Raw genomic sequence first — 57671 nt, forward strand, 5'->3', positions numbered from 1 at the left:
ATTACCAATATTGGCATTGATCATGTGGATTGGCTGGGTGATGATATCGAAAAAATCGGTGCCGAAAAAGCCGGTATTATCCGTGAGGGTATTCCTGTGATTTTGGGCAGTGATAGCTTGCCAAATAGTGTGTATGAAGCAGCTGCCACGCATCATGCCAAGGTATATCAGCTTGGCAAAGATTATGCCTATCTTGCCAAAGATGATGGCTGGATTTGGTCATCGGCAAGTCTAACGGCAAACCTACCCTTGCCAAAATTATCCCTGCAAAATGCCGTCAATGCCGTGGCAGCGGTGCAGGCAAGTGGCTTATCTATCGAGATGAATGCGATAAAAGCAGGGCTAGAATCTGTACAATTGGCAGGGCGATTCGACCGTAGGGTGATTAATGATCGCCAGTGGATTTTTGATGTTGCCCACAATGAAGATGGCATTAAGTTTTTATTAAAACAGCTGACGATCGCGTGGCAGAGGCATCTTGTTAAGCACCCTGATGCCAAGCTGTATTTCTTATTCTCGATGCTTGGGGATAAGGATGTATCGGCAGTGCTCAAGCACATCCATCTAGCGATGGTTGGTGACGCATTGCCATCTGCAAGTTGGCATACGGCAGCCATCAGCCATGAGCGAGCGATGGATATTGATACGCTGACAGGCATCATGCAGGCGTGTGTGCCTGATATTGACATGGTGGTGTATGAGAATCTAGATAAGGCGACTTTTGGGGCAATTGACGCCAGCCACCCGCAAGATCTGATTGTAGCGTTTGGCTCATTTCATACGATTGGCGAAGCGTTGATCGCGCTTTTGGGTAAGCCGTATTGATGGGTGAATTAAGATATACCGAATAATATAGGGTGATTTGTAAAAGATTGTAGTGATTTAGCATCACTGTGTATTTTCACGCACGCTTGGCATTGACAATTGGGCGTAAAAGGTTTATTTTAATGGGTTATTTCGATGGCGAAAAATTCGTCAATGGCAGCTTTTGTGGAGTAGCGAATGATTTCAAAACAGGTGTTATTGGGCTTATCTTTGGTGCTTGGCGGCAGCGTGGTTTTTTATGCTTTGGCAAATAATGACCAGCAGGCGAGCAGTCAAGAAAACAGCGCACAAACCGCCAAAACTGAAGTTGCCAAGCCTGTGGTGCAGCCACTCACCGCTGATGTCGCTACCGAAGAAAAGCTACTTGCCCAAAAGCAAAAAGAGCGTGAAGCACACGCCTTGCAATTGCAAAAGCACACCGAACAGCTGTTGGCTGAACAAGAGCTTGCGCGCAAAAATGCCATCGATAAAGCCAATGCCGAGATCAATGGCACAACCACACAAGTGGCGGTAAGCGGCACATCAGCATCTCAAAGTGAGCTGATTGCTGTGCCCGCAGTACAGACGCGCCCAGAAGCCATCGAAGCAGCACGCCAAGCTGAAGAAGCCAAAAAAGCTGCCGAAGAAGCTAAGAAAGCTGAAGAAGCTGCCAAAAAAGCTGCCCAAAATAAACCTGATACCACCACCGATACCAAAAAAGCTGCTGACGCCAAAAAAGCCGAAGAGCTAAAAAAAGCAGAAGAAGAGAAAAAAGCTCAAGCCAAGCGCGCTGAAGATGCTAAAAAAGCTGAAGCCAAGAAAGCAGAGCAAGCCAAAACCGCTGCCAAAGGCGGTCAGTACCAAGTGCAAGCAGGCGAGACGCTATTGGGTATCGCCAACCGCCATGGCGTGTCTGTGCAAGCATTGGCAGCTGCCAATAATATGGGTCAAGGTGATATGCTGCGCGAAGGTCGCAAGCTGACCATTCCTGCAGGTGGTAAAACACCAAAGCAAACCCAAAGTTCAAACACGAATAAAGCCGATACTAAGTCTGAGAAAAAAGACGATAAAAAAGCCGATATCAAGAAAGCAGACACTAAGAAAACCGACGCCAAATCCGCATCAAAAAACACCCAAAACCCTGAAATGTCTGGACGCTACACGGTGCAAGTCGCCATCAGCCCTGACAAGGCAAAAGTGGATGCAGTGGTCAAGCAGTACAAGGCGGCTGGCTATAAAGTCACCACGACCAATACCACTAAAGGTGTGCGTGTCGTCGTCGGCAACGAAAAGACTGCCGAAGGTGCTAAGGCATTGCGTAATAAGATTAACGGCGATAGCCGTGTTAATTCAAATGGTGCATTTATCCATCAAGTACAATAATACTAAGTTTATTTGCAAAAGCACGGTGGTTTGCCGTGCTTTTTTGTTATTTTTGAGAGTGAGTTATGAGTAATTGGCAAATTGGATTAGCGGTACTAGCGGTACTGGCTGTCTTATGGCTGTGTCGCCCAAAAGTTAAGAAAATCAAAGGCGACGATATGCCTGTATGGCCATTTGAGCCGATGCCTTTGATGACTGACAGTGAAGTATTATTTTATAAAAAATTATCAGCAGCATTGCCGGAATTTCATCTGTTTGGGCAAGTGCAGCTATCACGCATGATTGAGCCGATCGAAGAAGTGGCAGATGAGCGGCAGTTTTGGTTCAATCGTATCTGTCGTCAGAGTGTGGATTTTGTGCTTATCGATGAAGATTTGCAAACGGTGCTTGCCGCCATTGAGCTTGACGATTGGACGCATGAGAGCAAAGCGCGCCAAAAACAAGACGCCAAAAAAGACAAAGCCCTTGCCAGTGCAGGTATTCCCATCATTCGCTTTCATGCCGAAAAAATGCCATCGTCACAGATGATTCGCCAAGAAGTGCTTGAGGTCTTACGTGCGTATCGCTAGGCGTATGATGACTGTATGGTCTGATTTTTGACTTGGCTGTGAAGGCGTGGCTTGGCATACTAAGTGATCAATGAGATAATTATTGTCAATAAAAAATTGGTAAATTGATAATTTAGATTAAAGGAATATGCAATGACGGCTTATCAAACCATCACAACATCCATCACTCAAGATGTCATGACCATCACGCTCAATCGCCCCGAGAAGAAAAACGCCCTAAGTTTTGTGATGATGGATGAGCTGATTCATCTTGCCAAAACGCTAAAAAGGAATAAATCGCTCAAAGCAGTGGTGATTACTGGCAGTGGGACGGATTTTTGTTCTGGGCTAGATTTGGCGGATTTGAACAACTCCAAGAATCTGCTCAAGGCATCGTATCAGCTGATTAAGCCTACACCAAGCAAATTTCAACAGGTGTGTTTGATTTGGCAAAGTCTGCCGATGCCTGTGATTGCCGTCATTAAGGGTGTTTGTGTTGGTGGTGGGCTACAGTTGGCACTGGGTGCGGATATGCGTATTGCACATCCTGATGCTAGGTTCTCGGTGCTTGAAGCTAAATGGGGTTTGGTGGCGGATATGGGCATCACGCATACAGCGGGCATGATTGCCAAGGATAAACTTGCCAAGCTTGCGATGACTGCTGAGATTGTCGATGCCAAGGCAGCGTTTGATGATGGGCTGGTGACCATCATCGATGATGAGCCTATGGCAAGAGCAAATCAGCTGATTGCCGATATCGGCAGTCGCTCGCCTGATGCAGTACTGGCTGCCAAGCGAATTATCAATGCACGCTCGCCCATCAATTATCTGACACTGTATCAAGAAAAACTGTGGCAAATCCGCCTAATGCTTGGACACAACCGCAAGCTTGCCATCAAAAAAGCCAAAGACAGCTCGGTAGCTTTTGTCAGACGGCAGTTTGGGTAAGTTACTGATTTACCTAAAATAAAAATTGCCCAAGTTGAATACTTGGGCAATTGTCCTTGATAGTGCTATATTTTATGCAGGCAACGGTGGTGGCAATTCGTCATCAGCAGGGGCGGTTGGTGTGGTTGTCACACCCGGTACTTCATGCTGATATTCTTTTGGCTCACGCGGCTCTTCGCCTGCCATGATTTGTAAGAATTGCTCACGATCGATGGTTTCCCATTTCATCAAGGCATCGACCATGGCGTGCATCTTGTCGTGATTTTCGTCAATCAATTTATAAGCGACATCGTATTGTGCCTCTAGGATATTGCGAATTTCATCATCGACTTTTTGCTGTGTGGCTTCTGAGATGGTGCGCGTGCTACCACCGAAATAGCCGCCATGCTCTTCAGCTTCATAGACCATCACGCCCATTGCATCTGACATACCATAGCGAGTGACCATCGCACGAGCCATCTTAGTTGCGCGCTCGAAGTCATTAGATGCACCAGTAGATTTGCGATCGACGAAAATCTCTTCAGCGATACGACCGCCAAATAGAATAGAGATTTCGTTCAGCATCTTGTCTTTGTAGTTGCTGACCATGTCCTGCTCAGGCAGCTGCCAAGTCACACCCAATGCCCAACCGCGCGGCATGATGGTGACCTTATGCACAGGGTCAGTACCTGGTAGCAGCTCAGCGACAAGTGCATGACCAGCTTCATGATAAGCGGTGGCACGACGCTCTTCTTCCCGCAATACCATTGATTTGCGTTCAGGGCCCATGTATAGCTTGTCTTTGGCGTCTTCAAAGTCGTTCATATCGACGCTTGGCTTATTGCGACGAGCGGCAAATAGCGCAGCTTCATTCACTAAGTTGGCAAGTTGTGCACCGCTAAATCCAGGCGTACCACGAGCTAGGGCATTGACATCGACACCGATGGTAGATGGTAATTTTTTCAGATGAACATTCAAAATCTGCTCACGGCCTTTGATGTCAGGTAAGCCAACAGAGACTTGACGGTCAAAGCGACCGGGACGGAGCAAAGCTTTATCCAGTACATCGACACGGTTGGTCGCTGCGATGACGATAACGCCGTCATTGCCTTCAAAGCCGTCCATCTCAACCAAAAGTTGGTTCAGCGTCTGCTCACGCTCATCATGACCGCCACCCATGCCGCTGCCACGATGACGACCGACAGCATCAATCTCATCAATAAAGATAATGCATGGTGCGTTTTTCTTGGCTTGATCAAACATATCACGGACACGCGATGCACCGACACCAACGAACATCTCAACAAAATCTGAGCCAGAGATGGAGAAAAATGGCACTTTAGCTTCACCAGCGATGGCTTTGGCAAGCAATGTCTTACCGGTACCTGGTGGGCCAACCATCAGTACGCCACGTGGAATGGTCGCACCAAGCTTAGTGAATTTACTTGGATCTTTTAGAAAATCGACAATCTCAGCAACTTCTTGCTTGGATTCTTCGACGCCAGCAACATCATCAAAGGTGACTTTGATTTGGTCTTCAGACAGCATTTTGGCTTTTGATTTACCAAAGCTCATCGGGTTACGACCACCCATGCCGCCACCGCCTGCACCGCCACCCATGCCACGCATGAATAGCCAAAACAGACCAACGATCAGCAGGATAGGAAATGCCGCCATGAGTAATTGCATACCCACGCCTTGACGCTCAGGGGCAGTGCCTTCGACTTCGACTTTGTGTTCACGCAGTAGTGGCATCAGCTGATCATCTGTCACATCAGGTCGAATGGTCTCAAATTCTTTGCCATCGACCTTGGTGCCAGTGATTTCTTCACCGTTAATCTTCACATCTTTGATTTTGCCTTGTGATACTTCTGTCACAAATGCCGAATAATTCATGGTGTCAGCATCAGCATTGCCATTATCCAGATTGCTAAAAATTGCAACCACGATGCCAATGATGACAAGCCATAATAAGGTATTCTTTACCATATCGTTCAAACTTTTCTCATCCCACTAAAGTATGCTTTGCATCAGCGTTTGGGTATTTGGTTTCAAACCTGGTATCCAACTGCGTCGTTGATGCGAAGCGTTGTGTCTATTTTGTCCTATATGTAGATAATTGACCAGTTTTTCAAGCCAAAGACTGTCATTAGTTTATTTAATCGCCACCCAAAACATCTCTTTTGAGCGGGGGCGTGATGCAGCAGGCTTGATGCTTTTGATTTTGCTAAATTGCTTTTGCATAGTGGCACGCAATTCTTGAGAACCTTCACCTTGGAAGACTTTCATGATGAGCGCACCACCTTCAGGTAGCACCTTTAGGGCAAAATCCACCGCCAGCTCGCACAGATACATCATGCGTGGCTGATCAACTGCTGCCATGCCCGATGTGTTTGGTGCCATATCAGACAGCACCACATCGACCTTGCGACCACCGACTTCATCCATGATTTGGTTGAACACCGCTTCTTCACGAAAATCACCTTGGATAAAGGTGACATTCTCAAGCGTATCCATCGGCAAGATATCCGATGCAATCAGTACGCCGTTATCGCCAACAAGCTGGCCTGCCACCTGCGACCAACTACCCGGTGCAGAGCCGAGATCGACGACGGTCATGCCTTTTTTGATGAGATTGGTTTTTTCGTTAATCTCAAGCAGTTTATAGGCGGCACGAGCACGATAGCCTTCTTTCCATGCTTTTTGGACATAAAAATCATCCAAATGCTCTTTCATCCAACTGCGACTGGATTTGGAGAGTTTTTTGTTTTTAATGCGTGTTGCCATTGGGGGTGAATTACCTACAATTTATCAAATCAATACCAATCAATTAGTTTACCATTATTGACAGCAAATTTGGTGAAATTCTGCTATAATAGCGTAATTATTTCTCACTGCCACCTTAATATACGGCAAATTTGGAACTTTCATGAGCAAAAAAGCAAAACTTCAAGACATCAAGGCCCTGCGTGGCATCGGCCATCAGCTTAGCCCAATCGTCATCGTCGGCGCAAACGGCCTAACACCAACCCTAATCGAAGAAGTGGCTCGTGCCTTACACGACCACGAACTCATCAAAATCAAAATCCCAGCAGGCTCAGCCGATGAACGCAAAGAGTGCGCCAATGCCATCGCCGAAGCCACTGAGTCAGAAGTCATCCACCATATCGGACGCATGGTGCTACTGCTGCGCGCCAATCCTGAGCCAAATCCAAAGCTATCGAATCTTAGCCGCTTTGGTTTTTGATGGATGTATTGATGTCACATCAGGCATTATTTACACACCGTGCGATTGGTGCGGTGCAAGCATTTCCCCTAATCGCTGTCACTGATGGCGATTTTGTTTGGGATAAGAAAATCTCACTGCCTAACATCACAGCCTATGTTTCGGTAGTCAATGGTGCGGTGCAGGCAAGCTTTGTGGTGGCAAAAACCAATCACACCAAAGATATGTTCGCAGCAGTGCTAGACAGTGAGTCTGCCAAGCAACTGACCATGCACCGAGCGGATTTTTTGTGGGAAAAAGACTGCTTTGAATGCTTTATCGGTCATGCTGATACGCCAGCTTATTTAGAAATCAATGCCAATAGTGCAGGTCAGTTTAATAGTTATCAGTTTGATGGCTATCGTACACCCAATGTCATGCCGCCTGTGGCAAATCATGGGTATGATGTACAAAGCTTTGTTTATCAAGATGAAATGAATTACTGCTTTGGCTTTGAAGTGACAAAAATCAGCACAAGCATGGATGTATCGCGGCTAAAGATTAATCCAACGGTGATTTTATACCCTGTGATTGATGGTCAAGCTGTGCCGATTTATTATGCATATCAGCACGCTGCGCCCCCTGATTTTCATGCCAGTGATGTATGGCAAAGCTTATAAAGTGATGGCTAAGCCACCAAAAACCGCTTGTGCAACCCTAAGGCATGAGCGGTTTTTTTGGTGTTAAACAGGTGTAATTTGCCCATCTTATTTTTGCCTATTTTCCCATCTTGGCTTGGACATGAAACAAGCGAAATTAAGCTTTTTCTAATCGCTTAATGCCGATGGTTTTGCGCACCTTAGCGATGATTTTTTGATGGCTGTCGGTGATGTCGATGTGATAAACACGGCAGATGGTATCACCTGATTTGGCAAGCTCAAGAATCTCAAGCACTTCATCTGTGCTGATTTTGATACGGGCGGTGACCTTATCATCGGTAGTGCTCAGATACTCGATGGCTGATGAGATATCCCAGACCTGATAGTCCTTGCCTAGCTTGTGCGTCAGCATGGTGCAGATAAATGGGTCGGTCATCATATGCATACTGGCACCAAACTGCGTACCAGTCAGGCTCTTATTCAGCCGTGTCATCGGCAGTCCCACCACGCATAAGCCATTGTCCAGATCCACCATCTCAAGGCGAATGCCTGCACCCAGAAACGGTGCAAAAGTATTCAGCTTGCTTTTGATGATATGCGGCACAAGTTGTGGATAAGTGGCTTTTTTGCCTTGTTTGATCAGCTTGCCGAGTTTGTTTTTGGCGGTCGTTAGAGCCATGTATCAATCCTCAAAATCATCGCAGTATTGTGCCATATTTTGTAGATGAAATAAAGCTGTTTAATTTTTGTGCAGGATAAATGCATCTTTTGTTGATGCCTGAGTTGATCAAATTTGTGCTAAAATAATGCATCTTTTGTGATGATATTTTGCTATGCCGACCGACCGAGACCGACCAGATTTAGACCAACTCATTGATGAGTTGAACGAGCCTATCGATGATGAGATGGTGCTGCCAGCATCCAAGCAGGCGGTGTCACGCAATGTATTGGCGGATGGTGTCGATCGTAAGGCACATCTGTCGGCGCTGGTCAAAGGCTTGCCTAACTTGCCTGGGGTATATAAGATGCTGGGCAAAACTGGCGACATCTTATATGTCGGCAAAGCCAAATCGCTCAAAAATCGGGTCAATAGCTACTTTGCCAAGACCATCGAGCATCCAAAGACTCAAGCACTCGTACAGCGAATCTATGATGTCGAAATCATCATCACCACCAGCGAGACCGAAGCGTTATTGCTTGAGCAAAATTTAATCAAAAATCATCTACCGCCTTATAATGTCATCCTAAGAGATGATAAGTCCTATCTGTATGTCTATGTCAGTACGGATAAATTTCCACGCTTGGGTATTGGTCGGGGTAAGGGTAATCATGTACAAGGGCGATTCTTTGGACCTTATCCATCAGCAACGAGCGCCAAGACGTCGCTTGCACTGATGCAAAAGTTATTTATGTTAAGAAGCTGTACCAATAATTTTTTTAATCAGCGTAAACGCCCTTGTCTAGAATACCAAATCAAACGCTGCAAGGCACCGTGTGTCGGCATGGTATCGCAGGCAGAATATGATGCTGATGTTGATGCGACCTTGAAATTTTTGCAGGGTGATACAGGGCAAATTCAAACAACGCTCGTTGCCAAGATGGAAGAGGCAGCATCGCAGATGAATTTTGAACAGGCGGTGTTTTATCGAGATCGCTTGACGATGATTAATGATTTGTCTGCCAAGCAGTCGGTATATCGACTCGATGGCGAGGCAGATGTCTTTGCCATCACTGAGCAAGCAGGTGTGACGGCGATTCATGTACTGACGGTGCGTGGTGGGCAGGTATTGGGCGGTAAGAATTATTTTCCTGATGAGATTGCGCCTGATGCCAAGCATCTGGGTGAGAAACTGTCTGAGTTTTTGCTGTCGTTTTATTTTCAGGTGAGTGATGATTTGCCAAGTGAAATCATCATCAATGCCGCACTTGAAGATGCTGATGCGGTGAGTGAGGCGTTGGCAAGTCAATTTGGGCATAAGACCATCATCAAGCACCGAGTGCAGACACATCGAGCAGATTGGCTCAATATCGCCACACTCAATGCCAATAATGCACTTGCCACACAGCTCAAAGATCACCGAGAGCTGCACGCGCGCTTTGAGGCACTTAGAGTGGCACTTGATGGTGTGACAGATCGTACCATTGATCGTATTGAGTGTTTTGACATCAGTCATACGATGGGTGAAGCGGCGATTGGTTCGTGTGTGGTGTTTGACCAAGGTGGTGCACGCAAGCGAGACTATCGCCAATACGCCATCCATGACATCACCGCAGGCGATGACTATGCCGCCATGAGACAGGTGCTGACACGGCGATACAGCAAACAGCCACTGCCTGATTTGCTACTTGTTGATGGTGGTAAGGGTCAGCTCAATATCGCCATCGAAGTGCTGACGGCACTTGCTAAGCTAGATGATACTTTGCTTGTGGGTGTGGCAAAAGGCGAAGGGCGTAAGGCAGGGCTTGAGGTACTACACTTTGTCAATCATGAACCGCTAGACTTACCTGCTGATAGCAAGGCATTGCACCTAATCATGCAGGTGCGTGATGAAGCACATCGTTTCGCCATCACTGCCCACCGCAAAAAGCGTGATAAGAAACGAGCAGGTTCGGTGCTTGAAGTCATTCCAGGACTTGGGGCAACGCGTCGCCGTGATTTGCTCAATCATTTTGGCGGCATGGGGCAGCTACTGGGTGCATCCGAAAAAGACATCAGCGAAGTCAAGGGTATTGGCAAAGTCTTGGCAAGTACGATTTATAAGGCACTACACGGCTAAATCAGCACCGCATAAACCAAAAAAAAGATGAGTTATTGATCTTACTCATCTTTTTTATAGGAATTTATGATACAGACTAAGCGATAGAGATTAAGATTAGGCGATCTCATCACGCCATAGATCTGACAGCACTTCACGCTGACGCACCACGCGATGCGTACCGTCATCGACCATCACTTCACAAGGGCGTGGACGAGTGTTGTAGTTGCTCGCCATCGTAAAGCCATAAGCACCTGCACCAGCCACCGCCAAAGTATCACCGACAGACAAGGACAGCAGGCGATCTTTACCGATAAAATCACTGGATTCGCATACTGTGCCGACCACATCCCAGACTTTCTCGTCGCCTGTCTTTGATAGATCGGTTGGGATGATTGCCATCACTGATTCATACAGTGCAGGGCGAATCAGCTCGCTCATGGAGCTATCGACGATGGCAAAGTTCTTAAATTCGGTGGGTTTTAGGACATCGACACTGGTTAGTAGTACGCCTGTATTGGCAACTAGGCTACGCCCTGGCTCTAGGTATAGCTTGAGACCCAGTGCTTTTAGACGTGGCAAGAGTAGTTTTGCGTAGTCATCGACACTGACGGGATTTTCGTCAATATAACGCACACCAAGACCGCCGCCCAGATCGATATGATCAAGCGTGATGCCATTGGCAGACAGCTCGTCAATGAGCTCAATCAGCTTATCAAGTGCGTCGCTAAAGCCTTGTGCATCAAGCAGTTGTGAGCCGATATGGCAATCGATGCCAGTGATTTGTAGGTGTGGCAGGCTGTTGGCGTGCAGATAGGCACTGATAGCCTCTTCATGACTGATGCCAAATTTATTATCTTTCATGCCTGTTGAGATATACGGATGCGTCTTGGCATCGACATCTGGATTGATGCGTAGTGAGATGCGAGCGACTTTGCCAAGCTTCGCCGCTACACTATTGATGCTGTCAAGCTCGCTCACCGCTTCGACATTGAAGCAGTGGATATCAGCATTCAAGGCATATTCGATATCATCAAGAGTCTTTCCTACGCCTGAATAGACGACTTTTTTGGCATCAGTCACTTGTAGCACACGAGCCAGCTCGCCTTTTGAGACGATATCAAAGCCTGCACCGGCATCGGCCAAGGTCTTTAGTACCGCTAGGTTTGAATTGGCTTTGACAGCATAGCAAATCTGATGATTAATCTCGCCAAATGCTTGCGTATAAGACTGATAATTCTCCAATAATGCACGGCGTGAATAGACATACAGTGGCGTACCATAGTGTGATTTTAGAGTTTCACTACTGACACCGTCAATATGAAGTACATTATCCACATAAGAAAAGTAGGGCAAAGCATCCACCAAAACGGCGGCATCGATACTAAGCACGCCATCAGTTAGGCGGCTTGCAGGTACAAAATTCATCATAATCTGTCAATACTATTCAAATAATAAGTGTATCAATAATCGTTCGGATTTGGGCTGACCGTGCCATCTTCATGGATAATCGGTGAAGTCTCGGTCGGAATGTACAAAGCGCCTTTTTGACCGCAGCCTGTCAAAGTCAGCACCAGTGCAGCCAATAGCCCTACAGCGGATTTTTTCATCATGCTTATTTCCATCGGATACATCCGCATTGTTCGGATGAGTTGGGTAATTAAAAATCAGGACATTTTAGCATAAATTAGCATCGCTTGGGCGTAAAAATCAGGCAAAATTTTTCATCGCCACAGGATGATTTAGCAATAAAATAACTGATGAAAAATCAAATACTTGTTATAATTTTGCACAGATATCATCAAAAAATCTCACACAAACAGCGACCAATCGACAAAATGGCGGAATATTTTAATGAAATCTAAGATTTAAGGCTTGACAATCAAAGCAATCAGGGTTAATTTATTTGGTTATCCATACAATAAAGTGGGTGGACTGACCCACATGGACATTGACAACAAAATTACCATCACATCGGAGCATTTATGAGCTTAGTGAATCCTACTCTAGTCCTGAACTGCGGTTCATCATCAATCAAATACGCCCTAATCAGCGAAGATGGCGAAAGCCGTATCGAAGGTTTGGCAGAAGGCTTGGGCAACCCTGAAGCACGCATCAAGCACAAAAACCTAGATGGCGAAGCAACCGTAATCGAGATTCCAAACGGCGTCCATGCTGATGCTCTAAAAGTCATCCTAGAAGATCTAATCAAAGAACACAAGCCTGTGGCAGTGGGTCATCGTGTCGTACATGGCGGTGATAAATTCAAATCGGCGACCGTCATCACTGATGAAGTGCTAGCGACCATCGATGAGCTGACCGCACTTGCACCACTACACAACCCTGCAAACGCTGCTGGTATCCGTGCGATCAATAGCATCTATCCTGATTTGCCACAAGTGGCGATTTTTGATACCGCATTCCACCAAACCATGCCTGCGCACGCTTATCGTTATGCTGTGCCAAAAGCACTATACACTGAGCACCAAATCCGTCGCTATGGCTTCCACGGCTCATCACACGCTTATGTATCAAACCGTGCTAGCGAGCTAACTGATAAAGCAGGCACACACGGCTGGATCATCGCTCACTTAGGTAATGGCTGTTCGGCAACTGCGGTCTATGACGGCAAAAGCCAAGACACCAGCATGGGCATCACCCCGCTAGAAGGCTTAATGATGGGTACTCGTAGCGGTGATGTCGATCCAGGTCTGCACATCCATCTAAGCCGTACTCTAGGTATGTCGATCGATGAGATTGATACACTATTGAACAAAAAGAGCGGTCTATTGGGCGTATCAACCGTCTCAAATGATATGCGTAACCTAGAAGCTGCTGACAAAGAAGGCAACGAAGATGCCAAACTTGCACTACAAATGTTCGCTTATCGCACTGCTAAATATATCCTAGGCTTGACCGCTGCTTTACCTGAGCTGACTGGTATTGCATTCACGGGTGGCGTGGGCGAAAATGGCGCTGATATGCGTGCTGCCATCGTTGGTGCACTCAAGCACATCGGTGCAAAAGCGGATTTGGCAAAAAATGCTGAGCTATTCCGTGGTGCAGAAGGTAGCTTCCACGCAGCAGATTCAGCGGTTGAGCTATGGGTTATCCCAACTGACGAAGAATTCCAAATCGCTAGCGAAAGCCGTGCGGTGCTTGGTCTATAATAATAAAAACGCACTGTGTTGACGGTGCGTTTTTGATTGATTTTAAATGAATCAGCTAGATAAAGATATTTTTTTAGGAAAAACTATGACGACAATTTTACTTGTGCCTGTCGAAGAATTTGACATCGATGGCTTTGCAACCAAAACCGCTGACAATGCGTTTTTGCCATTTGCATCATTTGGTCAAGCGGCATTTGAAACAGCTTTGGCAAAGAACAATCTAGATGATTTGCTTGAGCTGATCTATGCCAAAGCAAACGACAACAGCGACGCCATCAAGGTCGTGGCAGGTATCAATCCAAAGCATCCGTATGCCAACCAAGTCAACCGTGATTTGGCACTAGCGCTAGATGCTGATGTGGTATTGGTGGGTGATAACACAGCACTACTTAGCATCGGCAAAGCAGTGTATGGCGAGCGTGTGGTCGGTGAAGTCGCGACCACAGGCGATGCCAAAGCATTTATCAAAGCGAGCACTCGTAAGCCAAATCTATCACCATCGGCGTTCCGTGTTGAGCTTGTCAAAAAAGCCCAAGCCGCCAAAAAACGCATCGTCCTACCAGAAGGTGCTGAGCCACGCACGGTCGAAGCAGCGGTGATTTGCCAAACTCGTGGCATTGCTGATTGTATCCTACTTGCGACCAAAGATGAAGTACAAAAAGTCGCTGATGAAAAAGGCCTAACCCTACCAAGCGATCTACAAATCATCGATCCTGCCACTTTGCAAGAGCAATATGTCGCACCGATGGTTGAGCGTCGTAAGGGTAAGCTTGACGAAGCAGGGGCAAAAGAGCAACTACAAGACACCGTTGTACTAGGCACGATGATGCTACAAATGGGCGATGTCGATGGCTTGGTATCAGGTGCGATTCACACCACAGCGAACACCATCCGTCCTGCGTTCCAGCTGATCAAAACTGCACCACAGTACAGCTTAGTATCTAGCTGTTTCTTTATGCTATTGCCTGAATCTGTCGCAGTCTATGCTGACTGTGCAGTGAACCCAAATCCAAATGCCGAAGAGCTAGCAGAGATCGCTATCCAAACCGCTGATTCGGCAAAAGCCTTTGGCATCGAGCCAAAAGTAGCAATGATCAGCTACTCAACTGGCACATCAGGCGCAGGCGCAGATGTGGATTTGGTGGCGAATGCAACCGAAATCGTACGCCAAAGAAAGCCAGAGCTGGCAGTCGATGGCCCACTGCAATATGATGCGGCAGTCGTTGAGAGTGTGGCAAAATCAAAAGCACCAAACTCACCTGTAGCAGGTCAGGCGAATGTCTTTATTTTCCCAAGCCTATCAGTGGGTAATGCGCTGTATAAAGCGGTACAACGCAACGCCAATGTCATCGCTGTCGGCCCAATGCTACAAGGTCTGAACAAGCCTGTCAATGACCTATCTCGTGGCTGCTTGGTGGATGACATCGTCTATACCATCGCCTTAACTGCGATTCAAGCGGTTTGATGATTGGCTGACTGGTACCAAGTCATCTTAAGCAAATACCGTCTGCCTATGGGTGGGCGGTTTTTTTGTTGCGTATTTCTCAAGTTTATGATGAAATATACTAAATTTAAATTCAAAATGACGAAATTGGAAAAGCTATGAAAAAATGGCTGTACTTATTGCTGTCACTGGCATCATTATTTGCCACAGCACACGCCGCACAGATGGATAATCAATGTCAATTTTTGGAAGAAGGTGGCGATTTGGGCAATGATGGCTTTTTGGAATTTGATAATTTTGAGGTCTTTACTGGCAGCTGTGAAGAAGGACTGTTTTTGGCGGCACAGCACAAACCATCAGCCAAATATGCTTTTTTGGATCAGCATGGTCATTTGATGATTGATTTGTCTGATGCTTTGATGGTCAAGCCTTTTCGCCACGGCGTCGCCATTGTCAAGACTTATGATGGTACAGGACTGATCAATGCCAAAGGTGCGTGGGTGCTTGAGCCTAACTATGATGATATTGATCATTTACGTGGTTTTGATGTTTTTTCTTCCCATCGAGCGGTTGCAACTCGTTATCAGGATGGGCGGCTATATTCTGCTTTGATTGACATAACGGGTAAAGAAATCATACCATTAACTCAAGGAATGCTTGCACCAATTTTTAACAGCAAACCTGTATATGCGCTGACTGTGTTTGATGCGCCTGATAATAATCAACTCCAAATGGGCATATATGATGGCGATGGCAGAGTGCTTGTCCCTGTCAAGAATCAGCTGATTACCACCGATGACAATGGCGCGATCGCCAAAATATGTCGGGATGATCAAGGCTGTATATTGCTTGATCAAAATTTCCATTTTATCACCGATTGGATGGCGGAATCAGGCGATTCAACAGTGCGTTATGGCGATGGACTGATCGCAATCAAACAACATGATAAATATGGCTATATCGATACGCATGGCAGATCCATCATCGAATCCGTCTATGACGATGCGCAGGCGTTCGTGCAGGGCGTGGCGGTTGTGCGCTCGGGTGATGCGTGGTATTTGATTGATAAACATAACCAGCCCATCTCGCAGGCTTATGATGGCTTAATCAGATATGATGAAGAGCTGTATATTGCCGAAAAGTTGGGCAAATATGGCATCATTGATCGTGATGGCAAAGTCGTACAGCCACTAAGTTATGATGAAATAAAAGCGTATATCACAGGTGATGGATTTTTGGCCGTCAAGCAGGATGGACTGTGGGGATTTGTGAATCGTGATGCCAAGATGGTCATCAAGCCGCAATATCAAGCGGTGAATTATTTTGTTGATGGCTTGGCAGCTGCCAAGAAAAATCACAAATGGGGATTTATCAATTCAAACAATCAAACGGTGATTGATTTTATCTATGATGAGCCTTTAAAGGACATGAGTTTGCTTGAATTTTCACAGGCATATGCTGTCACCGATGGCGTGATCGCTGTGGTAAAAGATGGCAAATGGGGCATCATCGACACCCAAGGTGTCGCAAAAACTGATTTTATCTATGATGAGATCGGGCTGATCGACAAGCACTTTATCATGGCCATCAAAGATGGTCAAACCAGTCATATCACCCGTAAGGGATGGTGATCAGCGCACCACCCACCGCCATGGCTGCAATGCGCCAAGTGCCATACCGATCAGACCGCAGACCATGATGGGATTGAGTGTTTCGCCAAGCAGTGGCACGGCTAGGATACTTGCGATAAATGGGGCAAGATTGGCGATACTACCTGCCTTAAACAGTCCGATTTTCTCCACCGCCTTAGCATAAGTCAGTGTCGCCACAATCACCACAGCGACACCATGAAATAGCCCCTGTACCGCCAAATGCAGTGGCTTGACATCACCAAACTGTGGCGTCACAAATACCGCATACACAGGCAGATACAGCACCGCCGACCAGATGCCGACACCGCTCATCACCTGCCACGGCGTAAACGACCATTTGCGTAGCAGTACCGAAAACAGCCCCCAGCACACCGCACTGCCGATGAACATCGCATCCCCCACGCCAAAGCCACCATCTTTTATTGACATCATCACTGTCATCAAAGCCAGCGTGATGACGATGATGGATAGCCCGATACCTGTTTGGCGATCGACTTTTTGCCCGAGCATCAGATAGGCGATCAGAGCGGCAAATAATGGAAAAGTCCCGTTCAAAAACACCACGCCATGCACCACAGGCGCATAAAAAAATCCACTATACACAAACACACAATAGCCAATACTGCCCGACAGTGCCAACAGCACCATGCGATAATCGAACAAAAATCGATAGTCTTTTTTGAGCCATAAAATCGGCATCAAAATCAACGCAGCGATACCAAATCGCATGGCAAGCACATCCCACACTTGGATTTGCCAATAGGCGTTCAGCCGTGCAATCAGGCTAAAACTCCCCCAAATCAGCATGGTGATGAGAGTAAAAAAGTAGCCTTGTTGTTCATCGGTCATCGTGGCAAGTGTTTTCATGCGAATATCTTATAAAATCAGGACTTGCCATTGTAACAGATTATCATTAGGCTGTATATCAAGGCAGGGCGTATCATAGGACGATCTACCTGATGCGCTTCAAATGTGATCGGCTATGCCAAATCGTTCTAGGCTTATGAATGAATGTGGTTTGAGTTTTTGGTGAGAGTTGTTTATGATAAAATTTGCGATTTCAAGCAATGTGACTGAGTGGTCAAAATCGCCATTTTTGCCCCAAAAAATTGCCCCAAAAGGTTTACAAATTCATACTAAATGTGTACCCTATTCACTAGGTTTTTCTTACATCAAATGATAAAGAGGATTTTATGAAAATATTAGTTGCGGTAAAACGCGTCGTCGATCACAATGTCAAAGTGCGTGTCAAGGCTGACGAAACTGGTGTCGAGCTTGCCAATGCCAAGATGTCTGTCAATCCATTTTGTGAAATCGCCATCGAAGAAGCGGTACGCCTAAAAGAAAAAGGTGTGGCATCTGAGATCATCGCAGTGAGTGTTGGCACAACCCAAGCCCAAGAGCAAATCCGTTCTGCATTGGCATTGGGTGCTGACCGTGGTATTTTGGTTGAGACTGATGCCAAAGCCTATCCGCTACAAGTCGCCAAAATCCTAAAAGGTATCGCCGAACAAGAAGGCGCCCAAATCGTCCTACTGGGCAAACAAGCCATCGATGATGACAACAATCAAACTGGTCAGATGCTAGCAGCACTGATGGGTGTGGGTCAGGGTACTTTTGCATCAGAAGTGGTGGTTGAGGGTGATAAAGTGAATGTCACTCGTGAGATCGATGGCGGTCTGCAAACCGTTGCCTTGCCACTGCCTGCGGTGATTACGACCGACTTGCGTCTGAATGAACCACGCTTCCCAAAACTGCCAAACATCATGGCAGCCAAGAAAAAATCACTAGAAACCAAAACGCCAGCGGACTTCGGTGTGGATATGACTTCTAAGCTTGAGACAATCAAAGTGGTTGCACCAAAAGAGCGTTCAGCAGGTGTCAAAGTGGCTTCAGTTGATGAGCTGATTGACAAACTAAAAAATGAAGCACGCGTCATCTAATACGGTTATTACAGATTAAGGATAAGAATTATGGCAATTTTAGTCTATGCAGAACACGACAATAAAGAATTAAAATCAGCAACACTGGCGACCGTGACCGCTGCGACTCAGATGGGTGGTGATGTGCATCTATTGGTCGCAGGTGCAGGCTGTCAAGCAGTCGCTGAACAAGCTGCCAAAGTCGCAGGCGTGGGCAAAGTTTTGGTAGCAGATAACGCTGCCTATGCCAATCAGCTGGCTGAGAATGTCTCGCTACTGGTCAAAGACCTAGCGGCAGGTTATAGCCATATCGTCGCACCAGCGACCACCACAGGCAAGAACTTCCTGCCACGCGTCGCAGCACTACTGGATGTCAGCATGGTCTCAGACATCACTGCTGTGGTCGATGCCAACACCTTTGAGCGTCCGATCTATGCTGGCAACGCCACCGCCACGGTCAAAACTTCTGAATCAATCGTTATCGTCACAGTACGCGGCACAGCATTTGAGCCAGCAGAGCTGACTGGCTCAGCTGCCATCGAAGCAGTAGCGACAGCGGCCGATGCGGGCAAATCAAGCTTCGTCAAAGAAGAGCTAGCAGTATCTGATCGCCCAGAACTGACTTCAGCGAGCATTGTCGTCTCAGGTGGTCGTGCACTGGCAAGCGGTGAGAACTTCACCAAATACATCGAGCCACTGGCAGACAAACTGGGTGCTGCTGTGGGTGCTAGCCGTGCAGCGGTGGATGCAGGCTTTGTACCGAATGATATGCAGGTCGGTCAAACTGGTAAAATCGTCGCCCCAAATCTATACATCGCTGTAGGTATCTCAGGTGCGATTCAGCATTTGGCGGGTATGAAAGACTCTAAGACCATCGTCGCTATCAATACCGATCCTGAAGCACCAATCGCAGGTGTGGCGGATTATTTCCTAGAAGGCGATCTGTTTACTGTTGTGCCAGAGCTGACTGCTAAGCTGTAATCAGCTGTGATTGGATAAATATCAAAAACCTTGAAACTGTGATGGTTTCAAGGTTTTTTATTTGGTGATTGGTTTGGTATTAGGTTGGTTCGCCTTGTATGCTGATGACCACCAAAAACACCACGAAAAATGATACGCTGGCTTAATCAATCCACAAAATTAACACTGGCTTATCAATTGTTGAGATTGAAATGGTGAAGCAAAGTAGGATGCACACGGCACGCCATTAGTTTTAACTATTTCAGTGATGTGTTGTAACATTCTGCTGTACTTAACGAGTTGCTCAACTGATTGTTGACTTTGAAATTGACATTTATAAATAAAACACTCATAATTAAGTTTTAATATCTATTGATTATCACAAGGTCTGTGATGCTTGATTTGCTTTTAGAGTTATTGAAAGTCATTGCTTGGCTTGCCATCGTCATTATGCTACTGCCTGTCTTTATTGTAGGGCTGTGGTTGTGCTGGACGATGTTCACCATCTTATTACCATAATTAAATAAATACGGCAGTATGGTAGGATGTGTACAACGCACCACTGAAACGGTTAATTAATGGTTCGCTGTGCACGCCCTACTGTACTAAGATTAATTTTAAACACACCAAATGAATGCTCAATAACAATATTTTTGCTTGGGATCAAAATCCAAGTGTCAAAACTCACTGCAGTTACATCATCAAAGGCTCTAACAAGCTTCTCTAGACTTGTTACTAAAATTGGCAAATTACCATCATTCCATATAATGCAACAGTGATTCTGCCCAATAATAGATTTCAACTTCAACAACTCTGATGCATGACGGATATCTGAATTATTTAATATGCAATCCCAATCAATCTTACCATTTCCTGCTGTCATGATAGGAAAATTATTTATAAAATAATCTAAAATATTATCCTTTTGCTTTCCTGTAAGAACCTTGGGATAATCCAAAGCTGTCACTGCTTCATCAAATAAACTCATTTGTCAATCCTTTCAATTTTAATTATTAAGCTGTTTAAGATATTACTTAAAATCATTTTCATTACCCTGAATTGGAATGACATACTTTTTTAGTATGATAGGGCGCGTACAACGCACCACTGAAACTGAGTTTATATTTAGCAAGCATTACAGATGGGTTGGGGATGGCTCTGGAGTGGTTTATGGTATCAGAAAAATATAAAGAGAATCAATTTTTTCAAGAGATGGGTTTGTATACGAATGCAATAAATATGAATTTTCAAAAGCTTTATTTTATGCAATTGCCACTTTGGTGATTTATGGGTCGCACGGTTGAGAGCAAAAGTACAGCAGAATACACACCCCAACCACTTTACAACTGCCCCGACTGTGGATTGATGGTCAAAAACACCACTTCAGGGCGATTAAAAATCCTAGGGATATAGCGTGTCGATTCACGAGCCAGTCCACGACTGACGATGAGCTGTGTCTGCTGACTGTGGCTTGATGGGTTGGGCAGTTGATAGCTGCCACCAGCGTATTTTGGCAGAATGCCTTGATTGGGTGCAAATAACCCATTGATTAGATATGGCACACGCCACTGCCCACCATGTGCATGCCCACTGATAACGATGTCAAAAGGATAGCGCGTATAATCAGTGATGTGCTCAGGGCGATGGCTGATTAAGATATTGGGCTTTTGAGCCTTGGCAAGCTGCCCAACCGTCCTGAGATCCTGTGCGAATCGACCGCTGAAGGGATCTGACACACCCCAAATCATCACAGGACTGTCAGCACTGATGGCTTGACCTTGACCATGTAGGATGTGGATACCGTATTGGCGGATTTTTTGTTCTATCTGCTGATAGGCGTCATGGGGTAGGTACAGTTCGTGATTGCCATTGACATAATAGACATTGGGCGTGATGGCAGACAGCTGGGATAATAGTACATCTGCGTGCGTCTGTGGCAATACATCATCATAGATATCACCGCCAAGTACGATGGCATCGATGTGTCGAGATGTCAGGACATCGATGATTTGGCTTTGGTTATTGCCATAAAAACAGCTGTGCAAATCGGTGATGATGGCAATGCTTAGCGTCTCTGTCGCAGGTGAGCCATGCGGTGCTTGCCAAGTGTAGTGCCGTACGATGATGCGGTCATCGGTCGCGATGATACTGATAACCAATAAAATCGCAACCGCTATCCAAAACCGAATCGAGCCAAACCAATGACGCATAGTATCTAGGTCTAATACTGTCTTTGGCGGAGCATCTCATAAAAGCAGATACTGCCTGCCACGCCGACATTGAGACTCTCTTGACCACCAGGCTGCGGCAGAGCGATGGCGGTGGCTTGGTTTAGGATAGCAACTTCGACGCCTTGACCTTCGTGTCCGAGCACCCAAGCGACCTTGCCAGTCAAATCATGATCATAAATCACCTTATCCACATGACTGCTGGTGGCGTACAGCGGCGTTTTGACAGATGATAGTAGTGCATCAGTACTCACCTGCTCGATGATGGTCAGCGAAAACTGCGCCCCCATGCCAGCGCGTAGGCACTTGGGTGACCAAAGGCTTGCCGACCCTGCCGTGCTGATGATGGTGCTGATACCGACCGATGATGCACTGCGAAGTAGCGTGCCAGCATTGCCTGCGTCCTGTACGCCATTTAGGATTAGGCAGTCATCCGTGATGGTGCTGAGCGCCTGTGTAGGCACATCGATGATTGCCATCACATCGACGCCATCACCTAATGTGCGGATGTCTTTGTAGAGCTTATCGGTGATGGTGATGATGGCTCGCTCATCCATCTGTGCGATGATGGGTGCAATCTCTGGGTGATGGATGGCGGTTTCGCTGATGATTAGCTTGTCCACTGCCAAGCCTTTATCCAAATAAGCGGTCAGTAAATGCACGCCTTCAAGCACGGTCTGCATACTTTTTTTGCGAGTACGGTGATTGGTAAGTAGTGCATGGGCGTGTTTGATGGTGGGATTGTCTTTTGAAGTGATAAAATTCATGATGTTTTGCTGATTTGGGAAAATGGCATGAGAATTTGGGATAGGGTGTTTTGGTATTTATGTAGCCAATCTTGACATATTTCAAAGAATTTGGCAATAATTTCCTTTTTATGATTATCGTCCACTTCTATTGTATCAAAAAGTTCCATTTGATAGCCAAGTTCAATGATGTCTGCTTTTATGTCTTCTTGAAAATTGTCATAAAAACAAGGTATGTTTAATTTATTCCAAGTAATTGGTAATTGCAGCCATGATTTGATGTAGCACATGGTGAAAATCAGTGATAAATCACAGATTTGTAATGATGGGAAATCTAACTTTTGGCAGATGAGTAATAGGGTTTCTTTGCTTTCATGATAATTCAAATCATCAAATACGATGTTTAACATCAAGTCGTCATAAAATCCCAAGCTCATCAGCCAATCGTTAAATTTTATAATGTCATTATTGGATAATAAATCAAGCTGTAAGTAGCATAGTGTAAATACAATGTGATATTGATTATTATTCATAATGAAACATGACATCTGGTGCATGGCTTAGGCTGGCTCACCATTTGCCAAAATACCTGCTTTGGCGTGCAATTCTTTGACAAATGCCACTTCTTCGATGGCACCCAGTACCACAGGGATACGCTGATGGATGTGTGTCGGCTCAATCTCCATGATGCGAGCCACAGCATCGGTTGATGCACCGCCTGCTTGCTCAATCACAAAGCTCATCGGATTGGCTTCGTACATCAGGCGTAGTTTGCCTGCTTTGCCGGCAATCTTGGTATCAAATGGATACATAAATACACCGCCACGAATCAAGATACGGTGTACATCAGCAATCATCGCTGCCACCCAGCGCATATTGTAGTCTTTGTTTCGTACGCCTGTATCACCGGCGACCAGACCATCGATGTATTCTTGGATTGGCGGTAGCCAGTAGCGATGATTTGATGCGTTGATGGCGTATTCAGCAGTGGATTTGGCGATTTGTACGCGTTCATTGATAAGGATATAAGCTTGGGTATTTGGGTCAAAGCTAAACATCGCCACACCATCACCCAAAGTCAGTGCCAGCATGGTCGATGTACCATAAATAAAGTAACCAGCGGCAACTTGGTTTTCACCTTTTTGCAAAAAATCTTCGGCAGTGGCTGTTTTACCGACATTATGATACGGCAAAATCGAGAAAATCGTCCCAACAGTCATGTTGATGTCGATATTGCTTGAGCCATCGAGTGGATCAAACAACACGAGCAATGAGCCGTCTTCGTTGGCAGGGCTGATGTCGTCAAGCTCTTCGGATGCCACGCCTGCACAGTGTGGATTACGAGTCAGGGCACCTAGCAGTAGATCATTTGAGATGACATCGAGTTTCTTTTGGGCTTCGCCTTGGACATTTTCGTTACCCGCTTCGCCATGAATGCCAGCCAATGCACCTTTGTCCAGTAGATGGCTGATTGAGATACTGGCGGTGGCAAGCGTGGTCAAAGTGCTTGCAATCTCAGGTGTGCTATGTGTTTGCAGATAGTCGTGTAAAGTTGTCATGGTTCATCCTTTGTTGTCATGGCGGTTGTTATGGCGATGGCGCTGTCAGATTGGCGATTTTCTTGATAAAAAATCTCATTTTTTGCTTTGTAGTTGGCGGTAAATCGGCTAAACTATAAAGCATCAAACCAAATCACGATTCCAAAGCCATTGTACACATTATTTTATAAAATAAATTAATTGTCGGCACAGTGCGTACTTGCCAAACAATCTGGCTAATAGTGTAGCAAATTTGCCCTAGAAATCATAGGTTTTTGTGTGGTGATTGGGTAATGCTTTTTAAACTACTTGCAAGGATATCTCTATGTCGCAAAATATCTTGACCGATGTCGATGCACGACTCAATGCATCGCTAGTCCGCCCACAGCTGAATGATGATGGGGCGATTCGTCACTTTTTGGGCGTGGAAGGGCTAAACAAAGCTCAGCTTGAAAATATCATCACCAAGGCAATGAGCTATTTTGACCAAGATGGTAAATTGACCAACACCGAAGAGCTGGCAGGACGCACGGTGATGAATCTGTTTTTTGAGCCGAGCACTCGCACACGCATGACTTTTGAAGCTGCCCAAAAACGCTTGGGGGCAAATGTGCTAAATATCGACATCGCGCGTTCAAGCACCACCAAGGGTGAGAGCCTGCGAGATACATTGTGGAATCTTGAGGCGATGAGTGCCGATATGTTTGTCGTCCGCCACAACGCATCAGGGGCGGCACATTTTATGGCGACACAAGTCACGCCAAATATCGCCATCATCAATGCAGGCGACGGCTGGCACGCTCACCCAACCCAAGCAATGCTTGATATGCTGACCATCCATCGTGAAGCAACCAAGCCATTTGATGAGCTGTCTGTCGCCATCATCGGCGATATCAAACACAGCCGTGTGGCACGCTCTGATATCTCTGCATTAAAGACACTCGGCGTCAAGGACATTCGTGTCATTGCACCACGCACTTTATTACCCAAAGGGATTGAGCGTTATGGCGTGAGCGTCTTTGAAAATATCGATGAAGGCGTGGTGGATTGTGATGTGCTGATCGGTCTGCGCATCCAAAATGAACGCATTGGCTCGCCGTTGTTGGCATCATCGAGTGAGTATTTTAAGGCATATGGCATCACCGATGAGCGCGTGACAAAGGCGCGCCCAAATGCACTGGTCATGCACCCAGGTCCGATGAACCGCGGTGTCGAGATCGCATCGACCGTGGCGGATGGCCCGCAGTCAGTGATTCTAAAGCAGGTCAATAACGGCATTGCGGTGCGCATGGCGGTGATGGCGCTGTCGGTCGCAGGTCAAGATGCTTATAAGGGCTTATAAATAAAGTTTGTAAGTAATTAGAATATTTTAACGGATTGTACAGATTTTTAATAAGGCAAATCATGAAAAATTATCTACCAAGCGACTGGCAAACCGTCACTTTTGCAAATAAATTCGATGATGATCATTGGGTGTTTCCACCGATCGTCGATCTGTGCGCGCGTCTGCGTGAACCAGGACATCAAGCGCACGGCACTTTAAAATCTGAAGGCACGGCTGCGCGCAAAAACGGCATTTTACACATCGTATTGCCGCCTGATACTGACCCAATTTTACAAAATGGCTCGCTGCTAAAAGGGCTTCGCGAAAAAGCCATGCAAGATGGCGGTGTGTATCTGCATATCCTGGGTGCGCTGACCGATGGGCTCAAAGGCGAACAACCTGCCAATCTTGCTGGCCTAAAACAAGGCGGTGCCATCGCAGTGACTAACGCCAGTAAAGGCTTTGCCAATGATACTGTCATGCTACGCACGCTAGAGTATGCGGCGACTTTTGGGCTAAAAGTATTCTTTTATCCTGATGAGCCAAGCCTATCCAAGGGCGGTGTGGCACATGAGGGCTATATCGCATCATTCCATGGTTTGCAGGGTATTCCTTGGCTTGCTGAGACGGTGGCACTGTCCAAGCAGCTATTGATGGTCGAAGAGACTGGCATCAGTGCACATTTTAGCCAAATCACTTGCCGCACATCGGTCGAGTTGATTCGTTGGGCGAAATCTCGTGGCTTACCGATTACTTGTGATGTCGCCATGCATCAGCTGCATCTGACTGATGATGATATCGAGGGCTATGATGCCAGTGCTTATGTACTGCCACCACTTCGCAGTAATACTGACCAAAAAGCACTGATTGCAGGGCTAAAAGATGGCACGATTGATGCGATTTGTAGTCATCATGAACCATTGTCATCATCAGCCAAGCAAGCACCGTTTGGCGAAGCAACCCCTGGTATTAGCAATTTTGATACTTTTGTGGCACTGGGTGTCAAGCTGGTCAAAGATGGCATCTTGACCGCTGATGAACTGGTTGCCAAAATCTGCACCAATCCAGCCAAAATCGCTGGCATTGATGATTATCAGACCATCGGCGGTGCTATCGTCATCGATCCTGAGCTGTCTTGGCAGGTCGGTAGTGATACCATGTATTCAAAAGGCAAAAACACGCCATTTAGTGGTCAGACATTGACAGGGCGTGTGGTGGCAACGACTTTTGAATAACCAAACTTTTCAATTATTGATTGAAAAGTTCAATGCCAAAAACCGCTTGCCTTGATGATAAAGGTGGCGGTTTTTTTTAATTTATAGTGATTTCACTTCAAAAACCACCAAAACCGTTCGCCCTGAGCTTGTCGAAGGGTAGGCGGTTTTCCGTTATGGTTTGACTTTGCTCACCATGAACGAAACCGATATGATGTATTTTTAATTTGATTAACTATAAATTAAAATAATTTGCTATAAATTTATCATTAATACCAAATTATGCATCGCTTTTAAGTACCGATAAAGTACTCATAAAAACATTGCATTACTCCAAGCACTTTTGGTATATTTGGCTTTAATCAACAGATAAGGAAATTCCGATGACCACACCATCATTGGCACACATCTTGGCTACCACACCGATTCTACAAGCACCGATGGCAGGGGCGACGAATGTCGATACTGTGATAGCGGCACAGCAAGCAGGAGCATTGGGAGCGCTTGGTGCAGGCATGATGTCGCCTGCCCAAATCCATCAAGCCATCAGTGATATCAAGGCGCGGACAGATGCGCCATTTTGTGTCAATTTGATGGTGCTATCTGACGATGCGACCAGTCAGTATAGCCAAGCGATGCCAACATGGTTAAGCGAGCTGTATCAATCACTAGATGTCGTGCCTAGCCTTGATGATAAGCCTGCGCACAGCTTTGGTGAGCAGTTTCAAGTCTTGCTTGATAATCCTGTGTCGATAGCGAGCTTTACTTTTGGGATTATCAGCACAGGGCAGATGGCGGCGCTTAAGGCGGTCGGCACGCTTGTTATCGGTACGGCGAATCACCCTGATGAAGTGCTGGCGTGGTCAGCACTGGGCGCGGACGCAGTGATCATACAGGGTGCAGAAGCAGGCGGTCATCGCGGCGGCTGGCTGTGTGAGAGCGATATGCCATTGGTATTGGCAGAGTTATTTAGTCAGACTAAGCAGTGCTTAACACAAGAAAATATTGACACACCAATCATCGTCGCAGGTGGTATCGCTGATCGCGCGCAGGTGGTGCGATATTTATCGGCAGGCGCAGCAGCGGTGGTGGTCGGCACGGCGTTTTTGAGCACGGTTGAGTCTTGTATTTCGCCAATTTGGAAACAGCGACTGCTGGCAGGCGGTGAGACTCAGCTGACGCGGCTGTATTCGGGCAAATTGGCGCGTGGCTTGGTGACAGAATATATGCAGCAGTTCGCGCATCTAGATGGACTTGAGCGACATGACCAGCTGCCAGTGTATCCGACGCTGAACGCCATGACCAAATCCTTGCGCGCGCACGGCACTAAGACTGCCAATAGTGAGCTGATGAGCCTATGGGCAGGGGCGAATGTCGGCGCGTGCCGTGATGAGACGATGGCGGCATTAGTGGGGCGGTTGGTTATGTAGGGTGGTTGGGTATTGGAGGGTGTTTTATCGTATTCATTCCATTTTTCATAAACCCCCTCCCAGCCTCCCCCCCTTTTTTTTTAAAAGGGGAGGAGTGGTATCTTGCAGGCTGATGTTTGCAAAAGGACGCTCCCTCCCCTTAATTAAGAGGAGGGCTGGGCTGGGGTTTATTGGTAGATATTTTATAATTTTCAACCACAAAAAATCCACCGTTCACACAGTGGATTTTATATTGCTCATTCTATTCAATCATGAATATAGCCCTTGCCTTCATCGGTGGCAAACACAGGATGATCGGCATTGGGGATGGCTTTGCGTAGCAGCAGATAACCTGCGATACCTGAGATGATCGAGCCTAGAATAATGCCAAGTCGCGGATCGAAGCCTTCAGGAATACCGCCAAAGGCAAGCCCTGAGATGAACAAGCTCATCGTAAAGCCGATACCGCACAGCAAGGACACGCCGTAGATTTGCTTCATATTTGTGCCTGTTGGTAGGCTTGCCAAGCCAAGCTTTAGGCAAAGTAGCACCGCCGCCATCACGCCGACTTGCTTACCGATGAACAGACCTGCCGCGATGCCCAGTGGCACAGGATGTAGCAGCGTATCGATGCTTGTGCCTGCCAGACTGATACCGGCATTGGCAAAGGCGAATAATGGCAAAATCCCAAACGCCACTGTCCCGTGCAAATCATGTTCCAGCTCTTCAAGCGGTGAATGTTCAGGGTCGTGTTTGTTGCGCAGTGGAATAAAAAATGCCAATAGCACGCCTGCCAAAGTTGCGTGTACCCCTGATTTGAGCATCGCTGCCCACATGATAAGACCGATGAGCAGATAAGGTGTCAGACGCACCACACCCATTTTGTTCAACAGATACAAAATTGGCAAGCAGACCGCCGCCACACCCAATGAAAATAGGGATAAATCAGCCGTATAAAATAGCGCAATGATGATGATCGCACCCAAGTCATCAAAAATTGCAATCGACACTAAAAATACCTTCAAGGCATTTGGCACGCGATTGCCCAAAAGGCTAATCACACCCAAGGCAAAAGCAATATCAGTCGCCGCAGGGATCGCCCAGCCTGCCAACTGCTCAGGATTTTGGTAGTTGAATGCGGCATAAATCAGCGCAGGGGCGATCATACCACCGACAGCCGCCAAGGCAGGCATCAAAATTTGCTTGACATCAGCAAGCTCACCGATCAGTGCTTCGCGCTTAAGCTCAAGCCCAACCAAGAAAAAGAAAATCGCCATCAAGCCATCATTGATCCAGTGGTGCGCATCTTTGGCGATCTCAAACGCGCCGATCTGCACCACCACAGGCGCATGGATAAAAGCATGATATAAATCGTGCAAAGGCGAGTTGGCGACGATCATCGCAAGGATGGCAGCCAAGGCAAGCACGATACCGCCAGCCGCTTCTAATTGTAAGAATTTTTTAATTTGGGCGAACATTGCTACTTCCTACTTCGTGTCTCGTCAAGGTTGGTTTGGCTTTGGCGTGATGGATTTATGATAAGATACCAAAGCGTTGATTGTTTTAGAATTACAATTCGTTCAGCGAATCTTGTCAAATTTGCATAAAAAGTTATTAATTAACGCCAATGTATCAAAAAATCAGCGTATAATAAAGTATTTTTTACATTTTACAGCATTTGGGAAGTAAATCTGTGATGGATATTCAATTGGGATTTGAGATTTTGGTGATGCTGTTTGGCGTGGCGATGTTGGCAGGCTTTGTCGATGCGATGGCAGGTGGCGGCGGGCTTTTGACCATTCCTGCTCTTTTGCTGTCGGGTGTGCCACCCATTGCCACCCTTGCTACCAATAAGCTGCAAGCTTCAGCAGGTTCGTTCTCGGCAAGTCTCACCATGATCAAAAAAGGTGTGGTGCGCCCTTATGAGATCAAATGGGCGATTTTGGCGGCGTTTATTGGTTCAGCGATTGCCACGGTGTTGGTGCAGCTGTCGCCACCTGAGATGCTCAAGGTCATCATTCCGTTTTTGGTTGCAGGCGTGGGGCTTTATACGCTGTTTGCCCCAAGTCTTGGCGAGATCGAAAGCGCGCCCAAACTGAGCCAATCCACTTGGCAAAAGACCATTGTGCCGGTGATTGGCTTTTATGATGGTTATCTTGGACCGGGGACAGGGACATTTTTTGCGCTGTCTAATGTTGCGCTGCGTGGCATGGATTTGATCCGCGCAACAGGTGTGGCAAAGCTTTTGAATTTCTCAACCAACATCGCAAGCTTGATTTTCTTTATCTTGGGCGGTCAGGTGCTGTGGAAAGTGGGCTTTGTGATGATGGCAGGGCAAATCATTGGGGCGTTTTGTGGTTCGCAGATGGTGGTCAAAGGCGGTGCGAAATTTATCCGCCCTGTGATTGTGCTGATGTGCTTTGCGATGGTGGTGCGCTATGTGTTTTGGTGAGTGATTGTTAAGATTATTTGGGGTAATTATTGGGTGCGCCCACGCACCAATGTACTATAAGCATTTGATTTTTAAAATAAAATTTAATAAAATCTTGGAAAAATTGATATATCGATTTTCTTAACGGCGCGTATAACACACCTTACTGTTCTGCGCCCTATAATTCTTGATTTGCATAATAATTTTTTATTAAAAAATCTAATTATCCCACCTAATTTTTCAATTCATCCATCACTGATGAAACAGCTCAAAACACACTTGCCGCAGCCATCGATTGTCCGAATTTTTGTGCATACGCGCGTGCCAGTGCTGCTTGACATCAAAGCCTGATAACTCAAACGGCAGCGGATAAATCCGACAGCCTGCATCATCAAGTAAGAACCCAAGTTTTTCAGGGACGGTTGCGATCAGATCGGTATTTTTCACCACTGCATCCACGCCCAGATAGCCTGGCATACGCATCCGAATGTTGCGCGTGACGCCAAGCCGTTGAATTTCATTTTCTGCCATATAATGCCCCGTACCGCTCGGGACGATCTCTAGGTGATTTTCGCGTTCATAATCTTGTAAAGACAAGCTCTCAGCGATACGCGGATGATCATGCCGTACCAATGCCACATAGTGCTGATGAAACAGCGTCTGCTGATAAAATCCTGCTTCTAACTGCGGAATAAAACCAATCGCCAAATCAATCTGCCCGCTACTCATCAGTGTCGGTGTCGCCGCATCGATCGGCACGACATTTAGGCAGATGTGCGGCGCGTGCGTGTGCAGATAGGCGGCAAGCTTCGGCACAAGCTGCAGATGGCTAATATCAGTCAGCCCAAGCGTGAAAGTGCGCGTCGAGATGGCAGGGTCAAAGGCGCGGCGGTAGTCATTGATGAGTCTGACTTGCTCGAGCGTCTGTGTGATCAGGGGTGCAAGCTCTTTGGCGAACTCAGTTGGCAGCATCTGATGACCGACGCGCACGAACAGCTGATTGTCAAAATGCTTACGCAGCTTGCTCAGTCCGATACTCGCAGCAGGCTGTCCGATGTCAAGACTGGCTGCGGCGTGGGAGATATTCTCATGGGTATAAATGGCATGAAACAGCTGTAGCAGGCGGATATCTAAGGTGTGAGCCATGGCACTCTCAAAGGGTGGGTGTGTGCGTATTGTAGCATGAGTATTAAAGTTATTAATAATATTTATTGTGCGTGGTGCATGGATGGCATTCGGCGAGTTTGGTATAATTTGCCAGACCACAAAAAAGTGCCAAACCAAGGAGTAAAACATGGATTTACAATTAGGTCGTCTGGAAGATTTACCACAAGCATATCGTGATGAATTGGAACAAAATAATTTAGTACCGCTGTGGCCAAGCCTACGCGATGTCATGCCGCCTATCACCCCACGCCCAAAATCCGTCGCCACCGTCTGGCCGTATCAGGACATCCGCCCACTACTCATGCAAGCAGGCGAGCTGACACCGATTGAAAAAGCCGAACGCCGCGTACTTGTGCTATCCAATCCAGGTCTTGACATCACCACCATGCGCGCAAGCCCTGTGATTTATTTGGGTATGCAGCTGATCCTACCAGGTGAGATCGCACCAAACCATCGCCACACGCCAAATGCTGTGCGCCTGATCGTCGAAGGTCAGGGCGGCTACACGACGGTCGCAGGTGAAAAATGCCCAATGGAGCATGGCGATCTGATCTTGACACCATCGGGTATGTGGCATGAGCACGGACACGAAGGCGATGAGCCTGTGGTGTGGCTAGATATCCTAGATTTGCCACTGGTGTACTATGCTGAAGCAACTTATGTCGAAGAAGGCGATGACCAAGTCACGCGCAAAGTCGCTAATGAGCCTGTGTATCAAGGCGGTATTGTCCCTGTCAAGCACTTTGAGCGCAGTCAAGCCGCCTACCCAATCCTACGCTACCGCTGGGAAGATGCCAAGCGCGCGCTAGAAAATATCGCCGCAACCGAGCCTGATACCGACATCGTGCAGGTGGCGTATGTCAATCCAGAAACAGGCGAAGATTGCCAAAAAATCATCGGCTACAGCGCCATCATGCTACGCCCACATGAAACCGTACATCTCAAACTTCGCTCAGCTGCACAAGTTTTTCACATGATCGACGGTCAAGTATCGCTGATGGTAGATGATAAGGCAATGTCATTGACACGCTCAGATACCGCAGTGTCGCCTGCCTTTGCACATACGAGCCTGACCAACCTAAGCGATCAGCCAAGCTTTGTGTTCGTCGCTGATGAAGCGCCATTTCAAAAGAAACTAGGGCTGTACAGCGAGCGTGATCGTGCGGATGGCAAATAAAAATTCATCCATTCACCACTGTTTTAACCGACAATAATAAGGCATAATAATATGTTAAAACTGTATAACTTTTTTCGCAGCGGCACATCGCACCGCACGCGCATCGCGCTCAATCTTAAGGGGCTTGAGTATGAATATCTGCCGATCAGCCTTGGTAAATATGAAAACAAAAGCGATGCCTATAAAGCGATTAATCCGCAAGGTTTAGTCCCTGCATTGGTGCTAGAAAGTGGCGAAGTGCTGACCCAAAGCGTCGCCATCATCGAGTGGCTCGAAGAAGTCTATCCGCAGTCGTCACTACTGCCAAAAGATCCAATCGCGCGCGCTCGTGTGCGTGCATTGGCGGCGATTATCGGCTGTGATATTCATCCGATCAATAATAAGAGAATTTTAGAATATCTAAAATCAGAGCTTGGTCAAGATGATGATGTCACGGCGGCATGGACAGCTGAGTGGATTCATGCAGGCTTTAGTGCGCTTGAGACTTTACTTGCCAAAGATACCGCGCGCCACAAGGGATTTTGCTTTGGTGATACGCCGACACTTGCCGATGCCTATCTGATTCCGCAGGTGTATTCAGCGCGCCGTTTCGGGGTGGATTTATCCGCTTATCCGAATATTGTCGCCATCGATGCGCATTGCAATAGTTTAGATGCCTTTAAAAAAGCGCATCCTGATAACCAAATCGATACGCCAAAAATTTAAACCATAGTCTAAAAATTCAAAATAAAACTGCGTTAGCTCGTCTTGCTGTACTACTTGTACTATCTGCGACTCGCCGGCTAGTCTTATTTTGATTTTAACGACCATATAACTTTAATGCTTAAAAATCTACAATCAAGGAGAAAACCAATGTCATATGTATTTGAACCTGTCAAAACCGTCGGTCTAGCCATCAATGGCACGGATGACCAATTCCCAGTGCGCCGCGTGTACTGCGTCGGTCGTAACTATGCCGCGCACGCTCGCGAGATGGGCTTTGATCCTGATCGTGAACCACCATTTTTCTTCTGCAAGCCAAACGATCCTGAATCTATCGTGCCTGTGTCAGCAGGTGTGGCGATTGATTTGCCTTATCCTGATCAGACCAATAATTATCACTATGAGATTGAATTGGTTGTCGCGATTGGTAAAGGTGGTAAAAATATTTCTGTCGAAGATGCCGTTCAGCACATCTTTGGCTATGCAGTCGGTCTTGACATGACGCGTCGCGACCTGCAGATGAAAATGCGCGAAATGGGTCGTCCTTGGGAAATTGGTAAAGCATTTGATTATTCAGCGCCAATCGGCATGATTCACCCAATCAGTGAAACTGGCGAAATCAATAAAGGTGAGATTCACCTAACCGTCAATGGCGAAACCAAGCAAAAAAGCGGCATCGATTTTCTGATTTGGAATGTCGCTGAGACCATCAGCAAATTATCAGAACTGTTTGAACTACAAGCAGGTGATTTGATCTTCACAGGTACGCCTGAAGGGGTTGGTGCTGTGGTCAAAGGCGATGTGATGCAAGCAGACATCGCAGGATTGACGGGCATCACGGTTAATGTGAAGTAATTTTATCATTAGCTTTCCTGCGAAACTAGATTTTCCGTTCGCTCTGAGCTTGTCAAAGGGTAGGAAAACCGTTATGGTTCGACAAGCTCGCCACGAACGGTTTTTTTCTAATTCGGTGTTTTGCAGGAAGTTTGTTTAATAAAGAGCAATCAGCAACCCTTGTGGTTTTGGGATTGTTGATTGCTTTTTTGTTGCCAAAATTTGGTTGATTGGCAAGTTTTATTAAAATAATTCATGTCGTCAAAAGGAAAATCTCATGGATACGACAGCAAACAAAATGGAAGTGCAAGCGTACATTGACGCGCAGCCTTTATCCACGACCCAAAAGCTTATCATTGCTTTGTGCTTTTTGGTGGTGGCGATTGATGGATTTGATACGGCGGCGGTGGGTTTTATCGCGCCTGCTTTGATCGAACAGTGGCAACTGACGCAGCCACAGCTTGCGCCGTTATTTGGTGCAGGGCTGTTTGGTTTGATGATTGGCGCGCTGATTTTTGGGCCTTTGGCGGACAGAATCGGACGCAAGCCCATCATGGTAGGCTCGGTGTTTGTTTTTGGAGCGGCAAGCTTGCTGTCGGCATTTTCTCCTGATTTACAGACGCTGGTGATTTTGCGTTTTATCACAGGTATTGGCTTGGGCGGTGCGATGCCGAACGCCATCACCATGACTTCAGAATTTTGTCCCACCGCGCGCCGCTCGACCTTGATTACCTTGATGTTCTGCGGCTTTACCATCGGTTCGGCATTGGGCGGTATCGTCTCAGGTCAGCTGATTCCTGTGATTGGTTGGCAGGGGATCTTGATCATTGGCGGCGTGCTGCCTTTGGCAATTTTGCCGATTTTGATTTGGTGGTTTCCGATGTCACTGCGCTTTATGGTGACTAAAAATTTCCCAAAAGATAAAGTCGATAAAGTCGCGCGCCGTATCAGTGCCGATGCATCCACGCCTGTGCCTGAGCTTATCGCAGCACCGACGGACAAAGCACAAGTGAGCGTCAAAGAGCTGTTTAGCAAAGAATACGCGCTTGGCACGATCTTGATGTGGGTGTCGTTTTTTATGAGTATGCTGATCATTTATCTGATCTCAAGCTGGATGCCGACTTTGCTAAAAAGCGTGGGTTTCGACCTGAAAATCGCTGCATGGATCACATCAGTGTTCCAAATTGGCGGTACAATTGGCGCGATTTTCCTAGGCTATCTGATGGATAAAAAAGGCGCGTCCAAAGTGCTGTATTTGTCCTACATTGCAGGCGCGATTTTCCTGATTATCGTCGGTCAAGGCATCGTCAGCCTAAATATGATGTTGCTGCTCATCGGTATGCTGGGTGTGGGTGTGGGCGTGTCAGGCTCACAGGTCGGAGCCAATGCGTTTAGCTCAGCATTTTATCCGACGCATTGCCGCGCGACAGGAGTCAGTTGGGCGAATGCGGTAGGTCGTAGTGGTTCGGTGGTCGGCTCGATGGTGGGCGGCTGGTTGATGGCGATGAATCTATCCGCCGATACCATCATTGGCTTGCTGGCTGTGCCTGCGCTACTGGCTGCGCTGATGTTTTTCTTAATCGGTCGGATGATTAAGGCGCGTTGATGGTTGATAGCTTGATGATTTTAAAAAGAAATTTGCAAGTTTCATTGATGATAAATTAACAAACCTAACTCAAAATCCCCAATGACAAATCCCTACATCGACGATGTGGGGATTTTGTTTGTTACAGTTTTGCAAGTGTTCACTGTACCCCATGGGCAAAATAAGCTATAATACCGCGATTTTCCCAAATAAATAGGCAGCTTGCCATGACGCATAACCAACCCCCAAAAATCCTACTTGGCATCACAGGCGGTATCGCGGCGTATAAGTCGGCGGTGCTTGCACGCTTGCTCATCAAGGCAGGCTGCTCGGTGCGTGTGATGATGACGGCGGCGGCGTGCGAGTTTATTGCGCCGATGACTTTTCAAGCGCTGACAGGGCATGAAGTGCATACCACGCTATTGGACGAGCAAGCTGAGCGCGGCATGGGGCATATTGAGCTTGCCAAGTGGGCGGATGTCGTGGTGATTGCACCGTGTTCTGCCAATACCATTGGGAAGCTTGCCAATGGCTTGGCGGATAATCTGCTCACTACCGTGTGCGTGGCGACCACCGCGCCGATTTTGCTTGCGCCTGCGATGAACCAAGCGATGTGGGCAAATCCTGTGGTGCAAGATAATCTTGCTAAGCTACAAAATTTCGGCTACACGCTCATCCATCCTGACAGTGGCGAGCAGGCGTGCGGTGATGTGGGGGCAGGGCGACTGCCTGAGCCTGAAGATCTGTGCGAGATGATTTTGTCTTTTGTTGCGCGCCAAAGCCTGCCGCAGAGTCTTGCGGGCAAACGCGTCGTCATCACCGCAGGGGCGACGCTTGAGCCGATCGATCCTGTGCGATTTTTGTCCAATCATTCGACAGGCAAAATGGGTTATGCGCTCGCCAAAGCCTGCCATGATGTCGGTGCCGATGTTGTCTTGGTTAGCGGTAAGCGCGTAAGCCTGCCTGCGCCGTACGGCGTGCAGCGTCTGACGGTCGGTACAGCCGATGAGATGTTGGCGGTGTGTCTGGATGCGTGCAAGCGTGCTGATGTGTTTATCGCTACCGCTGCCGTGGCGGATTTTAAGATGGCAAGCATCGCCGAGCATAAAATCAAAAAAACCAGTCAAGCTGATGGCATGACACTTGAGCTCATCAAAAATCCTGATGTGCTTGCCACTATTGCCAAGACTTTCCCTGATGTGTTGACGGTGGGCTTTGCTGCCGAGACCCAAGACACTGAAAACTATGCCCAAGATAAGCTAAATCGCAAAAAGCTTGACATGATCGCGGTCAATGATGTCTCGGATAACAGCATTGGCTTTGGCTCTGATGATAATGCGATGACGGTGTTTTTTGCGCAGCAATACAGGCTTGATAAGCAGGTATTGCCCAAGGCAAGCAAGGCGGCGATCGCTGAGCAATTGGTGGGTTGTATTGCTAAGATTGTGCGCTGATTTCATAAAAAACCTATTATTTATTATTAATAAAACTTCACAAGCCAAATTTATAGCCATTTGTCAATCAAAAATCGTGGGCAGCGGTTCATGGTTTTTGATTGCGAAACATTGATAAATTTTATATGTTGTCCGAATACAAAACTAAAGGACGGATTCATGACTGATTATTCTGCATTTATTACCCCTGCTGATCGTGCATGGCAGGCGACTTATCGTAAAAACAACCTTGATATTCAGCTGACCATGCCAAGCGGCGTGAATAATCTGCTGGATTTTTTTGATGTCAATTTCAAAGCCAATCAAGGACAAAATGCCATCACCTTTATGGGCTATGACATCAGCTACGATGAACTTGATAAGCTAAGCTTAAAAATTGCCGCTTATTTACAGTCACTAGGCTTAGCGCAAGGCGATAAAGTGGCGGTGATGATGCCAAACAGTCCGCAGTATTTGGCGGTGATGATGGGCATCGTGCGTGCAGGTTTGGTATTGGTCAATGTCAATCCGCTCTACACCGCGCATGAGCTTGAACATCAGCTCAATGATAGCGATGCCAAGGTGCTGTTTATCGTTGAGAACTTTGCACATACTTTTGAAAAGGTAAAAAACAAAGGTCGGGTGCGTCATATCATCATCACAGGCGTGGGTGATATGATGGGCTTTAAGGGTGTTATCATCAATGCTGTGGTGCGCTATGTCAAAAAAATGGTGCCAAACTACAATATCCCAAGTAAAATCAACTTTAAAGATATTCTAAAAACCAACGCCAAATACACACGCCCAAATCTAAACCTTGATGATGTGGTGATTTTGCAATACACAGGCGGTACAACAGGCGTGGCAAAAGGCGCGATGCTTACCCATGGCAATTTGATCGCCAATGTCGAGCAGTGCATGACTTATGTCAAAACAGGCTTTACCAAGCCTTATCAGCATGGTGAATACATGGCGGTGGCGCTGCCGCTTTACCATATTTTCTCATTTATGGTGACCATGCTTGGCATGAAGATGGGCTTTGCACTACTGCTTATCCCTAATGCCCGTGATTTTGATGATTTGACCAAGCAATTTGCCAAATATCGTCCGCAGTTTTTCCCTGCAGTGAATACGCTGTTCAATGCACTATTGCACCACAAGGGCTTTTCATCACTGGATCACAGCAACCTAAAAATCTCGCTCGGTGGCGGCATGGCAGTCCTACCAAGTACCGCAAGCGCATGGGAGAAATTGACAGGCAACTATATCATTGAAGGCTATGGCTTGTCTGAGACTTCGCCAGTTTTGACCTTTAATCCACTGGGCAGCTACACAGGCAAAATTGGCGTGCCGTTCCCATCGACAGACATTATCCTAGTTGATGATGATGGCAATGAAGTGCCGATGGGTGAAGCAGGCGAGATCTGCGCCAAAGGCCCGCAGGTGATGAAAGGCTACTGGAAGCGCGATGATGAGACCGCCAAAGCGATGACGACAAACGGCTATTTTCGCACAGGTGATATCGGCGTGATGGATGAAGAAGGTTATTTCAAGATCGTCGATCGCAAAAAAGACATGATCCTAGTTTCAGGCTTTAATGTCTATCCAAACGAAGTCGAAGAAGTCATCGCAAGTCACGAAGGCGTGCTAGAATGCGGCGCAATCGGCGTGCCTGATGAACACAGTGGCGAAGTGGTGAAAGTGTTTATCGTCAAAAAAGATGAAAATTTGACCGAAGCTGACATTAAAGCATGGGCGAAGAAAAATCTTACTGGCTACAAACGCCCAAAACAAATCGCCTTTGTCAATGAATTGCCAAAATCCAATGTCGGCAAAATCCTACGCAAAGAGCTGCGTAAGTTGTAAGCTGATTAAAATAGCGATTTAACCAATGTTATAAAACCGTAGATTATGTCTGCGGTTTTTATTTTGTAAAATTTTGCAAAAATTTACCACAGTATGCAAATTCTCATTGATTTTATTATAAAAAATGGCATAATGATAAACACTTGTACGCTCAAATTTTTGGGTGCAATCCTTGTTTTAGATGAAAAGATATGTTAGATTTAGCAGTGTGTCATAGCACACATCACTTTTATTTTACATGGATTTTTGCATAACAGATATAAGGAAATCATCTCATGACCACCAATTTCACCGTTTCGACCGCCCGCCCATGGTTCAAGACTTATCAAGAGCATGGCTTGGATTTTGATTTTGCATTGCCAAGTCATGTCAATTCGCTGATTGATATTTTTGAACAGGCGTTTGCTCGTCATGGCAACAAGATCGCTTTTACTTGTATGGGTGTGTCGATCACTTATCGCGAATTGGATAATTACAGCCGTCAGATGGCTGCGTATTTGCAGTCGCTAGGACTTATCAAGGGCGATAAAGTGGCGGTGATGATGCCAAACATCTTGCAATATCCGATTGCGATGATCGCCATTGTGCGCGCAGGTTTGACACTGGTGAATGTCAATCCGCTATATACATCGCATGAGCTTGAGCATCAGCTGAATGACTCTGAAGCCAAGGCGCTGTTTATCGTTGAGAACTTTGCGCATACCTTTGAGCGTGTGGAAAATAAAGGTCAAGTCAAGCATGTGATCGTCACATCACTGGGCGATATGCTGGGTCTAAAAGGCTTTTTGGTCAATGCTGTGGTGCGCCATGTCAAAAAAATGGTACCATCGTGGAATATCCCTGGTCATGTCAGCTTTAAAGAAGCTTTAAATGTATCAGCAGCAGCTTATAATCGCCCTGAAGTGTCACTGGATGAAATCGCCGCGCTACAATACACGGGTGGCACCACAGGCGTGGCCAAAGGCGCGATGCTGACTCATGGCAACCTTGCATCGAATGTCGAGCAGTGTGTGCCATTCGTCTCAAAAGTCTTTCCAGGCAATGACATGGGCGGTCAGTACATCGCCGTTGCGCTGCCTTTGTATCATATTTTCTCATTCACCGCCTGTGCGCTGCTTGGTATGAAAATGGGCTTTAGTATGCTGCTCATCACCAATCCGCGCGACCTGCCAGCGGTGTGCAAAGACTATGCTAAATATAAGCCAGTATTTTTCCCTGCGGTCAATACGCTGTTCAATGCGTTGGCGCACAATGAAGGCTTCCGCGCGCTTGATCACAGCAATCTAAAACTGTCATTGGGCGGCGGTATGTCGGTGCTGTCTGACACTGCCAAAGCATGGGAGCGTCTGACAGGTAATTACATCATCGAAGGCTATGGCTTGTCTGAGACTTCACCAGTTTTGACCTTAAACCCACCGGGTGGCTACACAGGCAAAATCGGTATCCCATTCCCGGCGACAGACATCGTGCTACTGGATGAAGATGATAATGAAGTGGCGCTGGGTGAAGCAGGCGAGATCTGCGCCAAAGGTCCACAGGTGATGCCGGGTTACTGGAAGCGTCCTGATGAGACTGCCAAGGTGATGACTGCAAATGGCTATTTCCGCACAGGCGACATCGGTGTGATGGATGAAAAAGGCTTTATCAAAATCGTCGATCGCAAAAAAGACATGATCTTGGTCTCAGGCTTTAATGTCTATCCAAATGAAGTCGAAGAAGTGATGACTGCACATCCAAAAATCCTAGAGTGTGGTGTCATCGGCATCAGTGATGAGCACAGCGGTGAAGTGCCGAAGATTTTCATCGTCAAAAGCGATCCAAGCCTGACGGTCGAAGAAGTCCGCGAATGGGCGAAAGAAAATCTAACTGGCTATAAGCGTCCAAAATACATCGAGTTCATCAGCGAATTGCCGAAATCGAATGTTGGTAAGATTTTGCGCAAAGATCTGCGTAAGCTTGAAGAAAGCAAATAATCAGCTGATTAATCTGTATCATCATCACAAACCTGTAAGCGTGCTTGCAGGTTTGTTTTGTGTTATTGGGTCAAACTTGTTACAATAAACACCAGTATTTTCAATTCTAAAATCACGGCTATAAAAGAGAAAACTTATGCGCATTGATAATCGCCAATTGAACGAACTTCGCCCAATCAGCTTCACTCGCAACTACACCAAGCACGCCGAAGGCTCAGTACTGGTGTGTTTTGGCGATACCAAAGTACTGTGCACCGCCAGTGTCGAAGCAGGCGTACCAAGATGGTTAAAAGGTCAAGGGCAGGGCTGGCTGACAGCAGAATATGGTATGTTGCCACGCGCCACAGGCACTCGTACTCAGCGTGAAGCGGCGCGTGGTAAGCAGTCAGGACGCACCCAAGAGATTCAGCGTCTGATCGGTCGCAGTCTGCGCGCGATGCTTGATTTATCAAAGCTTGGCGAGAATACCATCTATATTGACTGTGATGTCATCCAAGCTGATGGCGGTACGCGTACAGCAAGCATCTCAGGGGCGGCAGTGGCGCTGATCGATGCGCTAGAGCATCTGCAGCGCGAGAAGAAAATCAGCCAAGATCCACTATTGGGTCTGGTCGGTGCGGTGTCGGTTGGCATCAAAGATGGTAAGGCGTATCTGGATTTGAACTATGCCGAAGATTCTACTTGTGATACCGATCTGAATATGGTGATGACGCAGGCGGGCGGTTTTATCGAGATCCAAGGCACGGCAGAAGACAAGCCATTTACCCGCGAAGAAGCTGATCAAATGCTGAGCCTAGCTGACAGCGGTATCCGCCAAATCATTGAAGCACAAAAGCAAGCATTGGGCTGGTGATATGCTGACGGTCAATGATGATGGTGTGAGTATCAGGCTCAATGGCAGCGCTGCCGATCCGCTGTTTTGGTGGTCGGCAGGTCTGTTGGTGCTTGGCATTATCGTGGCGGCAGTGTGTGTGACCATGCCTGTGGAATACGCCATCGGTTCGCTGTTCGTGTTCGCGGTGGCGATGTTTGGTTTTAATATCAAACGCCATCAAGCCAAAAAACGCCATCTGTTTGCCCAAGGCATCCTAAAGCTTAGCCCAAAGCGATTTGAGATTGACCAAAAAGCCTTGACGCTGTCAGATACCGCCATCATCACTGAGCAAGCGGGCGTGCTGATGGTAACAGATCGTGGGATTGACTATCATTTTACCGGATTTGAGACTGAGCAAGAAATGAGCATCGCCAAAGCGGTGCTATCAGGACAAAGCGTGGCGAAGAATCATGTCGCGGTTCGGATGGTGGGTTCTGAGAATTAATCTGATTTAAGACGATTAATTTAAAAGCTTTAAAAAACAAAATCCCGAAAATTTATCAGATTTTCGGGATTTTTGTATTAAGCAATGCTAATTAGCAGTGATTGCTTATTGGGTTTTGCTTTTCTCAGACTTACTGCCTTTTTCGGCTTTATCAGCATTGTCATTTTTGGTGACTGACTTTTGACCTTCATCGGTGATCTCGACGATGTGCTGAGCCTCGATGCTGGCCTTTGAGCGGTCTTCTTTGCTTACCCATTGAGTAGGGGTGCCACTCAGTGCTCTACGCATATAGTTTACCCAAATTGGTAGGGCGGCAGCGCCACCACCTTCTCGAGCACCCAATGGAGAAGGTGTATCGAAACCGACCCAAGCAACCGCAACATTGGTTGGGTGGAAGCCTGCAAACCAAGCATCTTTTGCAAGGTTGGTTGTACCGGTTTTGCCACCGACATCGCCACGACCCACAGCACGGGCTTTTTTACCTGTACCATAGCTGATGACTTCACGCATCATGTTGGCGACATTATAAGCTGTCTCGTGTGATAGTACGCGCGGGGCTTGTTGTGCCATCATGAGCTGCGGTGCAGTTTTTGGGTGTAGGCGGTCGCCAGCAGGCGTGCCGTCATGAGTTTTGGTTTGGGCTACTGCATCGCTTGTTTTGTCATCTGCTGCTTTATCATCTTTTGCTGTATTGGCAGTTGATGACTTGCTTGCGTTGGCAGATTTTTGTTGTGCTTCAAAAGTCTCTAGAAGTTTGGCATTGGTTTTTTCAAGATTCTTATTAAAGCATAATGCACACGCTTGTACAGGATTGGCCTGATAGACCAAATCATTATTAAAGTTATAAATACGCTCGATGAAATAAGGCTGAATACGATGACCGCCGTTGGCAATGGTCGCATAGCCTGTTGCCATCTGTAGTGGCGTGATATCGGCAGCACCCAGTGCTAGGGCAAGCGTCGATGGCATACGGTCCATCTCAAGACCGCCCATTTGATTCATGAGTTGGCGCGACTCATCAATACCTGCTGAGCGCATCAAGCGAATGACAGGGGTGTTACGAGACAGTGCCAAGGCACGGCGCAAGGTCATCATGCCAGTAAAACGACCGTCGGCATTCTTCGGTCGCCAGCTACCGATACGGATTGCCGCATCTGAGATTAGGCTGTCTGGTGTATATTTGCCAGTTTCAAGTGCAGCAGCATAGACAAATGGCTTGATGGTCGAACCCGGCTGACGATAGCCTTGGATAGCACGGTTGAATTTACTATGGTTAAAGTGAAAACCACCAACGACCGCACGCAAGGCGCCATTTTCAGGGTCAAGCGATACCAATGCACCTTGTACTTTTGGAATGGATTCCATTTTCCAAGCGGTTTTGGCTTCGTTCAGTGGCGAGATACGCACGATGTTGCCGACTTTGACCATTTGGTGGGCATTACTGTAACCGCCACCGACACGGTTGGCACTATAATAACGTCTTGCCCAATTCATGCCTGACCAATGAATGGTGACTTTATCGCCAGATTGTAGTTCAGCTTCAAAGCTGTTGTTATTCACCTTGGTGACTTTGGCAGGATAAATGTTGTCAAAGTTGCGACGACCTTCAAGCTCGCCTTCTTCGGCTTCGACACCACGCCAGCCATGACGACGGTCATAGCTGCGCAGACCGCCAACGAGTGCAGAATCAGCGGCTAATTGGTCTTGACTGTCAATGGTCAGTTGTACACGCCAGCCAGAATCCATCACTTTTTCGCCGTATTTTTCAACCAATGAGCTACGAGCCATCTCAGCCACATACGGCATATTCAAATCAAGCTGTTCTTTATACAGGTTGAGTCCCATCGGTTCTGCGATGGCGGCATCTCGCTCGGCAGCACTGATAAAGCCTTCTTCGTGCATACGGCCGATAATCCAGTTACGACGCTCCATCGCACGCTCAGGATTGACCACAGGGTTATAAGCCGATGGTGCTTTTGGTAGACCAGCAATCATTGCCATCTCAGCGATGGTCAGCTTATCAAGTGGCTTACTAAAATAACGACGTGCCGCCGCTTGGATACCATAAGTGCCTTCGCCTAAATAGATTTTATTGACATATAAAGTCAAAATCTCATTTTTGGTGAGTTCGGCTTCAATCTTACGAGCGATAAACAGCTCAGTCAGCTTACGGTCGATGGTACGCTCAGGGCTTAGAAAATAGTTTTTTGCCACCTGCATGGTAATGGTCGAGCCACCCGTTTGCGAATCGGAATTTGATGCCACTTCGGTGAGTGCACGACCCATACCTTTGACACTGATACCGCTATGCTCAAAAAAAGTATCGTCTTCGGCAGCCAAAAACGCATGAATCATATGCTGTGGAATTTCTTCAAAAGTCACTGGCAATGATAAAGTATTGCCATATTGCCCAATCAGCTTATTATCCGATGTATAGACCTGTAGTGGCATCTGAAGTTCGGTTTGGTTGATGTTTTTGACATCAGGCAAGGTTGGCTCAAGATACATTGCCATCCCATAAAAGCCAATCGGAAACGCCAATACCAAAATCAAGACTAAGGCAATGATTGCCACCAAGATTTTTAGCAATACAGACCAAAGCGTCGCAGTAAAAGTTTTTTCAGCCATAAAAAATCATGCTTAATTGTTTTAAACTAACTGACCATTTTACCAATTTGACAAAAAAAAGCTAGTAATAGTTGGTAAATAAGTGTAGTTATTGAAAATCACTATAAATTACAACGCTGATGGTTGGTGGTTTTTATACTGATAATGCTCATAAATTGCTTGAAAAAATTTGCCATGACCCGATTATGATAGCCATCAAAACAATTGCAAACAATAAGGAGAATTTTATGACCACAACCAACCATCATTTTGAAGCCGAAGTCGCACAGCTTTTGCACCTAGTGACACATTCACTGTACTCAAATGCTGATATTTTTGTGCGTGAATTGGTGTCAAACGCATCCGATGCCTGCGACAAACTGCGTTTTTTGGCGACAGCAGATGATAGCCTATATGAGAACGATGGCGAGCTTGCGATTAAAATTGACATCAATAAAGACGCCAAAACCATCACCATCAGCGATAACGGCATCGGTATGAATGAGGCAGATGCCATCGAGCATTTGGGTACGATTGCCAAATCAGGCACCAAGGCATTTTTGGAGAAACTCTCTGACAGTGACAAAAAAGACGGCAATCTGATTGGTCAGTTTGGCGTAGGCTTTTATTCAGGCTTTATTGTGGCAGATACCATCACTGTCGAGAGCCGAAAAGCTGGCGAAGCGGCCGATCAAGGCGTACGCTGGGTATCAGATGGCACAGGTTCATTCACCACCGAGACCATCACCAAAGACAGCCGTGGCACGAGCATCACTTTGCACCTAAAAGATGAGTATGCAGGTGGCGGTGAAGATACCACCAATTATCTGGATCGCCACACCATCAAGTCACTGGTGAATAAATACTCAGACCACATCAGCTTGCCGATTCAGATGCGTAAACAAGAATGGCAAGATGAGCTTGATGACAATGGCGAAGTGGTCGCAGGCAAGGGCGAATACATCACCACCGATGAGTATGAGACCATCAACCAAGCCAATGCGTTATGGACACGCAGCCCAAGCGACATCAGCGATGATGAGTATAACGAGTTTTATAAAAATCTCAGCTATGACTATGAAGATCCACTGACCTTCACGCACAATCGTGTCGAAGGTCGTGTGCAGTACACGCAGCTACTATACATCCCAAAAAATGCACCGTACGATCTATATGCACGCGAGCAGCAGCGCGGCTTGAAGCTGTATGTCAAGCGTGTGTTCATCATGGAAGATGCTGAGCAGCTGTTGCCGATGTATCTGCGCTTTGTCAAGGGTGTGATTGATACGGCGGATCTGCCGCTGAATGTCAGCCGTGAAATTCTACAAGAAAGCCGCGATGTCAAGGCAATTCGCGATGGTAACGCGCGCCGCGTGCTGACTTTGTTGGCAAGTCTTGCCAATTCTGAAGATGCGGATAAACAAGATAAATTCAAGCAGTTCTACACACAGTTTGGTGATGTACTAAAAGAAGGCTTGGGTGAAGACCAATCTAACCAAGAGCGTATCGCCAAGCTACTACGCTATGCCACCAGCCAAAATGACGCCATCGAGACAGGCTTTGCCGACTATAAGGCTCGCATGAAAGACGGTCAAAAGGCGATTTATTATCTGACGGCGGATAATTTGGCGGCCGCCAAAAACAGCCCACAGCTTGAGCTGTTTAACAAAAAAGGCATCGAAGTCATCCTGATGACCGCTCGTGTCGATGAGTGGGCGATGAATTTCTTGCATGAGTTTGATGGCACACCATTACAAAATATCGCCAAAGGTGCGGTGGATTTGGGCGAGTTGACCGACGAAGCCGAAAAAGAAGAGGCTAAGCAAGCCGAAGAAAACCTAAAACCTGTGGTGGATAAACTCAAAACCGCTCTGGGCGAGCGTGCCAAAGATGTGCGTGTCTCTAGCCGTCTGGTGGATAGTCCTGCTTGTCTTGTGGTGGGTGATGGTGAGCTATCACCGCAGATGGTGCAGATGTTAAAAGCGATGGGGCAACCTGTGCCTGATGTCAAGCCGACGCTTGAGATTAACCCGACGCATCCGCTCATCACCAAGCTTGAGAGCAGTGCCGAGTTTGATGATTTGGCGCAAGTTATCTTTGACCAAGCCTTGCTTGCTGATGGCGGACAGCTGGATGATCCTGCGGGTTATCTAAAACGCGTCAATAAATTGCTCATGAAGTGATGGACTTAAAATAGAGCAAAACCGTCTGTGATATACAGGCGGTTTTTTATGAAAATTACTTTTAAATCAGTCATCAAATGCATACTGATATTATGATACAAAAATTTTATACCCAATAAATTACATTATGCTACAATAGCCACATATTTGTATAACAATAAAATCGGTAGCTCGATGGGATTTTTGTCCAACTTTTTTTCAAACTTGGCGGCGGCGCTGTGGATGCTGTTAGGTAGCACCAAGGCGTTTTCTCGTGTCAAGCCGACCTTTGCCCAGTTTGCCATCTTTTTAATTTTGGCGATTTCTGCCAATATTTTATTTGCTTATTTGGCAGCACCTAGCCTAAGCTTTTTTAATGAACAAGGCTTAATCAGCTATTTGGTTTGGCCTGCGATCATCTTGGTGGCAGGGATTATTCTTGCCAAGCGTTCTTTGAATTATTCGCTATTGTTCGTCCCTGTGATTTTGTGGCTGACGGCGGATACTTTGCTGGTTTTGCTACAAAGCCTAATCCAGTTTTTGGAAAATGAAAGTCTGCTACCGTATTGGCTGCATCATGTGATGCCGACCTTGTTTGCGCTGCTTTTTGTGTGGCAGACGACATCGCTGTTGTGGATTTTTGCTAAGCGCTTGCACTGGCCGTGGTGGGAGCGCGTGCTGATGTTGGTGGCGACCATCGCGCTATTGTTGGTTTGGCAACGCAATGTCGTCGATCAGCCGATTTTTAAGGAATATGTCGAAGAAACCAAGCTGTCTGAAGCGCAGTTTTTCGCCCAAGCCCCTGTGATGCAAAAATCATTGGATAACATCACGCGCAGTCGCAAAGGCGTATCTGAGTGGTATTTTTTGGGCGTGGCAAGCTATGCTGAGCAAGATGTCTTTATGAGTGAGATTTTGCAGGCGCGCCAGTTATTTGATGTCAAATTCGGCACAGCAGGGCATTCGATGGCATTGATCAATAATCCGAACACTTGGTTTGATTATCCGATTGCATCACGCGCAAGCATTGAGCAGAGCCTGAATGCCTTTGCCAAAAAAATGGACACCGATGAAGATGTGCTATTTTTGGCATTAAGCTCGCATGGCGTCGTCGATGAGCATGATACACCACTTGGTGAGCTTGCCGTGACCAATGAGCCATTGGATCTGCCGCCGATTGACCCATATTGGCTAAAATCTGCGCTTGATAATTCAGGCATTCGCTGGCGGGTGATCGTCGTCTCGGCGTGTTATGCAGGCACTTTCATCGATGCGCTCAAAGATCCATATACGCTGATCATCACCGCATCGCGCGCCGATCGTGCTAGCTTTGGCTGTACCAATGATGCGGATTTGACCTATTTTGGGCGTGCGTTCTTTGCCGAAGGAATGCGCGAACAACAAAGCTTTGATGGGGCGTTTTTACAAGCAGTGCGCCGTGTCGGTGAGCGTGAGACTTTGATGGGATTTGAGTCATCAGAGCCACAGCGCGCCATCGGTGAAGTGATGCAAAAAGCTTTGCCTGAGCTTGAAAAGGCTTTGTTCTTACACGACACCAATCCTGTGATCGATTTGCAAAAAGCCTTGGCTGATGATGCGGATACCGCGACTACTGACGGTAATGCAGCCGCCATTAATGAGAATGCCCAGTGATGATTCACTGGGTTTTTTATGGTCAATTTGGCAAAAATCAGCCTTGAAAAAAAGTCGGTCAAATGAATAAAAAAATCACTTGTAATTTATGTTTAAGGTTGTTATATTGTCAATTCCGATAACTTTATCTGATTTTATGATTTATGATAACAATCTGATGAAATCATCACTCTCCACCAAAATAAGGATTTACCATGAGTATCCAATCTGCAGTCGAGCAAGTCAAAAAAAATTACGCCCATCAACCTGAATTTATCCAAGCGGTGCAAGAAGTTGCGATGACCGTTGAGCAGGTTTATGCTGACAATCCAAAATTTGAAGAACTAAAAGTATTTGAGCGTCTGTGCGAGCCTGACCGCATCATCAGCTTCCGTGTGAACTGGGAAAATGACAAAGGTGAAGTGCAAGTAAACCGCGGCTGGCGTGTACAATTTAGCAATGCCATCGGTCCATATAAGGGCGGTATTCGATTTCACCCAACAGTTAATGAAGGCGTGCTTAAGTTTCTGGGCTTTGAACAAATTTTCAAAAACGCACTGACAGGTCTGCCGATGGGCGGTGCAAAAGGTGGTTCTGACTTTGATCCAAAAGGCAAATCAGACAACGAAATTCGCCGTTTTTGCTATGCATTCATGCGCGAACTGCACAAAAATATCGGCAAAGATATGGATGTGCCAGCAGGTGACATCGGTGTCGGCGGCCGTGAAGTGAACTATATGTTCGCGATGTACAAGAACTTGACGCGTGAATTTGAAGGTGTCTTGACAGGTAAGGGCGTGGGTCATGGCGGTTCATTGATCCGTACCGAAGCGACAGGCTATGGCTTGGTGTATTTCCTTGATAATATGCTAAAAGCAAATAATGACAGCATGGCAGGCAAGACTGTCCTAGTCTCAGGCGCGGGTAATGTCGCGCAATACGCCGCCGAGAAGGTCGTACAATTAGGCGGTAAAGTCATCACTTTCTCAGATTCTCAAGGTGTGCTGCACGATCCACAAGGTTTTGACCAAGCTAAAATCGATTGGATCAAAGCCCAAAAAGACGCGCGCAAGCCATTGGCAGATTATGTCAGCGCATTTGGCGGTGAGTGGATCGCAGGCGCGAAACCTTGGCAATTTGCCGCAGACATCGCATTGCCATGCGCCACCCAAAATGAAGTGAACGATGCTGAAGCCAAGCAATTGGTCGATAATGGCGTAAAATATGTCGCAGAAGGCGCGAATATGCCGCTGACCGCTGAAGCGATCGATGTCGTGCGTGAAGCAGGCGTGGCATATGCACCAGGTAAGGCATCAAACGCTGGCGGTGTGGCGGTGTCGGGTCTTGAAATGAGCCAAAACTCAGTGCGCCAGTACAAGTCATTCGCTGAGCTTGATGAGCAGCTAAAAGACATCATGAAAAACATTCATGATAACGCACGCGAAGCTGCCGATAAATACGGCACAACCAAAGGTGCGATTGACTACATGACAGGTGCGAATGTCGCAGGCTTTACCCAAGTGGCAAATGCACTGGTGGCATACGGCATTTTATAAGCCAAATTAAGCTTGGATAAACAGCTTATATCAAAAATTTATGATTGACAAAACTTTTGGTTTTGTTTAGTATAATCCAAAAAAAACAGCAGGTGGACAGCGAAAACTGTTGCTTGCTGTTTTTGCTTTTTTATAAAAGAATCGAAAAGGGCTAAAGGGGCTATAAGGGGGAAATCATGCAGTTTTCTAATACCAATAAACATTTTGCATCTGATAATTATTCTGGCGTACACCCTGCGTTCATGCAGGCGCTGCAAGTTGCTAATCAAGGTCATGTTGCGGCTTATGGCGATGATTATTTTACCCATGAATTGCAGCGCTTGATCAAGCAGCATTTTGGTGATAAGGCGCAAGGCTATCCGGTGTTCAATGGCACAGGCGCGAATGTCTTGGGTTTACAAAGCCTGCTGCCGCGTTGGGGTGCGATCATTTGTGCCAGCAGTGCGCATATCCACACCGATGAAAGTAACGCACCGCAAGTGGTCGGCGGCTGTAAGCTGATGCTGATTGATGCGATCGATGGTAAGCTTACGCCTGAACTCATTGCCAAAGAAGCGCACGGCTTTGGTAACGAACACCGCTCACAGCCTGCGGTGGTGTATATCTCACAAGCCACCGAGTGCGGCACTTGCTATAGCCTAGATGAGCTGTCAAACCTTGCTGATGCCACGCACCGCTACGGCATGAAATTATTCGTCGATGGTGCGCGCTTGTCGAATGCTGTGTGTCATCTCAATACCGATTTTCGTACGATGATTGCTGAGACAGGCGTGGATATGATATCGCTTGGCGGTACCAAAAATGGCATGATGTTCGGCGAATGCTTGATCGATGTCACGGGTAATACAGGTGATGAGCTGCGCTATCTGCGCAAGATGTCGATGCAAACAGCGTCAAAAATGCGCTTTATTTCTGCGCAGTTGATCACGCTACTAGAAGATGAGCTGTATCGCACGCTTGCCACGCATTCAAATAGCATGGCAAGTTATTTGGCAGAGCAATTGGCGCAGCTTGATGGTGTGAAGATTTGTTATCCTGTCGAAGCTAATAGTGTCTTTGCCAAGCTGCCACAAGGGGTGGCAGACAGCGTGCGTCAAGCATTCATGTTCTATGATTGGGACTCTGATGGCATGGTGCGCTTGATGTGTAGCTTTGATACTGAGCAATCGGACATTGATGCTTTTGTTGGTGCTATTAAAAAGGCGATGTGATTTTTAAGTTTTAAAAAATGTGTTATTTGTTCAACTGAATAAATATCCTTGAATAAATCCCACCCCAATCCTCCCCTAAACAAGGGGGAGCTGTAACTTGCATACAGATGTTTGCATATGGCAACTCCTCCCCCCCCTTTTTTTTTCAAGGGGGAGGCTAGGAGGGGGTCTGTGAAATCAGAACGCAGTGCATCATTCTTATAAATAGTCTTTTGTATTATTTCACAGATTTTATTGATAAATAAGAGTAAATCTTCTAAATCTTAAATCAGTTACAAATGACAAGCATTAAAAATCCGCCTAAGATAAAGTCTTAAGCGGATTTTTTACCGATTACTTATTCGCTTTGCAAATAACCAATCAAGCGCAAAAACTCGATGTACATCCACACTAGGGTTGATAAAATCCCGATGCTATATACCCATTCATATTCGCGCGCGACGCCAAATTCCACACCGCGCTCGACATTATCAAAGTCAAGCAATAGGCTAAATGATGCAATCAAAGTCACAAAAACACTAAAGCCAATCGCTACCAAACCACCGTCGAACAGTAGTGGCAAGCTTGAGCCAAATAGGCGAAAGCCTAGCTGCACAAGGTACAGAATACCGATGGCGATGATGGCTGAAGTGATGATTGAGCGGAATTTTGCCGTCACCTTAATCACGCCTGTGACATACAGAGTCAGCATCACAGCGGTGGTGATGAAAGTAGCAGACAGCGCCGACAGTGGCACGCTTGGGTAGATGCGGTACATGATCAGGCTAAATGCACCAAGCAGCACGCCTTCGGTCAGTGCGTACGGCACGGCAAGTGTCTTGGCAAGATGTGGCTTAAATGAGCTTACCAAACCCAAACCCATGCCAGCGAATACTGCGACGATCGCCATGGTGTACAAGATGCCTGATGACAGACCTGCTGTCAAGGCATAGAAGAAAACGCCAAAGCCCGCCACGGCAGCAAGGCTTAATAAAAACGCACTTTTGGCGACGACGCCGCGTACGCTCATTGCTACCGCGCCAGTCATCAGCGTGGTGCGAGATAAAATTGGATTTGCCATAGATTTCCTTGATGGTTGTAAAATTTCAAATAACACGAAGCTTAAGCTTAAGTCTTATGTCAAATTTTGCAACCGTGATCAATTATCGTAAATTTGAAAAACTGTTTTAATGTATATGGGGCTGATTATGATAAATCCCAGCGGTTTTGTCAAGTTTGTAGGAAATTTTGCCCCAAGATGGCTTGTGTGTTGTGTTAAGCGGCGATTTTGGGTATCATACGCCTAATATTTTTATCAAATTTTCACTATGTCAAATTTCATCAACAATCACCCAAAGCGCCCACAATTTCGCCGTATCGGACTGATGGGGCGTGCAGGCAAAACCAGTGTCGTTGAGACGCTCAATCAGCTGATTGGCTTGATGAATGAGCGTGCCTTGTCGGTGGTGATTGATACTGAGACGGCGGCGATTGATGGGATGTTGATTGATTTTGATAAAATTGATGGTGTGACGCTCAAGATTGTCCCACGCCAAAAGATGGGCGAGCATTGTGATTTGGTCATCGTCGTTGGTGGTGATGGCTCAATGCTCCAAGCGGCATCGGTGATGGCAGGGACGGATGTGCCTGTGCTTGGGATTAACCGCGGTCGCTTGGGTTTTTTGGCGGATGTCAATCCTGATGAGCTAATCGAGAAGGTCAGTCAGGTACTGGATGGTCAATATTGGTTGGTTGAGCGATTTTTGATCAAATTTCAAATCGTCCAAAATGATGATCATGGTAATCCGACCGATGAAGTCATCCATGAAGATGTCGCGCTCAATGACATTGTGCTGCATGCTGGTAAGTCAGTTCATACGATTGATTTTAAACTTAGAATTAATAATCAAGATGTCTATCGTCAGCACGCGGATGGTTTGATTGTCGCCACCCCGACAGGTTCAACTGCCTATGCTTTATCTGCAGGTGGCCCGATCATTCATCCGACGCTGGATGCGATTTGCCTTGTGCCGATGCATCCACACACACTGTCGAGCCGTCCTTTGGTGGTGGCAGGCAGCAGTCGTATCGCCATTAATATTCATCGTGATAACCGCACACAGCCGATGGTTGGTGCAGATGGTAAGGCATCGGCACCGCTTGAAAATGATCAGACGCTATTGATCGCCAAGCATGATAAAACGCTGCTGCTTTTGCACCCTGATAGCTACAGTTTTTATGAAGCTTGCCGCACTAAGCTTAGCTGGAATTTATTCAGTGAAGAATTTTCATTGGATAAATGATTTATGGCTTAATTATCTGTCATGATTTGTAGAATACTGAGCAGTATTTATTATAAATTGATTGATTTTAAATTTTATAAGGATTAATAATGAACAAGCAAGATATCCTAGACAGCCTAACGCCCGAAATCGTCGAAAAATTCCGCACCGCCATCGAAATCGGTCGCTGGGAAAATGGCGAAAAACTCACCGACGCACAGCGTACCACCTGTATGCAAGCGGTGATGGTATGGGAACATGAGTATCTACCAGTTACCGAACGCACGGGCTATATTCATAAACCTGTCAAAGAAGATGGCACGGTGGTCGGCGCAGAATGCGATGTTGAACATGATCATCACTATCCAAATGCCGAGCAAGTGGTGAAGTTTAAGCATTAAACCAAAAAAAGCGTTTGCAGTAAGAGTGCAAACGCTTTTTTAGTGGGTGGGGTTGGTGTTGGTGATATCATGCACCATTAAAATTGGCTTGGTGGTGTGCCGTGTGCATCCTATGCACTAATTAATTACGCCCAAAAAGTTCAAGATTAGCAAGAAAATCGCAAAGATGATAAAGGCGAAAAGTAGCAACATGGCGATTGAAAAAGCGGCCACCAAGCCATCAATAATAGACTTAAACATGTATTGCCCCTATACTATATAAAATTATCATAAATTTCAATTAATTAAAAGTAGCATGTGTACCACGCACCATCAAATTCCATTTAATCAACGGTGCATGATACGCACCCTATGCGCTTCGACCCCAATCTGTGCAGATTATACGAATAGACTAGGAACAATAATCCATATTAACAAAATTACTGGGAAAAATCTCAAGAACGCTTGAACAATGCGGAAATTTTTATCATTCTTGATGTTATCAGAGTCAATATTACCCCAAAAAATATCTAAAGCAAATTTAGATATTGTAATGCTACGCTCCAAATAATCTAAGAATTTTTTAACCATACCTATATTTTTACACAGTTTATATAAAAAGTAATTATAGAATGCAGTATATACAAGTATTGCTAGAAATAAACATACAACAACTATATCTTTCTGACTCATTGATAACTCTTAAACCTGCTTTGGTTTATTGGAAGTGCGTACCACGCACCATCAAATTCCATTTAATCAACTGTACATGGCTTGCACCCTATGCACTATTTCTTTTTTTCTAAAAAATTCCATACAGAAATAATAATCATCACAATTAATATAGCAATCATCGTAAAATATTTTATGATTCAAACTGTATTCCCCCATCATTTTTAAATCTTCATTAATATAAAATTCTAACATGGGCAGTATTTCTTCCAAAATTATATTCACATCTTCTTCTATTTCAGAAATTAAATAAAAATAAACAGTAATATTTTTATATTTATCAAAAGACCAATAAATTCTGGAAAAATTCTCACTAATTTCACCCAAGCAAGCCCTTGATAGGCAATATGTAACATAGTAAATATTCATTAATAATGACCTTTGGGATTGCAAGAAACAACACTTATTTTTTAGTGGTATGGCATAACACACCATCACAACCAACAAAAAAGCGTTTGCAAAGTTGCAGACGCTTTTTGGTAGGGTTTATTTTTCAAGCACAGTCCAATAGCTCAGCCCAAGATCCCCGTGCAATGCCGGCAAATCCAGCAATACCAATGAGCCAAGTGGCGTTAGGTTTGCCTTGATACATAGTGAATGAGCAGCCTTGAGCGTACCACCAGTGGCAAGCACATCATCGATGATGAGTACTTTGGCAGGGTCAAGCTCGGCACTGATTTCTAGAGTGTCTTGACCGTATTCTAGCCCATAGCTTTGGGCGTGTACAGGTGGTGGTAGCTTGCCTGCTTTACGCACTAGGATGAGTTTTTTGTGCAGGCGGACAGCCAGCAGGCTTGCCAGTACAAAGCCACGCGACTCGATACCGACGATGGCATCCGTGTCAGCCATCACATCAGCAGGCACAGCAGCAATCATCGCATCGATGAGCTTATCATGATGGCCGTTAAGTAGTGGCGTGATGTCATAAAATTCAATGCCTGCCTTAGGAAAATCGGCAACAGTACGGATATGTGACCAAAGAGAATGTGTCATAAAACTTCCAAAAAAACAACAAAATAAATCGAACAAAGATAGGGTATTTAATTAGATAATCTTATTAAATCAAATCAAGATACGCCACAGTGCAAAGCCTAAGGCAAACAGCATAAACAGTGGTGTAAGATACAGATGAATGGCAACTGCCGACCACCATGCCAAAGCCAACATCAGCACAAAGCCTGTCGCGGCAATCCAATCATGTCGTCGTTCATTAAGCGCATCTGCGCGCATGGCTTGCAGTTCGCGGATGGTGGTGTCTTGGCTTGCACCCAGTGTGGCAAGGCTTTGGATACTGTGATTGAGTAACTTAGGCAAATCAGTGGTCGAAAGCAAAATCTCAGGCAGCTGCGTTTTGATGTCTTGTAGATTCTTAACAGGATCAAGCTGATCTTTGACCCACGCGGTGAGAATCGGTTTGGCAAGCGACCAAATGTCCAAATCAGGATACAGTTCACGACCCAGTCCTTCGACATGCACCAAGGTCTTTAAAAGTAGCATCAGCTGCGGTGGAATGCTCATGCGATGACGGCGTGCGATAGTGAGAATTTCAAACAGCACCCCTGCAAAATCAATCTCATCAATCGGCTTTAGCACCATCGGGCTGACCGTGCGCGTCATGTCACGGATCAAGGCGTGCTTATCGGCGGATGGTGGAATCCAGCCAGCGGCAGCGATGATATCCACAAGCGTCGTATAATTGCCGTTCATCACCGATAATAGCAGACGCGCCACTACGAGCTGATCTTCTTTAGCAAGCTCACCCATGATCGCACAATCAAGCCCGATATAGCGCGGCTCAGCCACTGCGCCACCGTCAGGCAAGGTCTCCACAAAGATATTACCAGGGTGCATATCCGCATGGAAGAAGTTATCGCGAAATACTTGGGTGAAAAAGATTGTCAAGCCTTTTTCAGCAAGGGCTGCGCGGTCATAATTGAGCTGATCGAAAGTGTCGGTATGTGAAATCGGCACACCAAATACACGCTCAGCGACCATCACTTGTTTGGCGGACGCATAGACTTCTGGCACATAAATCAGCCTTGAGCCAGTGAAATTATGACGCATCTTGGTGCTGTTGGCGGCCTCGAGCGTTAGATCCAGCTCATTGAGCATGATTTGGCGATAATCTTCGACGATGTCAATTAAGTGAATCGCGCGCGCCGCTTCGATGCGTGCCGATGCCCATGCTGCCATTTGTCGCAAGAGTTCAAAATCGCTGATAATGCCATCGCGAATGTCAGGGCGCACGACCTTGACCACCACTTCACGACCATCATGCAAGGCAGCGGTATGTACTTGAGCGATACTGGCAGCAGCAAGCGGTGCATCATCAAAGCGCGCAAACAGCTCATCAATCGGCTTGCCAAGTCCAAGCTTGGGATGTTCAATCACTGTTTTGGCGGTGGCGACATCAAAAGGCGCAACTTTATCTTGTAATAAAGATAACTGTGCGATGATCTCGGGTGGTAATAAATCTGAGCGCGTCGAAAGCAGCTGACCTAATTTTAAAAACAGCGTTCCCATCTCTTCAAGCGCAAGCTTGACGCCGAGTTCTTGGTGTGATTTGCCAAGTGCAGCAGGGTGCAGGCGAATGAGCCGAGCGACAGGCGCAAGCTCAGGCATATCGGCAAAGTGCGTATCAAGGCGATATTTGGCTGCGATGCGATATAATGAAAGCAGGCGTTTGCGATGAGTGATGAGCATGGTCGGATGGTTTTATAATTAAAAAGAAAAATGATTAATCCAGCTGATTTT

Annotated in this window: 51 protein-coding genes and 1 pseudogene (2 of these 52 running past the window's edge); 32 read left to right on the top strand and 20 right to left on the bottom strand. The window is 46.4% G+C overall.

Annotation, left to right across the window (positions count from 1 at the left end):
* From folC to NGM44_RS08195, 4 genes are all read left to right on the top strand, one after another.
* Positions 1 to 825 carry the 3' portion of a bifunctional tetrahydrofolate synthase/dihydrofolate synthase gene (folC, locus tag NGM44_RS08180; protein ID WP_253223188.1) on the top strand. It extends 492 nt beyond the left edge of the window, so 825 of the gene's 1317 nt are visible here — the last part of the coding sequence; its start codon lies beyond the left edge, outside the window; the stop codon is at positions 823 to 825.
* 177 nt (positions 826 to 1002) lie between these two features.
* Complete coding sequence (locus tag NGM44_RS08185) at positions 1003 to 2187, top strand: LysM peptidoglycan-binding domain-containing protein (RefSeq protein ID WP_253223189.1); 1185 nt, start codon at positions 1003 to 1005, stop codon at positions 2185 to 2187.
* A 65-nt stretch (positions 2188 to 2252) separates the two neighbouring features.
* A complete protein-coding gene (locus NGM44_RS08190) occupies positions 2253 to 2756 on the top strand; it encodes a DUF2726 domain-containing protein (protein ID WP_253223190.1) in 504 nt (167 codons plus the stop codon).
* Positions 2757 to 2888: 132 nt separating this feature from the next.
* On the top strand, positions 2889 to 3683 hold the full coding sequence (locus NGM44_RS08195) for a crotonase/enoyl-CoA hydratase family protein (RefSeq protein WP_253223191.1): 795 nt from the start codon (positions 2889 to 2891) through the stop codon (positions 3681 to 3683).
* Between the two features lie 72 nt (positions 3684 to 3755).
* On the opposite strand, the gene ftsH is transcribed toward NGM44_RS08195, so the two are convergent.
* Positions 3756 to 5651: an ATP-dependent zinc metalloprotease FtsH gene (gene ftsH, locus NGM44_RS08200; protein WP_253224659.1), complete on the bottom strand. Its 1896-nt coding sequence runs from the start codon at positions 5649 to 5651 to the stop codon at positions 3756 to 3758.
* Positions 5652 to 5816: 165 nt separating this feature from the next.
* Entirely contained in the window at positions 5817 to 6449 is a 633-nt protein-coding gene (locus NGM44_RS08205; RefSeq protein WP_253223192.1) for an RlmE family RNA methyltransferase, read from the bottom strand.
* A gap of 142 nt (positions 6450 to 6591) precedes the next feature.
* On the opposite strand from NGM44_RS08205, the gene NGM44_RS08210 reads away from it, so the two are divergent.
* Positions 6592 to 6909 (top strand): YhbY family RNA-binding protein, encoded by a 318-nt coding sequence (locus tag NGM44_RS08210; RefSeq protein WP_253223193.1) that lies wholly within the window; start codon positions 6592 to 6594, stop codon positions 6907 to 6909.
* An 11-nt stretch (positions 6910 to 6920) separates the two neighbouring features.
* A complete protein-coding gene (locus NGM44_RS08215; protein ID WP_253223194.1) occupies positions 6921 to 7547 on the top strand; it encodes a hypothetical protein in 627 nt (208 codons plus the stop codon).
* A 136-nt stretch (positions 7548 to 7683) separates the two neighbouring features.
* Here NGM44_RS08215 and NGM44_RS08220 read toward each other — a convergent pair whose 3' ends face one another.
* On the bottom strand, positions 7684 to 8205 hold the full coding sequence (locus NGM44_RS08220; RefSeq protein WP_253223195.1) for a DUF4442 domain-containing protein: 522 nt from the start codon (positions 8203 to 8205) through the stop codon (positions 7684 to 7686).
* Positions 8206 to 8431: 226 nt separating this feature from the next.
* Here NGM44_RS08220 and uvrC point away from each other — a divergent pair, with 226 nt between their 5' ends.
* The gene (uvrC, locus tag NGM44_RS08225) at positions 8432 to 10303 is read left to right on the top strand and encodes an excinuclease ABC subunit UvrC (protein ID WP_253224660.1); all 1872 of its coding nucleotides are present in this window, start codon (positions 8432 to 8434) and stop codon (positions 10301 to 10303) included.
* Positions 10304 to 10399: 96 nt separating this feature from the next.
* On the opposite strand, the gene lysA is transcribed toward uvrC, so the two are convergent.
* Both lysA and NGM44_RS08235 read right to left on the bottom strand, forming a co-directional pair.
* The gene (lysA, locus tag NGM44_RS08230) at positions 10400 to 11710 is read right to left on the bottom strand and encodes a diaminopimelate decarboxylase (RefSeq protein WP_253224661.1); all 1311 of its coding nucleotides are present in this window, start codon (positions 11708 to 11710) and stop codon (positions 10400 to 10402) included.
* Between the two features lie 35 nt (positions 11711 to 11745).
* On the bottom strand, positions 11746 to 11895 hold the full coding sequence (locus NGM44_RS08235; protein WP_228143904.1) for a lipoprotein: 150 nt from the start codon (positions 11893 to 11895) through the stop codon (positions 11746 to 11748).
* A 372-nt stretch (positions 11896 to 12267) separates the two neighbouring features.
* On the opposite strand from NGM44_RS08235, the gene NGM44_RS08240 reads away from it, so the two are divergent.
* From NGM44_RS08240 to NGM44_RS08250, 3 genes and pseudogenes are all read left to right on the top strand, one after another.
* Positions 12268 to 13452, top strand: coding sequence for an acetate/propionate family kinase (locus tag NGM44_RS08240; protein ID WP_253223196.1), 1185 nt, complete (start codon positions 12268 to 12270; stop codon positions 13450 to 13452).
* A 484-nt stretch (positions 13453 to 13936) separates the two neighbouring features.
* A pseudogene (gene pta, locus NGM44_RS08245) lies at positions 13937 to 14917 on the top strand (phosphate acetyltransferase); the annotation flags it as partial.
* Positions 14918 to 15054: 137 nt separating this feature from the next.
* On the top strand, positions 15055 to 16527 hold the full coding sequence (locus NGM44_RS08250) for a WG repeat-containing protein (RefSeq protein ID WP_253223197.1): 1473 nt from the start codon (positions 15055 to 15057) through the stop codon (positions 16525 to 16527).
* Here NGM44_RS08250 and NGM44_RS08255 read toward each other — a convergent pair whose 3' ends face one another.
* Entirely contained in the window at positions 16528 to 17397 is an 870-nt protein-coding gene (locus NGM44_RS08255) for a DMT family transporter (RefSeq protein WP_253224662.1), read from the bottom strand. It lies immediately after the preceding gene.
* Between the two features lie 344 nt (positions 17398 to 17741).
* Between NGM44_RS08255 and NGM44_RS08260 the strand changes: the two genes are divergently transcribed.
* The 3 genes from NGM44_RS08260 (at position 17742) to NGM44_RS10860 (ending at position 19949) form a co-directional block, all read left to right on the top strand.
* The gene (locus tag NGM44_RS08260; RefSeq protein ID WP_253223198.1) at positions 17742 to 18491 is read left to right on the top strand and encodes an electron transfer flavoprotein subunit beta/FixA family protein; all 750 of its coding nucleotides are present in this window, start codon (positions 17742 to 17744) and stop codon (positions 18489 to 18491) included.
* Between the two features lie 30 nt (positions 18492 to 18521).
* Positions 18522 to 19451: an electron transfer flavoprotein subunit alpha/FixB family protein gene (locus NGM44_RS08265; RefSeq protein ID WP_253223199.1), complete on the top strand. Its 930-nt coding sequence runs from the start codon at positions 18522 to 18524 to the stop codon at positions 19449 to 19451.
* A gap of 372 nt (positions 19452 to 19823) precedes the next feature.
* Positions 19824 to 19949 carry a hypothetical protein gene (locus tag NGM44_RS10860; RefSeq protein ID WP_256470630.1) on the top strand — a complete coding sequence of 42 codons (126 nt, stop codon included), beginning with the start codon at positions 19824 to 19826 and terminating at the stop codon, positions 19947 to 19949.
* Between the two features lie 52 nt (positions 19950 to 20001).
* On the opposite strand, the gene NGM44_RS08270 is transcribed toward NGM44_RS10860, so the two are convergent.
* The 5 genes from NGM44_RS08270 to NGM44_RS08290 form a co-directional block, all read right to left on the bottom strand.
* Positions 20002 to 20418, bottom strand: coding sequence for a hypothetical protein (locus tag NGM44_RS08270; RefSeq protein WP_253223200.1), 417 nt, complete (start codon positions 20416 to 20418; stop codon positions 20002 to 20004).
* A gap of 352 nt (positions 20419 to 20770) precedes the next feature.
* Complete coding sequence (locus NGM44_RS08275; RefSeq protein ID WP_253223201.1) at positions 20771 to 21640, bottom strand: metallophosphoesterase; 870 nt, start codon at positions 21638 to 21640, stop codon at positions 20771 to 20773.
* Positions 21641 to 21651: 11 nt separating this feature from the next.
* Positions 21652 to 22425 carry an RNA methyltransferase gene (locus NGM44_RS08280; RefSeq protein WP_253223202.1) on the bottom strand — a complete coding sequence of 258 codons (774 nt, stop codon included), beginning with the start codon at positions 22423 to 22425 and terminating at the stop codon, positions 21652 to 21654.
* Positions 22422 to 22937 carry a hypothetical protein gene (locus NGM44_RS08285; RefSeq protein ID WP_253223203.1) on the bottom strand — a complete coding sequence of 172 codons (516 nt, stop codon included), beginning with the start codon at positions 22935 to 22937 and terminating at the stop codon, positions 22422 to 22424. The genes NGM44_RS08280 and NGM44_RS08285 overlap by 4 nt, the downstream gene beginning before the upstream one ends.
* A 27-nt stretch (positions 22938 to 22964) precedes the next feature.
* Positions 22965 to 23963 (bottom strand): class 1 fructose-bisphosphatase, encoded by a 999-nt coding sequence (locus tag NGM44_RS08290; RefSeq protein ID WP_253223204.1) that lies wholly within the window; start codon positions 23961 to 23963, stop codon positions 22965 to 22967.
* Between the two features lie 304 nt (positions 23964 to 24267).
* Here NGM44_RS08290 and NGM44_RS08295 point away from each other — a divergent pair, with 304 nt between their 5' ends.
* The 3 genes from NGM44_RS08295 to NGM44_RS08305 all read left to right on the top strand — a co-directional run bounded on the left by NGM44_RS08295 (position 24268) and on the right by NGM44_RS08305 (position 27910).
* On the top strand, positions 24268 to 25284 hold the full coding sequence (locus NGM44_RS08295) for an aspartate carbamoyltransferase catalytic subunit (RefSeq protein WP_253223205.1): 1017 nt from the start codon (positions 24268 to 24270) through the stop codon (positions 25282 to 25284).
* Between the two features lie 62 nt (positions 25285 to 25346).
* Positions 25347 to 26501, top strand: coding sequence for a dihydroorotase (locus tag NGM44_RS08300; protein WP_253223206.1), 1155 nt, complete (start codon positions 25347 to 25349; stop codon positions 26499 to 26501).
* A gap of 362 nt (positions 26502 to 26863) precedes the next feature.
* Entirely contained in the window at positions 26864 to 27910 is a 1047-nt protein-coding gene (locus NGM44_RS08305) for a nitronate monooxygenase family protein (protein ID WP_253223207.1), read from the top strand.
* A gap of 245 nt (positions 27911 to 28155) precedes the next feature.
* On the opposite strand, the gene nhaA is transcribed toward NGM44_RS08305, so the two are convergent.
* Positions 28156 to 29367: a Na+/H+ antiporter NhaA gene (gene nhaA / locus NGM44_RS08310; RefSeq protein WP_253223208.1), complete on the bottom strand. Its 1212-nt coding sequence runs from the start codon at positions 29365 to 29367 to the stop codon at positions 28156 to 28158.
* Between the two features lie 218 nt (positions 29368 to 29585).
* Here nhaA and NGM44_RS08315 point away from each other — a divergent pair, with 218 nt between their 5' ends.
* Positions 29586 to 30341, top strand: coding sequence for a TSUP family transporter (locus NGM44_RS08315; protein ID WP_253224663.1), 756 nt, complete (start codon positions 29586 to 29588; stop codon positions 30339 to 30341).
* A 231-nt stretch (positions 30342 to 30572) separates the two neighbouring features.
* Here NGM44_RS08315 and NGM44_RS08320 read toward each other — a convergent pair whose 3' ends face one another.
* Positions 30573 to 31466 (bottom strand): LysR family transcriptional regulator, encoded by an 894-nt coding sequence (locus NGM44_RS08320; protein ID WP_253223209.1) that lies wholly within the window; start codon positions 31464 to 31466, stop codon positions 30573 to 30575.
* A 148-nt stretch (positions 31467 to 31614) separates the two neighbouring features.
* Here NGM44_RS08320 and NGM44_RS08325 point away from each other — a divergent pair, with 148 nt between their 5' ends.
* The 9 genes from NGM44_RS08325 to NGM44_RS08365 all read left to right on the top strand — a co-directional run bounded on the left by NGM44_RS08325 (position 31615) and on the right by NGM44_RS08365 (position 42376).
* Positions 31615 to 32664, top strand: coding sequence for a cupin domain-containing protein (locus NGM44_RS08325; RefSeq protein ID WP_253223210.1), 1050 nt, complete (start codon positions 31615 to 31617; stop codon positions 32662 to 32664).
* A gap of 51 nt (positions 32665 to 32715) precedes the next feature.
* The gene (gene maiA / locus NGM44_RS08330; RefSeq protein ID WP_253223211.1) at positions 32716 to 33369 is read left to right on the top strand and encodes a maleylacetoacetate isomerase; all 654 of its coding nucleotides are present in this window, start codon (positions 32716 to 32718) and stop codon (positions 33367 to 33369) included.
* A gap of 147 nt (positions 33370 to 33516) precedes the next feature.
* A complete protein-coding gene (locus NGM44_RS08335) occupies positions 33517 to 34221 on the top strand; it encodes a fumarylacetoacetate hydrolase family protein (protein ID WP_253223212.1) in 705 nt (234 codons plus the stop codon).
* Between the two features lie 256 nt (positions 34222 to 34477).
* Positions 34478 to 35806, top strand: coding sequence for an MFS transporter (locus NGM44_RS08340; protein WP_253223213.1), 1329 nt, complete (start codon positions 34478 to 34480; stop codon positions 35804 to 35806).
* A gap of 206 nt (positions 35807 to 36012) precedes the next feature.
* Positions 36013 to 37239 carry a bifunctional phosphopantothenoylcysteine decarboxylase/phosphopantothenate--cysteine ligase CoaBC gene (coaBC, locus tag NGM44_RS08345; RefSeq protein ID WP_371923483.1) on the top strand — a complete coding sequence of 409 codons (1227 nt, stop codon included), beginning with the start codon at positions 36013 to 36015 and terminating at the stop codon, positions 37237 to 37239.
* A gap of 159 nt (positions 37240 to 37398) precedes the next feature.
* Entirely contained in the window at positions 37399 to 39084 is a 1686-nt protein-coding gene (locus tag NGM44_RS08350) for an AMP-binding protein (RefSeq protein ID WP_253223214.1), read from the top strand.
* A gap of 275 nt (positions 39085 to 39359) precedes the next feature.
* The gene (locus NGM44_RS08355) at positions 39360 to 41057 is read left to right on the top strand and encodes an AMP-binding protein (protein WP_253223215.1); all 1698 of its coding nucleotides are present in this window, start codon (positions 39360 to 39362) and stop codon (positions 41055 to 41057) included.
* A gap of 136 nt (positions 41058 to 41193) precedes the next feature.
* Positions 41194 to 41910, top strand: a complete 717-nt coding sequence (gene rph, locus NGM44_RS08360) for a ribonuclease PH (RefSeq protein ID WP_253223216.1) — start codon at positions 41194 to 41196, stop codon at positions 41908 to 41910.
* Between the two features lies 1 nt (position 41911).
* Positions 41912 to 42376 (top strand): hypothetical protein, encoded by a 465-nt coding sequence (locus NGM44_RS08365; RefSeq protein WP_253223217.1) that lies wholly within the window; start codon positions 41912 to 41914, stop codon positions 42374 to 42376.
* Positions 42377 to 42481: 105 nt separating this feature from the next.
* On the opposite strand, the gene NGM44_RS08370 is transcribed toward NGM44_RS08365, so the two are convergent.
* Positions 42482 to 45004 carry a penicillin-binding protein 1A gene (locus NGM44_RS08370; RefSeq protein WP_253223218.1) on the bottom strand — a complete coding sequence of 841 codons (2523 nt, stop codon included), beginning with the start codon at positions 45002 to 45004 and terminating at the stop codon, positions 42482 to 42484.
* Positions 45005 to 45231: 227 nt separating this feature from the next.
* On the opposite strand from NGM44_RS08370, the gene htpG reads away from it, so the two are divergent.
* The 4 genes from htpG to NGM44_RS08390 all read left to right on the top strand — a co-directional run bounded on the left by htpG (position 45232) and on the right by NGM44_RS08390 (position 51544).
* Entirely contained in the window at positions 45232 to 47166 is a 1935-nt protein-coding gene (htpG, locus tag NGM44_RS08375; RefSeq protein WP_253223219.1) for a molecular chaperone HtpG, read from the top strand.
* A 174-nt stretch (positions 47167 to 47340) separates the two neighbouring features.
* Positions 47341 to 48798, top strand: coding sequence for a C13 family peptidase (locus NGM44_RS08380; RefSeq protein WP_371923545.1), 1458 nt, complete (start codon positions 47341 to 47343; stop codon positions 48796 to 48798).
* A 194-nt stretch (positions 48799 to 48992) separates the two neighbouring features.
* A complete protein-coding gene (gene gdhA, locus NGM44_RS08385) occupies positions 48993 to 50333 on the top strand; it encodes an NADP-specific glutamate dehydrogenase (protein ID WP_253223221.1) in 1341 nt (446 codons plus the stop codon).
* Between the two features lie 176 nt (positions 50334 to 50509).
* Positions 50510 to 51544, top strand: coding sequence for a low specificity L-threonine aldolase (locus NGM44_RS08390; protein ID WP_253223222.1), 1035 nt, complete (start codon positions 50510 to 50512; stop codon positions 51542 to 51544).
* A gap of 337 nt (positions 51545 to 51881) precedes the next feature.
* Here the strand turns inward: NGM44_RS08390 and NGM44_RS08395 are convergent, their stop codons facing one another.
* Positions 51882 to 52604, bottom strand: coding sequence for a Bax inhibitor-1/YccA family protein (locus NGM44_RS08395; protein ID WP_253223223.1), 723 nt, complete (start codon positions 52602 to 52604; stop codon positions 51882 to 51884).
* A gap of 247 nt (positions 52605 to 52851) precedes the next feature.
* Between NGM44_RS08395 and NGM44_RS08400 the strand changes: the two genes are divergently transcribed.
* Positions 52852 to 53826: an NAD(+) kinase gene (locus NGM44_RS08400; RefSeq protein WP_253223224.1), complete on the top strand. Its 975-nt coding sequence runs from the start codon at positions 52852 to 52854 to the stop codon at positions 53824 to 53826.
* 89 nt (positions 53827 to 53915) lie between these two features.
* Positions 53916 to 54206, top strand: coding sequence for a YeaC family protein (locus NGM44_RS08405; RefSeq protein ID WP_253223225.1), 291 nt, complete (start codon positions 53916 to 53918; stop codon positions 54204 to 54206).
* A 378-nt stretch (positions 54207 to 54584) separates the two neighbouring features.
* On the opposite strand, the gene NGM44_RS08410 is transcribed toward NGM44_RS08405, so the two are convergent.
* The 5 genes from NGM44_RS08410 to NGM44_RS08430 all read right to left on the bottom strand — a co-directional run.
* Positions 54585 to 54878: a hypothetical protein gene (locus tag NGM44_RS08410; protein WP_253223226.1), complete on the bottom strand. Its 294-nt coding sequence runs from the start codon at positions 54876 to 54878 to the stop codon at positions 54585 to 54587.
* 66 nt (positions 54879 to 54944) lie between these two features.
* Positions 54945 to 55286, bottom strand: a complete 342-nt coding sequence (locus tag NGM44_RS08415; protein ID WP_253223227.1) for a hypothetical protein — start codon at positions 55284 to 55286, stop codon at positions 54945 to 54947.
* A gap of 117 nt (positions 55287 to 55403) precedes the next feature.
* Entirely contained in the window at positions 55404 to 55910 is a 507-nt protein-coding gene (locus NGM44_RS08420) for an adenine phosphoribosyltransferase (RefSeq protein WP_253223228.1), read from the bottom strand.
* Between the two features lie 69 nt (positions 55911 to 55979).
* The gene (locus tag NGM44_RS08425) at positions 55980 to 57620 is read right to left on the bottom strand and encodes an AarF/ABC1/UbiB kinase family protein (RefSeq protein ID WP_253223229.1); all 1641 of its coding nucleotides are present in this window, start codon (positions 57618 to 57620) and stop codon (positions 55980 to 55982) included.
* Positions 57621 to 57654: 34 nt separating this feature from the next.
* On the bottom strand, positions 57655 to 57671 hold the 3' end of the coding sequence (locus NGM44_RS08430) for a hypothetical protein (RefSeq protein WP_253223230.1). The gene runs 631 nt beyond the window's last position; only the last 17 of its 648 coding nucleotides appear in the window; its start codon lies off the right edge, out of view — the gene reads right to left on this strand; its stop codon occupies positions 57655 to 57657.

Origin of the sequence: Moraxella sp. FZFQ2102 (assembly GCF_024137865.1) — a bacterium.
GTDB lineage: Bacteria > Pseudomonadota > Gammaproteobacteria > Pseudomonadales > Moraxellaceae > Moraxella.

Excerpts from the sequence above, each read along its gene's own strand:
- NGM44_RS08335 (WP_253223212.1), top strand. The coding sequence starts at position 33,517 with ATGTCATATGTATTTGAACCTGTCAAAACCGTCGGTCTAGCCATCAAT.
- NGM44_RS08260 (WP_253223198.1), top strand. The coding sequence starts at position 17,742 with ATGAAAATATTAGTTGCGGTAAAACGCGTCGTCGATCACAATGTCAAA.
- NGM44_RS08255 (WP_253224662.1), bottom strand. The coding sequence starts at position 17,397 with ATGACCGATGAACAACAAGGCTACTTTTTTACTCTCATCACCATGCTG.
- NGM44_RS08350 (WP_253223214.1), top strand. The coding sequence starts at position 37,399 with ATGACTGATTATTCTGCATTTATTACCCCTGCTGATCGTGCATGGCAG.
- NGM44_RS08185 (WP_253223189.1), top strand. The coding sequence starts at position 1,003 with ATGATTTCAAAACAGGTGTTATTGGGCTTATCTTTGGTGCTTGGCGGC.
- NGM44_RS08250 (WP_253223197.1), top strand. The coding sequence starts at position 15,055 with ATGAAAAAATGGCTGTACTTATTGCTGTCACTGGCATCATTATTTGCC.
- NGM44_RS08320 (WP_253223209.1), bottom strand. The coding sequence starts at position 31,466 with ATGGCTCACACCTTAGATATCCGCCTGCTACAGCTGTTTCATGCCATT.
- NGM44_RS08285 (WP_253223203.1), bottom strand. The coding sequence starts at position 22,937 with ATGAATAATAATCAATATCACATTGTATTTACACTATGCTACTTACAG.
- gdhA (WP_253223221.1), top strand. The coding sequence starts at position 48,993 with ATGAGTATCCAATCTGCAGTCGAGCAAGTCAAAAAAAATTACGCCCAT.
- maiA (WP_253223211.1), top strand. The coding sequence starts at position 32,716 with ATGTTAAAACTGTATAACTTTTTTCGCAGCGGCACATCGCACCGCACG.
- rph (WP_253223216.1), top strand. The coding sequence starts at position 41,194 with ATGCGCATTGATAATCGCCAATTGAACGAACTTCGCCCAATCAGCTTC.
- NGM44_RS08325 (WP_253223210.1), top strand. The coding sequence starts at position 31,615 with ATGGATTTACAATTAGGTCGTCTGGAAGATTTACCACAAGCATATCGT.
- htpG (WP_253223219.1), top strand. The coding sequence starts at position 45,232 with ATGACCACAACCAACCATCATTTTGAAGCCGAAGTCGCACAGCTTTTG.
- NGM44_RS08275 (WP_253223201.1), bottom strand. The coding sequence starts at position 21,640 with ATGCGTCATTGGTTTGGCTCGATTCGGTTTTGGATAGCGGTTGCGATT.
- NGM44_RS08355 (WP_253223215.1), top strand. The coding sequence starts at position 39,360 with ATGACCACCAATTTCACCGTTTCGACCGCCCGCCCATGGTTCAAGACT.
- ftsH (WP_253224659.1), bottom strand. The coding sequence starts at position 5,651 with ATGGTAAAGAATACCTTATTATGGCTTGTCATCATTGGCATCGTGGTT.
- NGM44_RS08365 (WP_253223217.1), top strand. The coding sequence starts at position 41,912 with ATGCTGACGGTCAATGATGATGGTGTGAGTATCAGGCTCAATGGCAGC.
- NGM44_RS08220 (WP_253223195.1), bottom strand. The coding sequence starts at position 8,205 with ATGGCTCTAACGACCGCCAAAAACAAACTCGGCAAGCTGATCAAACAA.
- NGM44_RS08415 (WP_253223227.1), bottom strand. The coding sequence starts at position 55,286 with ATGAATATTTACTATGTTACATATTGCCTATCAAGGGCTTGCTTGGGT.
- NGM44_RS08290 (WP_253223204.1), bottom strand. The coding sequence starts at position 23,963 with ATGACAACTTTACACGACTATCTGCAAACACATAGCACACCTGAGATT.
- NGM44_RS08400 (WP_253223224.1), top strand. The coding sequence starts at position 52,852 with ATGTCAAATTTCATCAACAATCACCCAAAGCGCCCACAATTTCGCCGT.
- NGM44_RS08265 (WP_253223199.1), top strand. The coding sequence starts at position 18,522 with ATGGCAATTTTAGTCTATGCAGAACACGACAATAAAGAATTAAAATCA.
- NGM44_RS08305 (WP_253223207.1), top strand. The coding sequence starts at position 26,864 with ATGACCACACCATCATTGGCACACATCTTGGCTACCACACCGATTCTA.
- NGM44_RS08390 (WP_253223222.1), top strand. The coding sequence starts at position 50,510 with ATGCAGTTTTCTAATACCAATAAACATTTTGCATCTGATAATTATTCT.
- lysA (WP_253224661.1), bottom strand. The coding sequence starts at position 11,710 with ATGAATTTTGTACCTGCAAGCCGCCTAACTGATGGCGTGCTTAGTATC.
- NGM44_RS08205 (WP_253223192.1), bottom strand. The coding sequence starts at position 6,449 with ATGGCAACACGCATTAAAAACAAAAAACTCTCCAAATCCAGTCGCAGT.
- NGM44_RS08340 (WP_253223213.1), top strand. The coding sequence starts at position 34,478 with ATGGATACGACAGCAAACAAAATGGAAGTGCAAGCGTACATTGACGCG.
- NGM44_RS08300 (WP_253223206.1), top strand. The coding sequence starts at position 25,347 with ATGAAAAATTATCTACCAAGCGACTGGCAAACCGTCACTTTTGCAAAT.
- coaBC (WP_371923483.1), top strand. The coding sequence starts at position 36,013 with ATGACGCATAACCAACCCCCAAAAATCCTACTTGGCATCACAGGCGGT.
- NGM44_RS08370 (WP_253223218.1), bottom strand. The coding sequence starts at position 45,004 with ATGGCTGAAAAAACTTTTACTGCGACGCTTTGGTCTGTATTGCTAAAA.
- NGM44_RS08190 (WP_253223190.1), top strand. The coding sequence starts at position 2,253 with ATGAGTAATTGGCAAATTGGATTAGCGGTACTAGCGGTACTGGCTGTC.
- nhaA (WP_253223208.1), bottom strand. The coding sequence starts at position 29,367 with ATGTTCGCCCAAATTAAAAAATTCTTACAATTAGAAGCGGCTGGCGGT.
- NGM44_RS08315 (WP_253224663.1), top strand. The coding sequence starts at position 29,586 with ATGGATATTCAATTGGGATTTGAGATTTTGGTGATGCTGTTTGGCGTG.
- NGM44_RS08280 (WP_253223202.1), bottom strand. The coding sequence starts at position 22,425 with ATGAATTTTATCACTTCAAAAGACAATCCCACCATCAAACACGCCCAT.
- NGM44_RS08405 (WP_253223225.1), top strand. The coding sequence starts at position 53,916 with ATGAACAAGCAAGATATCCTAGACAGCCTAACGCCCGAAATCGTCGAA.
- NGM44_RS08235 (WP_228143904.1), bottom strand. The coding sequence starts at position 11,895 with ATGATGAAAAAATCCGCTGTAGGGCTATTGGCTGCACTGGTGCTGACT.
- NGM44_RS08425 (WP_253223229.1), bottom strand. The coding sequence starts at position 57,620 with ATGCTCATCACTCATCGCAAACGCCTGCTTTCATTATATCGCATCGCA.
- NGM44_RS08395 (WP_253223223.1), bottom strand. The coding sequence starts at position 52,604 with ATGGCAAATCCAATTTTATCTCGCACCACGCTGATGACTGGCGCGGTA.
- NGM44_RS08195 (WP_253223191.1), top strand. The coding sequence starts at position 2,889 with ATGACGGCTTATCAAACCATCACAACATCCATCACTCAAGATGTCATG.
- uvrC (WP_253224660.1), top strand. The coding sequence starts at position 8,432 with ATGGTGCTGCCAGCATCCAAGCAGGCGGTGTCACGCAATGTATTGGCG.
- NGM44_RS08210 (WP_253223193.1), top strand. The coding sequence starts at position 6,592 with ATGAGCAAAAAAGCAAAACTTCAAGACATCAAGGCCCTGCGTGGCATC.
- NGM44_RS10860 (WP_256470630.1), top strand. The coding sequence starts at position 19,824 with ATGCTTGATTTGCTTTTAGAGTTATTGAAAGTCATTGCTTGGCTTGCC.
- NGM44_RS08295 (WP_253223205.1), top strand. The coding sequence starts at position 24,268 with ATGTCGCAAAATATCTTGACCGATGTCGATGCACGACTCAATGCATCG.
- NGM44_RS08240 (WP_253223196.1), top strand. The coding sequence starts at position 12,268 with ATGAGCTTAGTGAATCCTACTCTAGTCCTGAACTGCGGTTCATCATCA.
- NGM44_RS08215 (WP_253223194.1), top strand. The coding sequence starts at position 6,921 with ATGTCACATCAGGCATTATTTACACACCGTGCGATTGGTGCGGTGCAA.
- NGM44_RS08420 (WP_253223228.1), bottom strand. The coding sequence starts at position 55,910 with ATGACACATTCTCTTTGGTCACATATCCGTACTGTTGCCGATTTTCCT.
- NGM44_RS08270 (WP_253223200.1), bottom strand. The coding sequence starts at position 20,418 with ATGAGTTTATTTGATGAAGCAGTGACAGCTTTGGATTATCCCAAGGTT.
- NGM44_RS08380 (WP_371923545.1), top strand. The coding sequence starts at position 47,341 with ATGGGATTTTTGTCCAACTTTTTTTCAAACTTGGCGGCGGCGCTGTGG.
- NGM44_RS08410 (WP_253223226.1), bottom strand. The coding sequence starts at position 54,878 with ATGAGTCAGAAAGATATAGTTGTTGTATGTTTATTTCTAGCAATACTT.